This is a genomic window from Streptomyces sp. Ncost-T10-10d (assembly GCF_900091955.1).
Taxonomy (GTDB): domain Bacteria; phylum Actinomycetota; class Actinomycetes; order Streptomycetales; family Streptomycetaceae; genus Streptomyces.
In genome coordinates, this window is the sequence record NZ_FMDF01000070.1 from 56,263 (window position 1) to 102,639 (window position 46,377).

The following is a 46,377-nucleotide window of genomic DNA, read 5'->3' on the forward strand; positions in this document are numbered from 1 at the left end:
GCCAGCGGCTGGACGACAGCAGGCTGCGCAGCAGCTCCGGGGCGTTGATCTTGACGACGATCTGGGAGTCGAAGCCGATTCCGGTGTCGAGGTCCAGATAGCTGTGGGTCTTGCGGGCGAAGCAGTACACGCAGGCGTGCGTACAGCCTCGGTACGGATTGACGGTCCACTCGAACGGCATCCGCGACGCGCCCGGCACCCGGTTCACGATCGAGCGGGCCCGGACCTCGTGGAAGGTGATCCCTCGGAATTCGGGGGTGTCAAAGGTGCGCGTGGTCACCGAGTCGGCGGTGAAGAGCGCGCGGGCTCCGGTGTGGGTGGGACCGGTGGGGTTGTCGGCCAGATTGTCCCAGCGCATGGACGCCTCCTCGGTAGCACTGGACAGAGAATAGAACACTTGTTCCCTTGATCGTTTTCTCCCCTTCGTCCCGGCCCGGATTTTGAGCGGCGTCCCGGAGGTGGTTGGCTCAGCACACCCCCGAACAACCGAGTGCTGGAGGAACAGCCATGGCGCAGGTCGAGGCAACGACGGAGCGAGTCATCGCGGCGGACGCGGAGACGGTGTTCGACGCGCTGGCCGACTACAAAGAAGTCCGGGGCAAGGTGCTGCCCGGACACTTCAGCGAGTACGAGGTGCGTGAGGGCGGTGACGGCGAGGGCACCCTCGTCCACTGGAAGCTCCAGGCCACCAGCAAGCGGGTGCGCGACTGTCTGCTGGAGGTCACCGAGCCCACCGAGGGCCGGCTCGTGGAGAAGGACCGCAACTCCTCGATGGTCACCACCTGGACCGTCACTCCGGCCGGTGAGGGCAAGTCGAAGGCGGTCGTGTCGACCGTCTGGAACGGCGCGGGCGGCATCGGTGGATTCTTCGAGAAGACCTTTGCGCCCAAGGGGCTCGGGCGGATCTACGACGAGCTGCTGCAGAACCTTGCCGCCGAGGTCGAGAAGTAACTCCGGCCTCTCTTGACCGGCCTCACCGGTTCGGGTGGTTTTCTTGGCCCGTCGGTTGTGCGCCGTAGTGGCCCTCACCGGGGGCTAAGCCCCCCGAGTGCGCCGTCAGCGCCCCCCGCCGCGTTTGCCCTCCCTTGTCGCGCAATGCAAGAAATGGGCGGCGCAGATGCGACGAGGGGAGCGGCACGTGGTGGGTGGGATCACTCTGTTGGAGGACGAGCCGAGCGGCACGGGGGCCGCCGAGGCGGCGAACACGCCGCCCCCTGCCGCGAAAAGGACGCCGGAGGCGGAAGAAGTCGCGGTCATCGCGCCTTCCGCCGTACCGGAGACCACCTCCCGCCACATCCGGCTGGTCTTCCTCGGTCTGATGCTCACGCTGCTGCTCGCGGCGCTCGACCAGATGATCGTCGCCACCGCACTGCCGAAGATCGTCGGCGAGCTGCACGGCCTGGAGAAGATGTCCTGGGCCGTCACCGCGTACCTCCTCGCCTCCACCATCGGGCTGCCGATCTACGGAAAGCTCGGCGACCTCTTCGGTCGCAAGGGCGTCTTCCAGTTCGCCATCGTCGTCTTCGTCATCGGCTCCGCGCTGGCCGGCTGGTCCCGCACCATGGACGAACTGATCGCCTTCCGTGCCGTCCAGGGCATCGGCGGCGGCGGGCTCATGATCGGTGTCCAGGCGATCATCGCGGATGTCGTACCGCCCCGGGAACGCGGCCGGTTCATGGGGCTCATCGGCGCAGCCTTCGGCCTCGCCTCCGTCGCGGGTCCGCTGCTCGGCGGCTTCTTCACCGACCATGCCTCCTGGCGCTGGTGCTTCTACATCAACGTCCCGTTCGGCCTGATCACCCTCGCCGTCATCACCGTCGTACTGAAACTCCCCAGGCCCACCGTCCGGCCCCGCCTCGACATCCTCGGTGCGCTGCTGCTCGCGGCCGCCTCCACCTGCCTGGTGCTCCTGACCAGCTGGGGCGGTACGGAGTACGCCTGGGGATCGCGCACCATTCTGGGGCTGGCCGCCGGAGCCGCCGGAACGGCCCTGCTGTTCATCGTCGTCGAGCACCGGGCAGCCGAACCGATCATTCCGCTGCGGCTGTTCCGTGACTCGATCTTCAATGTCACCGCGCTCGTCGGCGCGGTCGTCGGGGTCGCGCTGTTCGGCGCCGCCAGCTATCTGCCGACGTTCCTGCAGATGGTCGACGGCGCCACGGCCACCGAATCCGGGTTGCTGATGCTCCCGATGATGGGCGGCATCGTCGGCGCTTCCGTCATCTCCGGTCAGCTGATCTCCCGCACAGGCCGCTACCGCGTCCATCCGATTCTCGGCGGTGCCGTCTCGGTGGTCGGCATGTGGCTGCTTTCCCGGCTCGAAACCGACACCCCGCGGTTCGAATACAGCATCGCGCAGGCCGTGCTCGGCATCGGGATCGGCCTGGTCATGCCGGTACTCGTGCTCGCCGTGCAGAACTCCGTGGAGCCCGCCGACCTCGGCGCCGCCACCAGTGCCAACAACTACTTCCGGCAGATCGGCGGCAGCGTCGGCGCCGCCGTCTTCGGGACGCTCTTCGCGGGCCGCCTCGCGGACGCGCTCGCCGTCCGTCTGCCGTCCGGCGCCGACCTCCCGGACCCCGAGTCGATCACCCCGCAGCTGGTCCATGCCATGGAGCCCGCGCTGCGCGACAGTTACATCCAGGCATACGCCGACGCGATGCCGCGAATCTTCCTCTACCTCGTGCCGGTGCTCGCGCTCGGCCTGTTCTTCGCCTTCTTCCTCAAGGAGAAACCGCTGGTGTCCCATCACAGCCCCGAAAGCGCCGCCGAGTCCGCACCGATCCCCGCCGCACGCACCACCGCTGCCGCTCCGCCACCGCCCGTCTATCTGTCGGGTGTGCCGGTGTGCGGCAGCGTCCAGCACCCCGACGGTACGAAGGTCCCGCGCGCCGCCCTCACCCTCATCGACGTCCAGGGACAGCAGGTCGGACGGGGCGCGAGCGGGGACGACGGGCGGTACGCGCTGAGCGTGCCCGGCGCCGGCAGTTACGTCCTCATCGCCGCGGCCGGCGGCCACCAGCCGCAGGCCGTCAGTGTCACCGTGGGCGAACGGCCCGTCGAGCTCGATGTGGTGCTCGGCGGTGCGGGGCGCCTTGCCGGGACCGTCGTCACCGCCGACGGCATTCCGGTGCGCGACGCCGCCGTCACCCTCACCGATGTACGCGGCGAAGTGGTCGCGTCCACCCGCAGCGGCCGCGAAGGCGGCTATGTGATCACGGAGTTGGTGGCCGGCGAGTACACCCTCGCCGCCAGCGCTCCTGCCTTCCGGCCCGCCGCGCTGCCGGTGAGCGTGCAGGCGGCCAGGGAGACCCGGCAGGACATCGAACTCGCCGGCGGAGCGGTGCTGCGCGGCGTCGTACGGGCCAGCGGCGGCCGGCCCGTCGAGGACGCCCGGGTCACGCTCCTGGACGCGGCGGGCAATGTGGTCGACACGCTCACCACCGGGCCCGACGGCGCCTTCCGGTTCGTGGACCTGTCCACCGGCGAGTACACGGTGATCGCGGCCGGGTATCCGCCGGTGGCCACCGTTCTCCAGGTCGCGGGTGGCGGACGGACCGAACGCGACCTCCAACTGGGCCACGAGGACTGACCGTTGCGAGGAGGGGGCCGGCCGGTGGCTTCACCGGCCGGCCCGGCACCGCAACGGCGCCGGGCCGTGCGTGGCCGGGTGCGCCGGGCGCACCACCCCGGGGCCCCGCGCATGGGGCAGCAGCACCACGGCACACGGCAAGACCGTCCGGTTCGAACAGGCGCTCAGCCGCATCCCGCGCCCCCGGTCGCACACCTGGTGATGGATGGCGCCACGGGCGGTGATTGCCGGGTGCGGTCTTGCCGCGGCCGCCCCGGGGCGGTAGTCCGTACCTGAGCGACATGCCTCAGGAAAAGCGGACCCGGGAGTGCGTATGGACGTGTCACAGCGTTACCGCGAGGCATGGGAGGGCTTCTGGTCCGCCACCTCGGACGCGCCCGGTGAGGCGATCTGGGACGCCGACCCCTCCCTCAGCTCCGTACCCCACAGCGAGTTGCTCCTGCCGTACGCGGACGCCTCGCTGCCCGTCGTCGACCTCGGCTGCGGGAACGGCACCCAGACCCGCTATCTCGCCACCCGTTTCCCCCGCGCGATCGGTGTGGACCTCTCGCACGCGGCGATCGCGCACGCACGCCGCGCGGACCCGGACCGCGTCGCCGAGTTCGCCCAGCTCGACCTCGTCGACGCGGAGGCCGTGGCGGCCCTGCACGAGCGGATCGGTGACACCAATGTCTATATGCGTGCGGTGATCCACCAGAGCGAGGCCGAGGCCAGGCCCTCCGTTGCCGCGGCGGTTGCGACGATGGTGGGGGAGCGGGGCCGGGCGTTCGTCGCCGAGCTGACCCCGGCCTCCAAAGATGTGCTCCAGCAGGTGGCGCAGGGGCCGGACGGCCCGCCCGAGAAGCTGCGCCGGGTCCTGGACCACGGTCTCAAGCCGGCCAGTGCCACGGAGGAGGAGGTGCCTCAGCTGCTGCGGGCGGCCGGACTGACCACGCTGGCCGGCGGTGAGACCGCCCTGGCCCAGACCGAGTATCTGCCCGACGGAACCCGTATCGACCTGCCCGCACGCTGGTTCGTGCTGGCCGCGTCCGCCGCCGTCGGCTGACATCGTCCGCCGGCAGCACAGGGAGCGGCGGGCGGGAGGTCACGGCAGCAGCCGTGGCCCCCGCTTCGCCGCGAGGTCCTCGACCCAGCCGAACAGCGCCACCGCCGCGGCGATCAGCACCCAGGCGACGGCGAACTGGAACCACGTGCTGTCCAGCGGAAGATCCCGTTCGAGGGCCGGCACATTCCACATCAGGTCGATCAGCGGCACGCTCACCATCAGCGCGACCTCGTGCCACAGATAGACGGTCACGGCACGGGCGTTGAAGACCTTCACGATCCGGTCCGCCACGGCATGGCGGGCCGGCCATCCGAAGTCCGGCCGGAAGCGCAGAAGCAGCAGGACGAATCCCGCGGACCACAGTGCCTGGGCGAGCGGGATGTCGTCGAGGTCGTAGGAACCGTCGATCCGGTGGTGGAAGGCCCACCAGCCGCCCGCCGCCATCAGAACGGGCGCCGAGGCCACGACGACGGCGGGGCGCAGCCGGTCGAGGACACCCTCCCGGTGTGCGAAGCCCAGCAGCCAGCAGAACAGGAAGACCGACAGATCGCTGAGCGCACTGCCCAGACGTCCGTCCGGCACGCTCCACACCGTCGTCAGGAGCAGGACGGGGACGAGCGACAGAGCGAGGACGGGGAGCGGGGCGATCCGGAAGCCACGCAGCAGGAGGGGCGACAGCAGGACGAACCACAGGTAGGTGCGCAGATACCAGAGCACCGCCCACGCCTGTTCGCCCCATGCGTTGCCGGGTGGGTCGCCCACCGGCAGCACCCAGTACAGAACGTCGGCGCCGGGCAGCCAGCCGTGCAGCAGCATCGCCACGCCGAGCACCAGGGCGAATGCCCACAGCGGGATCAGCAGCCTGCGCAGCCGGCCGCGGATCACCTGCCCGGCGGGGCGCTCCAGGGAACGCGCCATGAGTGATCCGGCGAGCGCGAACATCACACCCATCGAGGGGAAGACCAGCCCCAGCCATGGCCATTCGAAGGTGTGATAGGTCACCACGCGCACCAGGGCGAAGGCCCGCAGCGCGTCGAAATAGCGGTCACGGCCCCCGCTTCGGGCAGCGGCGCCCGAGGGCTCGGACGGTGCGGGTTCCGGCGCACCGATGACGACGAGCGCCCCCCGTTCCTTCGTGCGCGGCGACGGGCGCGGTGCCCTCCTGCGGTGTGCGCCCGCCATCAGCGCACCTCCGTGCCGGGCATGGGCGTACCGACCTCGCCGGTGCGCTTCAGCTTCTGCCAGCGCAGCCGGCCACCGGTCGCGGCGGTGACACACGAGTGGATCAGCACCAGATACATCAGCTGCCGGTAGGCCAGTTGCTGCAGCGGGAGCATCAGCAGGTAGCGGTACTTCTCACCGTCGAGGCGGAACGCGTAGGCCGCACAGACCAGTTGGACCACCAGTACGGCCAGCCAGGCCAGCAGGGACGCCCTCAGGTCCACAAAGATCATCGCGTAGACCGTGAACACATCGATCAGCGGTGCGAAGACGGGTGTGACGATCTGGAAGAGGACGACCAGCGGCATGCCGATCCGGCCGAAGCGACCTGAGGGTCCCCGGTCCGTGACCGATCCGCGGTGCTTCCAGAGCGCCTGCATCGTGCCGTAGCTCCAGCGATAGCGCTGCCGCCACAGCTGCCCCAGCGACGCGGGCGCCTCGGTCCAGGCATGTGCGTGCTCGGCATACACGACCCGCCATCCGGCCCGGTGCAGGGAGATCGTGATGTCGGTGTCCTCGGCGAGCGTGTCCTCGCTCATCCCGCCGACGGCCAGTACGGCCTCGCGACGGAACGCACCGATCGCGCCCGGGATGGTGGGCATGCAGCGCAGCAGGTCGTACATCCGGCGGTCGAGGTTGAAGCCCATCACGTACTCGATGTGCTGCCAGGCGCCGATCAGGGTGTCGCGGTTGCCGACCTTGGCGTTTCCGGCCACCGCGCCGACCTCCGGGTCACCGAACGGCTGCACGAGCCGGCGTACGGTGTCGGGTTCGAACACGGTGTCGCCGTCCATCATGACGACGATGTCGCAACGCGCCTGCCGCACACCGTTGTTGAGCGCCGCCGACTTGCCCGCGTTCTCCTGGCGGACGACCCGGACATTGGGCAGCCCCAGCGACTCGGCGATCTCGGCGGTCTCGTCGGTCGATCCGTCGTCGACGACGATGATCTCGATCGGATGGGTGCTCGCCGCCAGCGAGTTGAGCGTATTGGCGATGCACTCCTTCTCGTTGTACGCGGGGACGATCACGCTCACCGGGACGGTGACCGCGGGCCCCCAGGTGAACCGGCCTCTGTTGCGCCGGCGGTAGTGACGCCGGGCGAGGAGGAGCATGGTGCCGAACCTGCCCATCATGGCGATTCCGACCACCACCAGCGCGGCGGCCAGGCCGGGCACGGTCCACTCCGCGACGGCCACCGCGGCGAGGAGGGCACGGCCCTCCCAGCGGGTGGCGGTGTCGGCGGTCCGGTGTGCGGCCTGGTCGGGGTTGTTCTGCAGGGCATTGCCGGGGGAAGCGTGTGCGCCGGGTATGCCTTGTGTGCTCTGGGTGCTCCGCGTGCTCCGTGTGACCTGTGCGGCCTGCGCGCCGCTGACCGTGGTGAAGGTGTAGCCCTTCGCCTTCATCTTCTTGATGTACTGCGGCAGCGCCTTGAGTGTCTGGGCCCGATTGCCGCCCGCGTCGTGGAAGAGCACCGAAGCGCCCTTTCCGTCCTTCGGAGTGGCCCACTTGACGATCTTGCCGACGCCTGGCCGCTGCCAGTCCTCGCTGTCGGTGTCGACGAAGACGCTGGTGTAGCCCATGGCGCCGAGCTTCTTGTAGACGGGCCAGCTGTAGTTGTCGATGGCGTCGTTGGTCGAGGAGTACGGGGCGCGGAACAGCGTCGTCGTGATGCCCGCGGCGCCCGCCAGGGCAAGCTGCGTCTGGGCGATCTCGCGGGTGATGCGGGAGGAGCTCTGGTACGAGAGGTCGACGTGCGTGAACGTGTGGACGCCCACCTCGTTGCCGTCGTTGACCATCCGGCGCACGACATCCGGGTAGCGCGAGATCATCGAGCCGACCAGGAAGAATGTGCCCGGCACATCGTTGTCGTCCAGGATGTCGAGCACCTGCTCGGTCCACTCGGGGTCGGGGCCGTCGTCGAAGGTGAGCACGATCGTCTTGTCCGGCACCGATCGAGTGTGCGCGGTGCCACCCTCGAAGCTGAGGAAGGGGCCGCCGTCGAGGACGCTGTTCGGAACCTGGCTCGCGCTCGCGTCGGAGCGGACCCGCTGGTCGTTGCCGACTTCGGCCCGCAGATAGCCGTCGAGCAGCATCACGGAGACGAGGCCGAGCAGCAGCAGAAGCGCGATGACCACCCGCGGTCCGGGGACCGCCTGACGGCCGGCACGCCCGATCCTGCCCGGTGTGGCGTGCCGTCGCCTGGCCGGGGAACGGTCGTGGGTCCGGCTCATCGGGCCGCACCGGTGGTGGCGGAGACAGAGGGGGAGGCGGCGGGTGACAACTGCCCGCCCGCCCCGACGCCGGGCCGGTCGCCCGGTGGCGCCCCTTCGGTGCCCGGAGGCATGTTCCCGGCCGGCCCACCCTGCGTCGCGGGTGCGCTGTCGAAGGGCAGCAGCTGCGAGGGCGACATGGAGACACCTCCCACGAAGGCGAGTCCGAGCACGGCCGCGTAACCGACACAGGCGACGCCCAGTGCGATGCCCGCGCGGCGCAGCAGCCTGGCCCGGCGCCCGGAGCTGTCCACGAACACGGGCCCCTCCTGGGGTGCGGCTCCTGCCCCGGCACGGGACCTGCGCACGACGGCGTGCTTGCGACGGCGGCCGTGCGGGGTCGGATCATTCTCGATGGCGGTGTCGGATTGCATGTGCGCATGCTGACGAATGGCGATGTGCGAAGTCTGGGGCTTTGCTGGCCGAATGCTGTGGATGCGCGGTCAACCTGTTGACGAGCTGAGAGACCGGGTGCCCTCACGCTCGGGTTCGTCGCACTCCGTCCATCCTCAAATAACCATTCCTGACTGCTACTTGGGTGTCGGAAGCGCTTCTCTCCGGCTCCGGGCCGTGATTTTCCTGTGCGTGGAGGAAGGGTGGGCGTGTGAGAGGTTTTCGGTGTGTTCCGGCCCCTCTTCGTTGCCGTTCCGGGACAACCTTCACGAGAGCAGGTGCAAACACCATGCGTACGTCACCGAAGCGTTCCCCCAGTGGCACGGCCGGCCCTGCGAAGCGAATCACTTCTGTTGTCGCCGGACTGCTCGCACTCCAGCTCGTCTGCTCCGCCTGCGCGACCGGCACGGCCGCGAACCAGGACCGGGGCGCAGGCCCGGAGGCCCGCCCCGGCTCCTCCACGGCCTCGACGGCGTACACCCCGTACGTCAGTGCCACGACCGCCGCCGACACGGACTCGGCCGGTTCCCCCGACACGTACAACCTCGCCTTCGTCATCGCCGACGGCGATCGCTGCACCCCGCTGTGGGGTGGCACCGCCAAGGCCGACGACAAGGCGGTGACTTCGCGCATCGCCGCGCTGACCGCGACCGGCGCGGACGTTTGGGTCTCCTTCGGCGGGGCCGCGGGGAACGAGCTCGCGCTCGCCTGCGACAGCGCCCGGGAACTGGCCGATGCCTACGCGCAGGTGCTCGACGCGGTCGGCGCGGACAAGGCCGACTTCGACATCGAGGGAGACGCGCTCACCGACCAGGCGTCGATCACCCGCCGCGACCAGGCGCTGCACCTGCTCCAGAAGGAACGGGACCTCGATGTGACGTACACCCTGCCCGTGATGCCGGACGGTCTGGAGGCGACCGGGACCGATCTGCTGAGCGACACCGCACAGCGGAACGTCGACGTGTCCGCGGTGAACATCATGGCGATGAACTACAGCTCCTCCCACGACGGGGACATGAGCGACTACGCGCAGCAGGCCGCCGAGGCAACTCACGACCAGCTCACCGACGTACTGGGGCTGTCGGACGCCGCGGCCTGGCGGGCGCTGCACATCACCGTGATGATCGGCGTCAACGACGTGGGCGGGGAGACGTTCACTCTCGCCGACGCGGCGTCCCTGCGCACCTTCGCCGGGCGCAAGGGAATCGGCGCGCTCTCCCAGTGGGCCACCTTTCGCGATGAGGAGTGCACCGGCGAGGACACCTCCGAGGCCGTCGACACCTGCAGCGGAGTCGCGCAGGAGGCGGGAGCGTTCGGGAGGGCGCTGGGCGGCTGACCGTTCGCACCGCCCCGCCCCCGTTGCCCTCACAGCCCGCCGTCACTCCGGAGCAGCGCCATCAGTTCCCGTGCGCCCGGGCTCATGGCCCGTGCCGCCGGCAGCACCACGACGCTCTCGTAGTAGGGCTGTCGGGGCCCTTCGAGTTCCACCGCCACCAGTCCCCGGGCCTCGGGCTTACGGGAGAAGTGGTGCGGCACCAGCGCGACCCCCAGCCCCTCGTGCACCAACTCCAGCAGGCTGTGCACGTCATTCACCTCCAGCCCCACCGCGCGCCGCACCCGGGCCTCCGTGAACGCCCCGTCCGCCGCCCGCCGCGGACCCCAGTCCGGATGGAAGTCGATGAAGGACTCACCGGGCAGCTCACCCCATGCGACGCGGTCCGCCGTCGCGAACCGGTGACCGGGCGCGCAGAGGACGACCATGGGCTCACGCGCCAGCGGGATGAGCTCGCCTCGCCACTCGGCGGAACTGACGGTCGCGGCGAAGGCGGCATCGAGCCGCCCGCCGGCCACCCCGTCCATCAGACTCGTGGTGCCCTCCTGACGGAGCCGGATTTCCATGAGCGGATGCTTACGGTGAAAGGCCGCCAGCAGACGCGGAAGATGCACCCCGGGCACGCACTGCTCGACGCCCACCGACAGCGTGCCGCGCAGCAGCCCACGTACCGCATCGACGGCGTCCCTCGCCGCTCGCGCCCCCGCCAGCGTGCGCTCGGCCTCCACGAGCAGGGCACGCCCCGCCTCGGTCAGCCGCACGCTGCGCGTGGTGCGGCTGAACAGCGGTGTCCTGAGCTCCTGTTCCAGGGCCCGGACGGAGGCGGAGAGACCGGACTGCGACACGGCGAGGCGCTCGGCGGCACGCGTGAAGTGCTGTTCCTCGGCGACGGCGACGAAATGTTCCAGCTGACGCAATTCCATGATTGAGAAATATAAGCACTGAATCCAAGCAGAATCTCCTGTTGGACTGCTGGATCGTTGTCGGCGAACCTGGACCCTGCCCACCGCAACCGCCCCTCTTCCGTGGAGCCCGCATGTACCTCCCGTCCGCCGACCGCTACCAAGCCATGCCCTACCGGCGCACCGGACGCAGCGGACTGCTGCTCCCCGCGCTCTCGCTCGGCCTGTGGCACAACTTCGGCGGCGACCGGACGCCGGAGACCCAGGGGCAGATCCTGCGTCGGGCATTCGATCTCGGCATCACCCACTTCGACCTCGCCAACAACTACGGACCGCCGCCCGGCGCCGCCGAGACCGCGATGGGTCGCGCACTGAGGACGGACTTCGCCCGGCTCCGGGACGAGCTCGTCATCTCGACCAAGGCGGGCTATCTGATGTGGGACGGCCCGTACGGGGAGTGGGGGTCCAGGAAGAATCTGCTCTCGTCGCTCGACCAGAGCCTCACCCGGCTCGGTCTCGACTACGTCGACATCTTCTACTCGCACCGCCCCGACCCCGACACCCCGCTCGAAGAGACGATGGGCGCGCTCGACTCGGCGGTACGTCAGGGCAAGGCGCTCTACGTCGGCATCTCCAACTACTCGCCGGAGCAGACCCGGGAGGCCGCCCGGATCCTCAAGGAGTTGGGCACCCCGCTCCTCATCCACCAGCCGCGCTACTCGATGCTGGACCGCTGGGTCGAGGACGGCCTGCTCACGGCGCTCGACGAGCTGGGCACCGGGTCCATCGCCTACTCGCCGCTGGAGCAGGGCATTCTCTCCGACCGCTATCTGCGCGGTATCCCGGAAGGCTCGCGCGCGGCCGGCAGCAGCCCCTTCCTGACGCCCGATTCGGTCACCCCGGAGCTGGTGGACCGGCTGCGGGCGCTCGACGAGGTGGCTTCCGCGCGCGGGCAGTCCCTCGCGCAGATGGCGCTCGCATGGGTGTTGCGGGGCGGCCGGATCACGTCCGCCGTGGTCGGGGCGAGCAGCGTCGCCCAGTTGGAGAACAGCGTCGAGGCGGTCCGTGATCTGGAGTTCGCCGACGAGGAGCTGGCCCGGATCGAGGAGATCCTCAAGGGCCCGGACCTCGGCTGAGCCGTCGGGCGCCCCCGTGGCGGGGGCGCCGTAGGGCCTCGCGCATCTCCGGGGCGTACGGCTGTCGTGCTTGGCATGATGGCTCGATGCAGAACGTCAAGAGAACCTTTCCTCCGCGGGTGGGCGACGAGCGTGCGTCACTGGGCGGCTTCCTCCAGTTCCAGCGCGAGACCCTGGCCATGAAGTGCGCCGGGCTCACCACCGAACAGCTGAGGGAACGGGCTGTTCCCGCCTCGGAGTTGACCCTCCTCGGGCTGGTCCGCCATCTCGCCGAGGCGGAGCGTTCCTGGTTCCGTCGGGTACTGAAGGACGAGGTCGCGCCGCCGCACTGGCCCGGTCCGGATCCCGGCGAGTTCGCCGAGTTCGACGTCGAAACCGCCGACCCGGACGAGGCGTTCAGGATCTGGCACGAGGAGTGCGCGCGCTCCCGCGCCACCGTGGAGGCTGCCGATTCCCTCGAAATCACCGGGAGTTACGGCGACGAGGTGTTCTCGCTGCGATACATCCTCACTCATATGATCGAGGAGTACGCGCGGCACAACGGCCACGCGGACCTGCTCCGGGAGGCCATCGACGGAGCCACCGGGGCGTAGTCTCCCTCCCGGCTCCGTGGCCGCGCGGCCACATCCGTGCTCAAGGCGCCGCGGGTGTCCGCGCCTCGACCGGGTCGACGTAGCGGTGGGCCCAGGGCAGGGCCTCCTCCAGGGCCGCGGACACGCCGAGCAGGAGGTCCTCGCGGCCCCATCCGGCCGTGAGCGAAACGCCGAGCGGCAGGCCCCGGGAACTCCAGCCCAGCGGAAGGCTGATGGTCGGGAACCCGGTGGCGTTCCCGATCACGGTGTTGCCCGTGAAGGCGGTCATCGCAGCCAGCTCCGCCGCCGGATCCGCGTCGTTGCGGAGCCGGCCGATGAGCGTAGGCGGGGTCGTCACGGTCGGGGTGATCACGATGTCGGCGTCCGCGTAGTCGAGCGTCCAGGCCCGCGCGCGGGCCTGGACGACACCGATCGAGGCGGCCAGCTCGCCGGAGGTGAACTTCTTCGATCCGGCCCGGAGATGGCGGACGATCGGACGCAGGGCCGACTCGTCGAACGCCATGGTCCTGGCCCCGACCAGCGCGGTGAACATCACCCGGAAGCCCTCGGTGAACTCGGGGTCCGGCGCCTGGTCCCGGGCGAAGACGGCATGGCCGAGCCCGGCCAGCGTACGGGCGGTGAGTTCGGCGGCGGCGGCGACCTCGGCGTCCACGGGCGCCCCCGAGACCGAGCCCTGCGCGAGCGCCACCCTCAGTCGCGGGACAGGTGCGTCGCAGGCGCGCTCGTAGCTGTCGACGCGGGGCGGATGCACGGTGCCGACTCCGGTACGGGTGGTCAGCGCATCGAGGAACGCCGCGGTGTCGCGCACGGTGCGGGCGAGCGGCCCCCGTACGGAGAGCCCCATCCCGTCGTTGCCGTTCGGGCCCGCCGTGACGAGCCCACGGCTCGGTTTCAGCCCCACCACACCGCAGGCGCTCGCGGGGGAGCGTACGGAACCGGCGGTGTCACTGCCCTGGGCGATCGGCACCAGCAGCGCACCGACCGCGGCCGCCGCACCGCCACTGCTGCCGGCCGCGCTGCGGGTGAGGTCGAACGGGCTGCGCGCGGGGGCGGACACCTCGGGCTCGGTGTAGCAGGCGGCCCCGAACTCGGGAACGGTGGTTTTGCCGAGGCTGATCAGCCCGGCGTCGGCCATGACATCGACGATCTCGTCGTTGTGGTCGGGAATCCAGTCGCGCAGCAGCGCGGAACCCAGCGTGGTGCGTACGCCCGCGGTGGCCTCCAGGTCCTTGATGGCGGTGGGTACGCCGAACAGGCGCGGCAGTTCGGCTCGGCCCGAGGAGCGCAGGGTGCGTCCGGCCTCGGCCGCGGCGGCGCGGGCCCGGTCCGCCGACACGGTGGTGAACGCACCCACCCGGTCGCTGTCCTCGATCCGGGCCAGCAGATGGTCCACGACTTCGGTGGGAGTTGTGTCTCCGCGCTCGTAGGCGGTGGCCAGTTGGAGAGCCGTGAGGTCGTGCAACTGCTGCATGGATGCTCCCATTGCTGTTTCGTTACGCGTATCGATATGGTGACGGCATGGTGGTCGAGAAGGCAAGCACTCCGAAGAACGGCCGTCCCCGGGCGGTCACGCTCGACGCGATCCTGGACGCGGCGACCGAGATCGCCGACGACCGGGGTCTCGACGCGGTGACCTTCCGCGTGGTGGCCGACCGGCTGGGCGTGTCACCGATGGCCGTCCACCGCACGACGGGCGGCATCGACGCGCTCCAGCACGCGCTGGTGTCCCGGATCGTCGGTGAGGTGACCCGGTCCGTGCACTGGCCGGAAGGCTGGCGCGGCGTCGTCCGGCTGTTCGCGGACACGCTCCATGACCTGCTCATGCGACACCCCGTCATCCTCGAGGCGCACCGCCGCGCCTCTCTCGTCGGGCCCGGCGCGGACGACGTCGCGCTCCGGGTCGTCGCCGCGCTGCAGACCGCGGGACTCGACGAGGAGGCCGCCGTGTACGCGTACGGCGCCCTGCACGACTTCGTCACCGGCCACGTGGCGATCCGCCTCGGCCGTGGTGATCCGGAACAGCTCCGACTCCCGCCCGAGCGCCGGGCCATGTCGGTGTTCGCCGACCACCACGACTACGACCGCCGGTTCGCCTACGGTCTCGACCTCGTCATCGGCGGGATCGCCGCTGCCGCCGCCCCCGTGTCGCATGAGGAGCAGAGATGACCTCCTCCTTGCAGGATCTGCCCGAGACGGTCCGCCTGACGGCCCCCGGCGGGCGCCGTATCGCGTACTGCTCGTACGGGGACCCCGCCGCCCCACCCGCGATCGTGCTCCACGGGACCCCCGGCAGCCGTTTCGAGGGCATGGCGCTGCGGAAGGCCGCGACGGAGGCGGGCGTGCGCCTGGTCTTCCCGGACCGCCCCGGATACGGCGAGACCGACCCCGTGCCCGGCCGTGGCTTCCACCGCTGGACCGACGATTTCCTGGCCCTGCTCGACCACCTCGGCCACGAACGGGCACCGCTCGTGGCGATCTCGGGCGGCGGCGGATACGCACTGTCCGCCGCCCAGGCACACCCCGAGCGGGTGACGAAACTGATCCTCGCGTGCGCCGCCGTCCCCGGAGCACCCCGACAGGCGTACGCACGCCGGATCCCGATCGTGAAGTGGCTGGACCGGCTGGTGCGCTGGGCCCCGGTGATCGCCCGGCCGATGCTCGCGGGGACGGGGATCTTCAAGCGCATGAAAAGCCGTGAGCCGCACCTCGATGCCTGGCCGCTCGCCGACCGACTGATCATGAAGGAACCGGAGTTCAAGGAACTGTCGGAGCTGGACACCACCGAGGCCCGGCGCCAGGGCATGGACGCGGCCATGGTGGATCTCGCCGGATACTCCCGCCCGTTGCCCGAGTCGCTGGGATCGATCCGGGTGCCGACCGTGTTCATCCACGGTGAGGCGGACGGCAACGTCCCCATCGCGGTGACGCGTTGGGCGCACGCGCAGATCGACGGCGCCGAACTGCGCTCCGTCCCCGACGGCGGACACCTGTTTCTCCTCGAGGACCCGGACCCGCTCCTTCGGGAACTGACCGGTCCGTATCGCGGCGCAACGGTCGCGAAAGGAGACGGCGGGCAGCACTGACGATCCCCCTCTTCTGCCGATGTGCTCATCAGGGTCGATGCGGGGGCCGCGTACGGCGACGGGGCCCGCGCGGAGCGCATTTGCTCAAGCGCACTTGAACGAGCGGTCGCACGCCGGCCGGCGCCGCTTGAGCAACGGGAACCTGGACCGGCTCGCTTTCGTGGCAGGGCGAACTCGCCTGCCCGCCTCACGTGTTGAGGAACTCCGCACACCGGTAGGGGCCCAGCGCGACGCCTTCGGACGGCCGCAGGGTGACCTCGACGTCGTCGGTCCTGACCTTCGGGTCGAGTACGGACTGGGCGCGCGCCAGCGTGCACACCAGCTGGCCCGTGCCCTGGTCGCGTCCCGACTGCGCATAGGGGCCGTCGAGGTGCACCGTGACGCGGGTGCCCGTTCCGGTCACCGAGAAGCCGGGGAGCTGGACAAGAGAGGTGAGCCCGTCGCGCTGCTCGGCGGGCGGCGGCCCCGACAGGAGCAGCTTCACCACCGCGTCGAGGTTCTTGACCTCCTTGTCGAGCAGGGGCACTCCGCGCAGCCCACCGGCGGACGCGTAGTACAGCCGTATGCCGCGCGTCAGACCGGACGCGGGCTCGCCCGCGCCTATCACTCCGGTCGGCTGGACGCCGCAGCCCATGAGAGCGATCCCCAGCGCGGCGACCACGACCCCCTGCCTCACCTTCACTCCGTGCCCTCTCCTGTACGTCGCAGGGGCAGCCGCAGCGTGAACACCGCGCCGCGCCGAGGTCCATCGGCCACGTCGATCGTGCCGCCGTGCAGCCGTGCGTTCTCCAGCGCGATCGCCGTGCCGAGGCCGCTGCCCTGTCCGCTGTCGTCGGCCGCACCACGCGTGCGGGCCGCGTCCGCCTTGTAGAACCGGTCGAAGACCCGCTCCCGAGCCTCCGGCGGCAGCCCGGGACCGTGGTCGGCGACCTCCAGCGTCGCCCACTCCCCGTCCGCCTCGTGGGCCGTCTCGAGGGTCACGGTGACCGGCGGGGCTCCGTGCCGCAGCGCGTTGCCCACCAGGTTCGCGACGATCACGTCGATGCGGCGCCGGTCGACCACCGCCCGTACACCCTCAGGGAGGTGCGTCTGCACCCGGTCCGTCCAGCCGCGCAGCGCCAGCGACGCCCGTACGGTGTCGGCGAGGTCCGTCCCGGCCGCGTTCAGCCGTACCGCCTTGGCGTCGAAGCGGGAGATCTCCATCAGGTCCTCGACCAGCCGGGACAGCCGTGCCGTCTCCGCGCCGACGGTACGGGCCGCCCGTGCCGCGTCCGGCGGCAGCTGGTCGGCGTCCTCCTCCAGGACGGTCGCCACCATCGTCATCGCCGCAAGGGGCGTGCGCAGTTCGTGCGACACGTCCGCCACGAAGCGGCGTGCCTTCGCCTCCTGCACGCGCAGTTCCGCGTCGGAAGCCTGGAGCGCGTCGGCAGTATCGTTGAACGTTCTTGCCAGATCGGCGAGTTCGTCGTGCCCGGTGACGGAGACCCGGCTGCCGAGGTCTCCGGCCGCGAGCTCGCGGGTGGCCCGCCCCAGCTTCCGTACCGGACGAAGGACCGTCCCCGCGGCCAGCAGCGCCAGGACGGCGGCCAGCAGCACCACCGGCACGATGCCCGCCCGTACGGAGTCCAGCAGGGCGGCGGTGTCGTCGCGCTCGGCCCGCAGATCGGTGATCGCGAAGACCTCCAGGCCGGAGGTGCGGTGGTCCCCGTCGGCGAACGTGACAGGCGTGCCGACGACCAGGTAGGGCTCGCCCCGCCACTGCACCCGCTGGAACGCGGCGTCGTCGCCGGTCATGACGGCGCTGCGCAGCTCGACGGTGATCCGGCCCTCCGTCTCGGCGAGCGAGTCGGAGACCGCGGTGAGGTCCTGGTAGCGGGCGACCACGATCTTCCCGCCGATGCCCTCCGACACCTTCGCCGCGAACCGGGACAGCGACCGCTGGTCGGGCGGTACGTCGAAGTCGGCGGCCACCGCGCCGACCCGCTCCCGGAAGTCGTTCACGGCCGCGTTCTGGGTGCGCTGGAGGACGGCGGTACGGGCCTCCCGGTAGGCGAGGGCGGTCGAGGTCACCGCGCTGATCAGGGCAACGACGACGAAGGTGACGACGAGCCGGACGCGCAGCCCGCCGACGAGCCGCCGGGAGCGCCTCTTCGAGGCGACGCCGCGCCCGCCTTTGTCCGTACGCTTCACAGTGGCCCGAAGCGGTAGCCGAAGCCCCGCACGGTCTGTACGTACCGCGGCTTCGCCGGTACGTCCTCGAGTTTGGCCCGCAGCCGGCCGACCGCCGCGTCCACCAGCCGGGAGTCGCCCAGGTAGGTGTGGTCCCAGACGGATTCGAGGAGCTGCTCGCGGCTGAAGACCCGGCCGGGGGAGGCCGACAGTTCCAGGAGCAGACGCAGTTCGGTGGGCGGCAGAGCGATCGGTGTTCCGTTCTTGGTGACGGTCAGCCCGGCGCGGTCGATCACCAGCCCGGCGAGATCGGCGTCCGAACGCTGTCGTGCGGACGGCTCCGCGCGCCGCAGGGCGGCCCGGATGCGGGCCTCCAGGACGGGCGCCGTGACCGGCTTGACGACGTAGTCGTCGGCGCCCGCCTCCAGGCCGGTCACGATGTCCGAATCGTCGCCGCGCGCGGTCAGCATGATGACCGGCAGGGCCGCCGAGCGGGCGCGGATGCGGCGGCACACCTCGAAGCCGTCCATGCCGGGCAGCATCAGGTCCAGTACGACCAGTTCGATCCGCGTGCCCCGCTCCCCGGCCAGCAGGGCAAGGGCCTGCTCGCCGGTGGCGGCGGTGTCCACGCCGTACCCGTGACGGCGCAGCACGAGCTCCATTCCGTCCCGTACGGACGCGTCGTCCTCGATGAGCAGTACATGCGGCATGGGGCCGATTATGGGCACACCGGGACGGTTTCCGCCTACTCCGTACGGGGGCGGAGGCGCAGGTCGGGGGCATTGTTACGTTCCCATCATGTGGCCATGGACGGGCCATCATCCGCGGCGGCGAACGTGAAGCGCATGAGCTTCCCCAGGACGAACCCCCGAGCCACCGCCCGGCTGCGCATGGCCACCCTCGTGGCCGTGCCCCTCCTCGCCTTCTCCGTCGCCTGCGGCGCCGGTGACGGCAGCGCCAGCGGAGCGAAGAAGGACGACACGATCGCCGACGTACCGGACGCTCCGACCGCGAGCGCGGCGAAGGGCGAGAACAAGCCGAGCACCCGGCCCGCGGGCAAGAGCGCCTTCTACGACGCCCAGATGAAGTACGTCCAGTGCATGCGAGTCAAGGGCGGCTACAAGGACTTCCCCGACCCCAAGCTCAGCGGGCACCTCGACTGGACGAAGGTCGACGAGATCGGCTCCCAGCCCGGCCGCAACGAGGGCATCAAGGGCGGCAAGAACGGTGTCTGCGTCACCGAGTTGCAGGCCGCCATGACGGCCGAGCCCGAGCGCGACCAGCAGAAGGACTACGAGTCGATGCTCGCGCACGCCAAGTGCATGCGGGACAACGGCGTCTCCAAGTTCACCAACCCGACCATGAACGGCGGCAACGCCCAGCCGGGCGGCGACCCGAACCCGGCCTCCCCGTCCATCGACACGAAGTCGCCGTCGTACAAGCAGGCCCGCGAGGCGTGCAAGTCGAAGCTGCTCGACGGTCTGGACGGCATGCAGTGAAGCGCCGCACCGCCTTCCTCACGCTCGGCGCGGTGACCGTAGCCGCCGCCGTCACCGGGGGAGTCCTGTTCCTCGGCGACGGCGGCGACGCGGGCGCCTCCGGAAGGGGCGGCGACCTGCCGCCCGCCACCGCGACCGTCGTACGCACCGACCTCGTGCAGTCCAAGACGGTCGACGGCAAGCTCGACTTCGCACAGCGCCGCGCCGTCAAGTCCGCCGTCGAGGGCACCGTCACGGTGGCCGCGTCCGAAGGGAGGACGCTGACCATGGGGCAGGCACTGTACGAGCTGAACGACAAGCCCGTCACCCTCCTCTACGGGCCGGTCCCGATGTTCCGCGAGATGAAGGCGGGCGACCGGGGCAGCGACGTGCTCCAGTTGGAGCGCAATCTGCGCGACCTGGGGTACGGCGCGAATCTCTACGTCGACGCGCGGTACGACGAGAACACCGCGGCCGCCGTCAAGCAGTGGCAGAAGTCGCTGAACCGTGAGACCACCGGCAAGGTCGGCAAGGGCGATGTCGTCTTCCAGCCCGACCGGGTCAAGGTCGTCACCGCGGACGCGGCGCTCGCCGATCAGGTCGGCCCGGACACGCCCGTACTGACGGTCGCCTCGACCAAGCCGGTCGTCCGCGCGCAGCTCGACCAGGGCGACGGCGCGCTCACGTCCCGGGGCACCAAGGTCGAGGTCACCCTGCCGAGCGGGAAGACGGCGACCGGCAAGGTGGCCCGGACGGTGCGCCCCGAGGCGTCCGCCGGGGAGAGCGGTGCCGCGCAGAACGGCATCACCGTCGAGGTCGTCCTGGACGGCGGGGTGAGTGCCGCGTCCGGCGAGGACGCCAAGGCGTCGGCCAGCGTGAAGTTCGTCAGCGAGGCGCGCAAGGGGGTCCTCGCGGTCCCCGTCGAGGCGGTCGTCGCCCTGCGCGGCGAGAACGGCGGCTACGGCCTCCAGGTCGTCCAGGGCGCCACCTCGAAAATGGTGCGGGTGGAGACGGGCATGACCGCCGACGGGCAGATCGAGGTCAGCGGCCCGGACGTGCGCGAGGGCCTGAAGGTCGGAGTGGCGAAGTCATGACACCGACCCCGGTGATCGAACTGCGGGACGCCACCAAGTCGTACCCCGGCGGCGTCCACGCCCTGCGCAGAGTGAACCTCACCGTCGAAGAGGGCGAACTGGTCGCCGTCGTCGGCCCGTCCGGCTCCGGCAAGTCCACGATGCTCAACGTCATGGGCACCCTCGACAAGCCCACCACGGGCACCGTCCGCGTCGCCGGGTACGACGTGTCCGAGCTCTCCGACTCCCGGCTCTCCGCACTGCGCGCCCGCCACATCGGCTTCGTGTTCCAGCACTTCCACCTGGCGGCGGGGCGCGACGCGGTGGACAACGTCGCCGACGGGCTGCTGTACGCGGGTGTACCGCTGAAGGAACGGCGCACGCGTGCGCGGGAAGCGCTCGCCAAGGTCCGGCTGGACCACCGCTGCTCGCACACGCCGAACGAGCTGTCCGGCGGTGAGAAGCAGCGCGTGGCCATCGCCCGTGCCCTGGTGGGAGACCCCCGGCTGCTGCTGGCGGACGAACCGACCGGGGCGCTGGACACCGCGTCCGGCGAGATCGTCATGGAGCTGCTGCACGAGCTGAACGGGTCCGGCACCACCATCTGCGTGATCACCCACGACAACGAGATCGCGGACTCGCTGCCGCGCCGGGTCCGCTTCAAGGACGGCGAGATCGTCTCGGACTCGCGCTCCGGTGCGCGCTCCGCCTCCCGTACGGAAGAGGTCGGTTCATGAAGCACGACCTCAAGCCTTCCCGCCTCTCCGCCCGTGACATCCTCCGCGTCGGTGCGGTCGGCCTTCACGCGCGTCGCGCGCGCGTGGTGCTCTCGGCGCTCGGCATCGCCATCGGTATCGCGACCATGGTCGCGGTCGTAGGCCTGTCCGAGTCGAGCCGCGCGGACCTGATGGCCCAGCTCGACCGCCTCGGCACCAACCTTCTCACCGCCGAGGCGGGCAAGGACGCCATGGGGCAGGACGTCAAGCTCCCCAGGAACGCGGTCGCGATGGTCGAGCGCGTCGGCCCGGTGCAGCACGCCACGGCCACCGCCGACGTCGACGCCCGCATCCGCCGCAGCGACGTGGTCCCCGAGGAGCGCACCGCCGGCGTCACCGCCCAGGCGGCCCGCATCGACCTGCTGCCCGCGCTCGGCGGCGAGGTCGACAAGGGCGTCTGGCTGAATCCGGTCGGCGAACGCCTTCCGACGACGGTCCTCGGCGCGGTGGCGGCGGACCGCCTCGGCATCACCCGCACCGGCGAGACGATCATGATGAACGACACGCGCGTGGTCGTCGTGGGCATACTCAAACCGCTCGAACTGGTCCCCAACCTGGACCGGGTGGCCATGGTCGGATTCCCCGCAGCCGAGCGTTACTTCGGCTTCGACGGTCACCCCACCACCATCTTCGAGCGCTCCACGGACGCCTCGGTGGAGGACGTACGCGCGGTGCTGGCCCGCACCATCAGTCCCGGCAACGAGGCGGGCGTCAAGGTCTCCCGCCCCTCGGACGCGCTGGCCGCGAAGGCCGCCACCGACGAGGGCCTGACGAACCTGATGCTGGGCCTGGGCGCGGTGGCCCTCCTGGTCGGCGGTGTGGGCGTCGCCAACACCATGGTCATCTCCGTCCTGGAACGCCGCCAGGAGATCGGCCTGCGCCGCTCGCTGGGCGCTACCCGGGGCGCGATCCGGCTCCAGTTCCTCACCGAGTCGCTGCTGCTGTCGGCGCTGGGCGGGGCGACGGGCGCGCTGCTGGGCGCGGTGGCGACGTACGGCTTCGCGCGGGTCCAGGGGTGGACGGCGGTGGTCCCGCTCTGGTCCCTGGCGGGCGGTCTGGCCGCCACGCTGGTGATCGGCGTGGTCGCGGGCCTCTATCCGGCGATCCGAGCCTCCCGTCTCCACCCGACGGTGGCTCTGAACGCGACGTGAGGCAGTGGCGTACGGGGTGCTGTCCTGAGGCGGCGCCCCGTACTCCCCGCTTGCCCCGCTTTGAAAGGGGGTGGGTGCGACGACGTCATGACGACTGCACCGATACGCCGGCGTGTGGGGCGACCGTGCCCGTGATGAACCGGCGGAACGCGGTGAACTTCTCGGAGAGCCCCCGGCCCTCCCGTACGCCCCCAGCCGCGTCGCGACCGGTGTGAGGATGGCTGCCATGACATGGACGGCACCCCGCATCGAACGTACGACAGCCGACGGCGACCAGCTGAACGTCCCGAGCACCGCGGACGAGCGAGCCATGCTGGAAGGCTGGCTCCGATGGCACAGGGAGACGCTGCTCACCAAGTGCGCCGGACTCGACCCGGCACAGCTGGCGCACACCGCCGCCGAACCGTCGAACCTCACGCTCCTCGGCCTGGTGCGGCACATGGCGGAGATCGAACGCTGGTGGTTCCGGCGGAGTTTCGCGGGTGAGCCGATCGGTGACGTCTTCACCGGTCCCGATGACGGGGACGAAGGCATCGACGGCGTCGACGCCGCGTACGCGGAACGCGATTTCGTCGCGTACCGCGCCGAGGTCGAGGCGTGCGAGGCCGCAGTGGCGGGGCGCGGTCTCGACGAGACATTCATGTCGACGAGCCGTGGCAGGCTCGTCAGCCTTCGCTGGGTGTATCTGGCGATGATTCAGGAGTACGCCCGTCACAACGGCCATGCGGACCTGCTGCGGGAACGGACCGACGGCGCCACGGGCGACTATCCGGCGCTGGGTTGAGCGCGGTTTCGTCCTTCTCGGTGCGAGGAGGACGAAACCGTTCCTCAGCCGTCCTGCTCGGACGGATACACCGCCGCATGGGCCGAGCGGAACAGGGCGGTGACCTCCTGGCCGCTGAGACCCTGAGACCGCGCCTCGTCCAGCCACTGGGCGAGCGAGGCGCGCAACGGTGAGTCGGGTTCCTCCTGGGCCGGGGCGAGGGACCGGGTGATGAAGGTGCCCGCGCCCTGCCGGACCTCGGCGAGACCCGCGCGCTCCAGCTCGCGGTACGCCTTGAGCGTCGTGTTCGGGTTGACCTTGGTCTCCGCCGCGACCTGCGCGGCCGTGGGCAGCCTGTCGCCCTCCTCCAGGGCACCCATCCGCAGCGCCTGTTCGACCTGGCGCACGATCTGGAGGTACGTCGCCACTCCGCTGCGTCTGTCGATCCGGAATACGACCACCGTCTTCACCTCCCTTTGAACTGCCGAAACGATACGTACCTGCGGCGGTTCGTCCTAAAGAGGGCTCCGGGACACCCGCCACAGGGTGAACACGGTGAGCACGGCCGTGGCCGCGAGCAGGATGCCTGCCCCGGTCCACTGCATGGACGCCATCTGGTCGTAACCGAGGTACTCGACGACGTTGTTGACGATGCCGTGCTCCTTGATGCAGGCGTCCGAGGCCGCTTCGGTGCTCTTGGCGCACAGCCCCCAGCCGTAGAGATCGCCGCCGGCGGAGCCGATCCAGCGGTCAAGCTCGAGCGACTCGTTCAGCTGTGCGGGCATGTGGTCGTCGAGGGGGTAGGTGAGCATGCGCGACGGCGCGAGATAGGTGCGCATCTCGCCCCAGACGACCTCGACGATCGCGGCGAAGACGAACGTGACCAACATGGACGCGAGGACACGGCGCAGCAGCAGGCCGATGGTGATGCCGGCGGCGGTCAGGAAGAGGCAGAGCGCGGGCAGCACCGGACCGGTGTTGTCGAAGACCGACCCATCCGACCACAGACCGGAGAACACCGAACGGTAGGGCTTCCACCACCAGGTGAAGAACGCCGAGAGCACCGCGCCGGACACGACCACGGCCGCGTAGCACCAGAGGAGCTTGGTCGTCAGCCAGCGACGGCGGGACACGGACTGGGTGGTGACCAGCTGCGCGGTGCCGTGCTCCTGATCGCCCGCGATCAGCGGGGCGCCGAGGAAGACGGCGAGGAGCACGGGCAGCGCGCTCAGGGCAGTGACGGTGAGACTGAGTCCCGTTGAGGCGAAGGTCGGCTGCGCCAGCTCCTTCTCCGGCCAGCCCGCGGCTTCGAGCGTCTGACTCATCCGGCCGTGCTGGTACGCGATCCAGATCGAGCCGAGGACCATCACGGCGAGCACGGTGAGCAGTGCGGCCCGGTGCTGACGTACGACGAGCCAGTTCAGCCCGCGCAGCAGCCGGGGTCCGGGCGCCCGTCCGGTTCGGGGCGTCTCGGTCAGGGTGGCGCTCATGAGGTGTGGATCCCTTCGGCCTCGATACGGGCACCGGGTGTGAACAACGGGGGTGCGTCCGACGAGCGGAGATGCGCCAGGAGCACTTCCTCCAGGCTGGGTTCGGAGACCACCCAGTCACCCGACAGCGGGCCGTTCGGTCGCACCAGCGCGTGGAACTGCCTGCCCTGGACGCGGGCTTCGACCACCGTGTGGGGAGCCAGCGAGGCGGCCGGGTCCCCGCCGGTGGCGAGTCCCGTGACCAGCGCATGGGCCGGGACGAGGGCGTCCGCGTCGCCCGCCATCCGGACTCTGCCCTCGGCGAGGACCAACAGGTAGTCGCACATGTCCTCCAGCTCGGACAGCATGTGCGAGGACATCACCACCGTGGTGCCGCGTTCCACGGCTTCGGACATCAGGAGGGCGCTCATGTCATGACGGGCCAGCGGATCGAGGTCGGACATCGGCTCGTCGAGCAGCAGCAGGTCGGGCCGCTTGCCGAAGGCGAGCGCGAACGCGACGCGGGTGCGCTGACCACCCGAGAGGGTCCCGACACGGGCGTGCATCGGCACCTGGCCCGACCGTACGATCCGCTCCGCCGCGGCCATGTCCCAGCCGGGGTTGAGCTCGCTGCCCAGACGTAGCGTCTCCGCCACGGTGAACCGCTTGAACAGTGGTTTGTCCTGCCCGAGGAAGGCGAATCTCGGCATCACCGCGGGATCGTCCACCGGCACGCCGAAGATGCGGAGTTCACCCTCTGTCGGCTGCACCTGCCGGGTCGCGAGTCCCAACAGGGTGCTCTTCCCTGCCCCGTTGGGGCCGACGAGACCGCAGATCCGCCCGGCCGGCAGCCGGAACGAGCAGTCGCGCAGCGCCCAGCCGCGACGGTAGCGCTTACCCAGGCCGCGGGCCTCCAGTGCCCATGCGCCGGACGCGCCTCCCGGAATGAATGCGTCTGCCATGCACTTCGCCTCAATTCCATTAGTCAATTAATGGAATCATGGTCTTGGCGGCGGAGGGCTGTCAAGGAGCATCGAGCGGGCCTGCGCGCCGACCGGGCGCGCGGCGTCCGGAATGCACCTGTTCGGGGTGGAGGACGCACTCTCTTCGGAGGACTGGACCATTGAACGTATCTGTGGCTCTGGCCTGGCGGTTCTTCGGCGCGTAGCGTGAGCCCGCATGAAGATCCTGATCAGCGCGGACATGGAAGGCGCCACCGGCGTGACCTGGCCGGCCGATGTGCTGCCGGGCACCCCGCAGTGGGAGCGGTGCCGCTCCATGTTCACCTCCGACGTGAACGCGGCGGCGCTCGGTTTCTACGACGGCGGCGCCGACGAGGTGCTCATCAACGAGGCCCACTGGTCCATGCGCAACCTCCTGCTGGAGCAGCTCGACGACCGGGTCCAGATGCTCACCGGCAGGCACAAGTCCCTTTCCATGGTGGAGGGCATCCAGCACGGCGATGTCGATGCCATCGCCTTCGTCGGCTACCACACGGGCGCCGGAACGGAAGGGGTCCTCGCCCACACGTATCTGGCGAACTCCATCACCGGGGTCTGGCTCAACGGCGCCCGGGCAAGTGAGGGGCTCCTCAACGCGCATGTCGTGGCCGAGTACGGCGTTCCCGTCGTCCTCGTCACCGGCGACGACCTGACCTGCGTGGACGCGGACGGGTACGCCCCCGGGGCCCGCAAGGTCGCCGTGAAGGACTATGTGTCGCGGTACGCGGCGGTGTGCCGCACCCCGGCCCGTACCGCAGCGGACATCCGTGCGGCGGCCAAGGACGCGACCGCGCTCGCCGTGCGGCACGACCCGGTGGAGGGCGGCCCCTTCACCGTCGAGCTGGAGTTCGACGCCGAGCATCTGGCCGCGGCGGCCACCGTGGTCCCGGGCGTGGCGCCCAGCGGTGAACGGCGCGTCGCCTATACCAGCGCGACGATGTACGAAGGTATCCGCACGTTCAAGGCGGTGACGACGATCGTGTCGTCCGCTGTGGAGGAACAGTATGGCTGAGGCGACCCACCCCCAGAAGCGCGCCGAGAGCGCCGAGAGCGTCGACGAGCGGGCGCTCGACGAATCGGTGACGTTCACCTCCGAACTGATCCGGATCGACACCACCAACCGCGGGGGCGGCGACTGCCGGGAACGACCGGCCGCCGAGTATGTCGCCGAGCGGCTGGCCGCCGCCGGACTGGAACCCACCCTGTTGGAACGCACGCCGGGGCGCACCAATGTGGTGGCCCGGATCGCCGGAACCGATCCGTCCGCCGACGCCCTGCTCGTACACGGCCATCTCGACGTCGTCCCGGCCGAGGCCGGCGACTGGACCGTGCACCCCTTCTCGGGGGAGGTCCGCGACGGTGTCGTCTGGGGGCGCGGCGCCATCGACATGAAGAACATGGACGCGATGGTCCTGGCCGTCGTCCGGGCCTGGGCGCGGACCGGTGTCCGGCCCCGCCGTGACATCGTGATCGCCTACACCGCCGACGAGGAGGCCAGCGCCGAGGACGGCTCCGGCTTCCTCGCCGACCGGCACGCCGAGCTCTTCGAAGGGTGTACGGAGGGCATCAGTGAATCCGGCGCCTTCACCTTCCACGCCGGTCGGGACATGCCGCTCTACCCGATCGCCGCCGGTGAGCGCGGCACCGCCTGGCTGAAACTCACCGCGCGCGGCAAGGCGGGGCACGGCTCCAAGGTCAACAAGGCCAACGCGGTCAGCGCGCTCGCCGCGGCCGTCGCCAGGATCGGCGAACACCGGTGGCCGGTCCGGCTCACCCCGACCGTGCGCGCCGCGCTCACCGAGATCGCCGCGCTGCACGGCATCCGCCCCGACCTCGACGCCCCCGGCTTCGACGTGGACGAGCTCCTCGGCAAGCTCGGACCGGCCGCCGCCCTGGTCGAGCCGACCGTCCGCAACAGCTCCAACCCGACCATGCTGGAGGCCGGGTACAAGGTCAATGTGATCCCCGGCCACGCCACCGCCTTCATCGACGGCCGGATGGTGCCCGGCGGCGAGGACGAGTTCCACGCCACCCTGGACCGGCTGACCGGGCCCGATGTCGACTGGGAGTTCCACCACCGCGAGGTCCCGCTGCAGGCCCCGGTCGATTCGCCGACCTTCGCGAAGCTGCGCGCCGCCGTCGAGCGCTTCGACCCGGACGGCCACGTCGTGCCGTACTGCATGTCGGGCGGCACGGACGCCAAGCAGTTCTCCCGGCTCGGCATCACCGGCTACGGCTTCTCACCGCTGAAGCTGCCCGCCGGCTTCGACTACCAGGCGCTGTTCCACGGCGTCGACGAACGCGTCCCCGTCGAGGCACTGCACTTCGGCATCCGCGTCCTCGATCACTATCTGCGCACGGCCTGACCCGGTACGGGGGGAATTGATCATGAAGTCCACAGCGGCCCACGGAACGTGGCCGTCACCGATCGACGCACGACTGGCCGCCTCCAACGACGGCCGCCCGGAATACGTCGGCGTGGTCGGCGACGAGGTGTGGTGGACGGAACCACGCCCCGCCGAGGCGGGCCGCCGCGCCCTGATCCGCCGCCGGGCGGACGGGACCAGCACCTGTGTCCTGCCCGCTCCGTGGAACGTACGGAGCCGGGTCATCGAGTACGGCGGACAGCCCTGGGCCGGGGCCGCACGCGCCGAGGGCGGCCCGCTGATCGTCTTCGTCGACTTCGCCGACCAGCGGCTGTACGCATACGCCCCCGACGGGCCCGGCGAACCCTGGCCGCTCACCCCGGTCTCGGCCGTCGGCGGCGGGCTGCGCTGGGTCGACCCGCAGCTCCACCTCGACCGGGGCGAACGGGGCGAAGTGTGGTGCGTGCTGGAGGAGTTCACCGGCGAGGCACCCACCGATCTGCGCCGGGTGATCGCCGCCGTACCGCTGGACGGCTCGGCGGCCGACGACCGCTCGGCGGTACGTGAACTCACCGACGACGGCAGCCGCTTCGTCACGGGACCGAAGCTCTCGCCCGACGGGCGACGGGCGGCCTGGATCGCCTGGGACCATCCTCGGATGCCGTGGGACGGCACCGAGGTGATGCTCGCGGACGTGGCCGACGACGGTACGTTCCACCACACCCGCAGTTTCGTCGGCGGCCCGGAGGAATCGGTGCCGCAGATCGAATGGGGCGCCGACGGGCAACTCCTCTTCGCCGCCGACCGCAGCGGTTGGTGGAACCTGTACCGCGCCGACCCGCACCGGGGCGCGGTCGCGCTCTGCCCCCGGGAACAGGAGTTCGCCGGACCGCTCTGGAAGATCGGCCTCAGCTGGTTCCGGCCGCTGGAGAACGGCCTGATCGCCACCGTCCACGGCCGGGGCACCACCACGCTCGGCATACTCGACCCGGAGACCGGCGAACTCGTCGACGTCGCCGGACCCTGGACCGAATGGGCCGAGTCGCTCGCCGTGCACGGCAGCCGGATCATCGGCATCGCCGCGAGCCCGTACAGCGCCTATGAGATCGTCGAGCTGGACACCGCGACCGGCCGCACCCGGATCATCGGCACACCGCACGAGGACGCCGTCGATCCCGCCTACTATCCGCAGCCCGAGGACCGCACCTTCACCGGGCCCGACGGCAGGGAGATCCACGCCCACATCTACCCGCCGCGAAACCCCGACCGGACCGGCCCCGACGGCGAACTGCCGCCCTATGTGGTCTGGGCGCACGGCGGCCCGACCGGCCATGCCGCACTCGTCCTCGACCTGGAGATCGCCTACTTCACCTCGCGCGGTATCGGCGTCGCCGAGGTCGACTACGGCGGCTCCACCGGCTACGGCAGGACCTACCGCAACCGGCTGCGCGAACAGTGGGGCGTCGTCGACGTCGAGGACTGCGCGGCCGTCGCCGAAGCGCTGGCCGCCGAGGGCACGGCCGACCCGCTGCGGCTCGCCATCCGGGGCGGAAGCGCCGGCGGCTGGACCACCGCCGCCTCACTGACCGGCACCGATGTGTACGCCTGCGGCACGATCATCTACCCCATCCTCGATCTGACCGGCTGGGGCACGGATGAGACCCATGACTTCGAATCGCAGTACCTGGAGTCCCTGGTGGGCCCGCTCGCCGAAGTCCCGGCCCGCTACCGCGAACGGTCGCCGGTCACCCGCACCGACCATCTGTCCACGCCCTTCCTCCTGCTCCAGGGGCTGGACGATCCGATCTGCCCACCCGTCCAGTGCGAGCGGTTCCTGGCCGCGGTCGAGGGGCGCGGCATCCCGCATGCGTATCTCACCTTCGAGGGGGAGGGGCACGGGTTCCGGCGCGCCGACACCATGATCCGCGCCCTGGAGGCCGAACTCTCCCTGTACGGCCAGACTTTCGGCATCGACTGTCCCGACGTACCGCGGCTGGAGCTGAAGAAGTGACCCTCGCCCCCCTGACCCGCCCCGCCCGACTGCGGCCGGGCGCCAGGATCGCCGTCGTGTCACCGAGCGGGCCGGTGCCCGCCGACCGCCTGGAGGCGGGACTCGACGTGCTGCGCGGCTGGGGCCTCGACCCCGCCGAAGCGCCCCATGTGCGCGATGTGCACCCGGAGTTGGACTACCTCGCCGGTACGGACGAGGCGCGGGCCCGGGACCTCCAGGAGGCCTGGTGCGACCCGTCCGTCGACGCGGTGATCTGTGCCCGCGGCGGGTACGGCGTGCACCGCATGGTCGACCTGGTCGACTGGGCGGCGATGCGCGCGGCCGGGCCCAAGGTGTTCATCGGCTACAGCGACATCACCGTGCTCCACGAGGCATTCGCCCGGCGCATGGGGCTCGCCACCCTGCACGGCCCGATGGCCGGCACCGAGACCTTCCTCAAGGACCCGGACACCCAGGAGTCCCTGCGGGCCACCCTGTTCGAGCCCGATTCGGTACGCACCCTCGGCCTGCCCACGGCGCGGGTGCTGGTCCCCGGCAGGGCCCGCGGCATCACCTACGGCGGCTGTGTGAGTCTGCTCGCCGCCGACATCGGCACCCCGCACGCCCGGACGTCCGCCCGGGGCGGGCTGCTGGTGATCGAGGACACCACCGAAGACCCGTACAGCATCGATCGCATCCTCACCCAACTGCTGAGGGCCGGGGCGCTCGACGGGATTGCCGGGGTGGCCTGCGGCTCCTGGGCGGGCTGCGGTCCGTACGAGAAGGTGCGGGCGGTCCTCGCCGACCGGCTCGGCCCCCTGGGCGTACCCGTCGTCGAGGAACTGGGCTTCGGGCACGGACCGACGGCGCTCACGATCCCGCTCGGCGTGCCCGCGGTGCTGGACGCGCCGGCCGACGGGGGTCCTGCCACGCTCACCATGGAGGGGCCCGCACTGGTCTGAACGGCGCTGTGCTGCGTAGAAGTTGAGCATCCTTCAGGGAGGTCGGCGGCCGGGTGGAGTGAGGCACCGAGGGGATGATCGGCCAAGGTCGACACCCCTGGGGAGTGTCGAAGTCCCGTTTGTCCGGCGCTGTGTGGTGCGCACGCTCCCTAGGACATTCCGTGAGGGACGGGCTCCGCGGTACCGCGCCGCGCCACGAACACGAACTCCCTGCCCGGCCGGTCGGGTGCGTCGCGCACGTCCTCGACGACGAAGCCGTGCTCGTGCAAGTCCCGCTCGATCTCCGTACGTTCACGGAAGCGAAGTGTCGATTCCGAGGTCAGCACGTCCCCGTCCGCAGCGAACACGTGCGTACCCCGGAAGCTCACCAGCGGCAGGCTCACGTCCGTCAGCTCGGCCCAGGTCTCGACGTGGCCGACGCCCGCGATGTCCGTCACGCGGTACGTGGTCTCGCGCGTCCACTCCGCCCACTCCTCCCACACGCGCTGCGCCGGATCGCGCGTCTCGAATACGAGCCGCCCGCCGGGCCGCAGCGCCTCGTACGCGCCGCGCAGCGTCGTACGCCACGCCTGCGGCTCGGCGATCGCCTGGGCGACGTTCCCGGTCATCGTCACCAGGTCGATCTGCATGGGCGGCAGATCCCCCGCGTCGCCGTCGAGCCAGCGCACCCGCTCCGCGCCCGGCTTGCCACGCGCGACGTCGACGGATGCCCGCGCGGGATCGATCCCGGTGACCGTCATCCCGCGCTCTGCGAGCAGCAGCGCGAACACGCCCGTACCGCACCCGATGTCCAGCACAGACCGCGCGCCGAACTCCTCCGCCATCGCGAGATACGCGTCGAGATCGCTGCGGTCCGGATCGAGTGGGTCGTAGATGGCGGCGAGGCGCGGATGCCCGAAAGTTGCGTCAACCATGGAGGCGAACGTATGTGGCCCCGAGCCCGCGCGGCCACTGCTTTTTCGGGTTACGGCGCCAAGCGGGCGCGGCGAAGTGCGCCGCTGATCCCGGCAGGAGTTGTCTTCAAATGTCACGCCCACAGCAGGAGCGAGGCGAGGGTGACGGCCGCTTGGTGGGACTCGGCGGTCTTGTCGTAGCGGGTCGCGATGCGACGCCACTGCTTGAGGCGGTTGAAGCTGCGATGCCCTGGGGCGCCCGCGGCACGTCCCGCCAGGCCGTGCCCGTCCGGAACTTCCACACGATCCCGTTGAGCACGGTTCGGTCGTCCAGCCGCTTCCGTCCGCGCAAGGACCGGGGCAGCAACGGACGGAGGAACTCCCACTCCGCATCGCACAGTTCACGGCGACGTATCACCCGACCGTGATCCACTACTCCAGATCAATTGAAGACACGCTCTAGGCTGGCCGGATGTCTGGAACCCACTGTCTGGCCGAGGGACGGCGCACGGCTATCCGCCCCTACACACAAGCGGATGCCGAGGAGTTCACCACCCGGGCGAGGGAGAGCCGGGACATGCACAGCCCCTGGCTCTTCCCGCCCGACGACGCCCGCGCGTATGCCGCCTACGCGGGCCGGCTGATCGAAGACCCCACAAGGGCGGGCTTCCTGGTCTGCGAACGAGGGGGCGGCGAGAGCGGGGCCGACGAGGGCGGGGCCGGTGACCGGATCGCGGGGTTCATCAACATCAACAACATCGTCGGCGGCGCGTTTCGCTGCGGCGCGCTCGGATACGGGGCCTTCGCCCACGCGGCGGGGCGCGGCCTGATGAGTGAAGGGCTGGGACTGGTCCTGCGGTACGCCTTCGGTCCGCTCGGCCTGCACCGTCTCGAAGCCAACATCCAGCCCGCCAACGAGGGTTCGCTCGCCCTCGTCGAACGGGCCGGATTCCGCCTTGAGGGGTTCTCGCCGGACTTCCTCTTCATCGACGGAGCCTGGCGCGACCACGAGCGGTGGGCGATCACGGCCGAGATGCTGGGCCAGGACGGCGTCTAGTGCCCGGGCCGGGCCGGGCCCACGGTCGCGGAAACCACAGCTGCGGGCTCGGGCCCGGCCTGCGCGGTGGGGGTTCCGTCCGGTGCCCAGATGCCGGAGCCGCCCGACGTGAGGGCGTACACCCCACTCGGTCCCGCCGCGGTGGCCAGCACCGCCCACACACCATGGGCGAGCGCCGTCCGGTTCATGTGCCCGTCGCGCCGGGCGGCCTGCTCGGGTCCGGGGCCGTACAGGGTGCTCGCCACATACGCGTCGATGCCCATGGCGGCGGTGGCGGCGGCGCGCTCGGGAACGGCCGCGTCGTAACACACCGCAAGCCCCAGCCGCAGGCCGTCGATCACCAGGACCTCGGGCTTCTCTCCCGGGGCGAAGCGGTCGGACTCCTCGCCGTGCAGCCACATCTTGCGGTAGACGACGCTCGCGCCCTCGCCCGTGACGGCCAGGGTGGCGATGTACTCACGTCCGTCCGCGGCGCGCACCGGCGCCCCGACCAGGGCCGTCGCCCCCGCCTCGCGGCACGCCGTGACGATCGGCCGCAGGCGGGGGTCGTCGGGTGACACGGCCGGAGCGGTGAGGTCGTAGCCCGTGAGCGACAGCTCAGGGAAGACGACCAGCCGTGCCCCCGACCGGCCGATCGCCTCCGCATGGACCACGGCGTTGGCGGCGACGTCGAGAGGGACACAGTCGGGCTGGGCGACGGCGACAGTGAGCGGTACGGGCACGAGGTACTCCGGATCAGCCGGTCGGCCGGCACTCCGGGGGCGGACCGCCCGGGGGAGACACCGCAGGTCACCGACGCGAACAAGGTGGTGACCAGCCTATAGAGCAGCTCGACCCGAGCAGCCGTCCGGGTCCGTCGGGCGGAGTGGTCGGCCGGGCCGGCCGCGTGGGCCGGTCACCCGGACCGGTTCGGCCGGTGCGGTTCAGCAGTGGCCGGGTCTGGCGTACACGGTGATGCGCGCCTGCGTGACCGTTCGGCTCGCGCATTCCTCGAAGTACGCGTCGAGGGTGGAGCGCTTGGCCGCCTCACGCGCGTTCGCGTCCAGCGGCTGGCCCTCCAGGTCGCGCACCGCGATGACGCGTGCCCTGGTCAGGATGCGCTCGCGGATCCGGTCCGTCGGCAGCTCCGTGCCGAACAGTGTGTCGGAGGCGACCGGGGTCTGTTCCAGGGCGAGGTCGGACAGGGAACGGAAGGAGTCCGGCCGGGCCAGCGTCCATACGCGCCTGCGTGAGGGCATGAACAGCAGCCCGTCCCCCGGTTCGGCGATGTCCTGGACCGCCCGGGCAATCGCGACCGCGTCGTTCTCGCGGCTCGCCGGCTTCCGCAGCGCGGTGCTCACGGGTACGAGGGTGGCGAGCACCATGGCCAGTGCCACAGCACATGTCACACGGTGCACGGTTCCGGCGCAGCGTGCCGACCGCCGGAGCCGGTCGAGCATCGAGCCCGCCAGGAGCGCGAAGCCGATGGCGGAGGCCAGGACGTAACGGTCCACGTACAACGGATGCAGCGGGCTCGTCAGCATGAGCAGCGTGCTCGGCAGGATCAGCAGCGGGAGCGCGAGCGCGGACAAGGTGATCGGTCCGCGCGCGCGGCCGGCAGAGCGGGCGAAGGCGACGCCCAGCAGGGCCGTCGCGACGAAGCCCAGCACCTCCCCGGCGTCCGGCGTGCCGATCCAGTCCACCTGCGCGGACTGGGTGGTGCTGAAGGCGGCGAGCGGGAAGAGGCCGACGAGCACCCCACCCGCCGCGATGCTCCACGCCCGCGTCACCGGCCGCGCCGATCGCGCCCGGAAGACGGCCACACCATGGGCCACGAGCATCAGTACGGCGAACTCGTGGAGCAGACAGGCCATCAGTATCACCGCGCCGTACGCCACCCAGCCCCGTCTTCCCGGCCGGGAGAGGCTGCTGACCAGGAGGCAACTCGCCCACGTGATCAGTGCACAGACCAGGGCGTAGGACCGGCCTTCCTGCGCGTACCGCTGCACCGGCGGGAGCAGCGGGAAGACGAGGCCCGCCAGCAGTCCCGTCCACGTCCCTGCGAGTCGCTGCCCCAGCCGTATGACGCCGACCGCCGCCGCGGCGACCGCCAGTACCGACGGCAGCCGCAGCGCCACCAGGCCGCCGTCCCAGAGGCCGAACACCCCCCGCATGATCAGGTAGTACAGGCCGTGCACGACGTCGACATGGCCCAGGGTGTGCCAGATCTGCGGCACACTCCGATGTGACATGGCAAAGGTGACCGCCTCGTCTCCCCACAGGGTGTCCTGGCGACGGATTCCCCAGACCCCGATGAGCAGGGCCGGCAGTCCGGGGGTCCACGGGACCGCCCGGCGCAGGGCGTTCCGGGCCGGTTGTGGGAGAAGTGCCGTTCGCGAATCGGCGGTGGGCGCGGTGCGCTGGATGAGAGAGATGACGTGCTCCGTCCGAAGAAAGGTCTCTCGCTCAGTCGATCGTCCGCCGTGCTGATGGGCAGCCCCCGCAGGCGCTGCCGGTCAATTTCATTGGCGCTGCTCAGCGCCGTTGCGCAGACACCTCGACGGCGCATGGCGTGATCGCCGCCGTCTGCTCACGCGCCCGAGGCGGTCTCTCGGAGGACGAATGGCAGGCGCGTCTGCCCGACGTGGGGTATCGGGCCAGCCGCTGACCCGCAGGGTGCACCCCACTGGCCCACCTCGGATTGGGCAAGTCTTTGCCCGTGGCCGATTCGGGCTGCCCGCCGCGCCCGCGGGCCTTTCCCGTACGGGTTGCGGAGCGCGGCACCCCGTACAGGAACGGAAAAGTGGCGGCCGAAAGTATGAGGGGCCGGCCCCCACCGACGTAACGACCGTGTTGACCGTACGCAATCGCAGGCAGAGGCTCGTTACATAGCTGCCAAATACAACTGGTTCTGCCGGGCCTGCGCCTTCGGCACGCCGCCCGGGGGACGGCACCGTGCGTACGACCGTCTTCCCGGCCGGGACCGAATCGGGAGGACGTGTATGTGTGGCATCACCGGCTGGGTCTCCTTCGACCGTGATCTGCGGGCAGCCGAGGACGTCGCGACGCTGGACGCGATGACGGAGACCATGTCCTGCAGGGGCCCCGACGACCGGGGGTCCTGGATCGCCGATCACGTGGGGCTCGGACACCGGCGGCTGGCGATCATCGACCTGCCCGGCGGACGCCAGCCCATGACCGTCGGCACACCCGAGGGGGAAGTAGCCCTCGTCTACTCCGGTGAGGCGTACAACTTCACCGAACTCCGTACCGAACTGGCCGCCCGCGGGCACCGCTTCATCACCGACTCGGACACCGAGGTCGTGCTGCACGGCTATCTGGAGTGGGGCGAGTCCGTCGCCGAACGGCTCAACGGCATGTACGCCTTCGCCCTCTGGGACAGCCGCCACGACAAGCTCGTCATGATCCGCGACCGGATGGGCGTCAAGCCCTTCTACTACTGGCCGACGCCCGACGGAGTGCTCTTCGGCTCGGAACCCAAGGCCATCCTCGCCAATCCCGTGTCCCGGCCCCGGGTGACTCTCGACGGGCTCCGGGAGCTCTTCACCCTCGTCAAGAACCCCGGCCACGCCGTATGGGACGGCATGTACGAGGTGGAGCCCGGCACGGTCGTCACCGTGGACCGCGGCGGCCTGCGCAAGCACGTCTACTGGCGGCTCAGGACCCGTCCGCACCCGGACGACCGGGACACCTCGATCGCCAACGTACGGTCACTGCTCGACGACATCGTGCGCCGCCAACTGGTCTCCGACGTACCCCGCTGCGTCCTGCTCTCCGGCGGCCTCGACTCGTCCGCGGTCACCCTGCTCGCCGCCCGGCAGCTCGCAAAGAGCGGCGAGAAGGTCCGCACCTTCGCCGTCGACTTCGTCGGACGCACCGAGAACTTCGTCGCCGACGAACTGCGCACCACCCCCGACACCCCGTTCGTGCACGACGTGGCCGACCGGGCGGGCACCCTCCACCGTGACATCGTGCTCGACCCGGACACCCTCGCCGACCCCGACGTACGCGCCCGGATGATCCGGGCCCGGGACATCCCCATGGGCCTCGGCGACATGGACGCCTCGCTCTATCTGCTCTTCCGGGCCATCCGCGAACACTCGACCGTCGCGCTGTCCGGCGAGTCGGCCGACGAGGTCTTCGGCGGCTACCTCCAGTTCTTCGACGAGGAGGCCCGCAGCGCCGACACCTTCCCCTGGCTGGTGCGGTTCGCCGAGCACTTCGGCGAGGACGCGGGCATGCTCCGCGACGACGTGAACCAGGCCCTCGGCCTGGAGACGTACATCCGCGACAGCTACGACTCCGCCGTCGCCGGCATCGAACGGCTCACCGGTGAGAGCGACTTCGAGTACCGCATGCGCAGGATCTGCCATCTCCACCTGACGCGGTTCGTACGCATCCTGCTCGACCGCAAGGACCGCGCCAGCATGGCCGTCGGCCTGGAGGTCCGGGTGCCGTTCTGCGACCACAGGCTCGTCGAGTACGTCTACAACACCCCCTGGGCCCTGAAGTCCTTCGACGGCAGGGAGAAGAGCCTGCTGCGCGAGGCGACCGCGGATCTGCTTCCCCGGTCCGTCTACGAGCGGACCAAGAGTCCCTATCCGTCGACCCAGGACCCCAAGTACGCCGTCGCCCTGCAGGAGCACGCCCACAACCTCCTCGCGCGCCCGGACCACCGGGTCTTCGACCTGATCGACCGCGCCCGGCTGCAGCGGGTCGCCGACCACGATGCGCCCCGGATCACCTCGGCGTCCCGCCGCGGCCTGGAACGCACCCTGGACCTTGCGATGTGGCTGGACATGTACGAGCCGGAGGTGGACCTCAGCTGAGCGGTCCGCCGCCTGCGGCCCGGCGCGCGGCGGCCACCGCTCAGTTGCGCCGGCCCTTGTAGTTGATCTTCATGGTGTCCATGTCCGTCGCCGTGGACCGCAGTTCGCCATGGGCGTACCCCTGCTCCTTCAGCAGCTTCTCGGCCCGGTCCTCGGCGATCGCGGATGCCATCTCCTCGCCGTCCTCGGCGTCCGACACGACCACGAACCGGAAGCTGAAATGCTTGAGCACACGGTCGTACGTCAGCGAGCCCTCCTCGGTGAACTGCATCGCGCTCAGACCGTGCAGGTCCACCTCGGACAGGAGCCGGGCGCGCGCCTGGTCCGTCAGACCCTCCCAGGTACCGCGCACGATCACTCGGTAGGTGTGCTGCGTGCTCATCGTGTTTCCCGCTCCGCATTCCGCTCGTGAACCGTCGAGGGCCAAGGTTACGGCGGTGAGGACGGAGCGCACGCGAATTATCGCGGGGGCGGCGGCCCGGGGTCGTCGCGGGGGAGGGCGCCCCGGCCGCCGCCCCCGTGGTCTTTTGCCGAAGTCTGACGGCGATGCCCCTGGCCGGGCCGCTGTCCAGCGTGTTCCATGGTCATCGGGGGCGCCCGGACCTGCGGCGGCCCGTGTGAGGGAGCGAGGTTGCCTTGGCCACGACCGTACGACGTGCCGTACTGACTCTGCCCGCCGCACCACTGGGCCCGGAGAACCCGCTGCCCGCACTGCGGCCGCTCGACGAGATGCATGTCGTCGACGACCGCGACCGGTCCGGACTGCCACGTGACATGGCACGCCAGATCGGCTACGAACCACTGGCCACCGTGCTCCCGGTCCGTATCCTCGACGGGTACGGGCGCGACCGCGTCCCCAGCGGGCTGGACGCGGTCGTCATCGAGAACGACCGGCTGCGGGCCACCGTGCTGCCCGGGCTCGGCGGTCGCATCCACTCCCTCCACCACAAGCCGACCGGCCGTGAACTCCTCTACACCAACCCCGTCCTGCAGCCCGCCGACTTCGCGCTCAACGGCGCCTGGTTCTCCGGCGGCATCGAATGGAACATCGGCGCCACGGGCCACACCACACTGTCCTGTGCCCCGGTCCACGCCGCCCGGGTGCCCGCACCCGACGGCGGTGAAATGCTCCGTCTCTGGGAGTGGGAGCGGCTGCGCGACCTGCCGTTCCAGGTGGACCTCTGGCTGCCCGAGGATTCCGACTTCCTGCACGTCGGCGTACGGATACGCAACCCGCACGAACACACCGCACCCGTCTACTGGTGGTCCAACATCGCCGTACCCGAGGGCGAGCGCACCCGGGTCCTGGCTCCGGCCGACGAGGCATGGCACTTCGGTTACGAGCGGACCCTGACCCGGGTCCCGGTCCCCGGGGCCGGCTCCGTCGACCGTACGTACCCGCTGCGCGGCGACTTCCCCGCCGACTACTTCTACGAGGTGCCCGAAGGCGCCCGTCGCTGGATCGCCTCCCTCGACGAGGACGGCCACGGACTCGTCCAGACGTCGACCGATCTGCTGCGTGGCCGAAAGCTGTTCCTGTGGGGCAGCGGCCCGGGCGGGCGTCGCTGGCAGGAGTGGCTCACCGAGCCCGGCACGGTCGGATACGCCGAGATCCAGGCCGGACTCGCCCGTACCCAGCTGGAACACATCCCCCTCGAACCGGGCGCCGATTTCAGCTGGCTGGAGTCGTACGGACCGCTGTCCGCGGACCCCCGGGCCGTGCACGGCGACGACTGGTCTGCGGCCCGCGCCGAGACCGAGCGACGGCTCGCCGAGGCGCTGCCGCGCGCGGATGTCGACGCCGCGTACGCCGCCTGGCGCCCCTGCGCCGACAACGAACCCGGTGAGCCGCTCGCCACCGGTTCCGGCTGGGGTGCCCTCGAAGTCCGGCGCGGCAAGTACAAGCTCCCCGGCACGCCGTTCGCCGAGTCGACCCTCGGTGAACAACAGGCACCCTGGCTGGAGTTGCTGGACCTGGGCTCTTTCTCCGAACCGGGCAGGGCAGCCCCGCCCGGCCCCTCCCTGGTCTCCCCGCACTGGCGCGACATGCTGGAGACGGCCTCCGCCGAACCCCTCACGGAGTATCACCTCGGAGTCGCCCAGTGGCACGCCGGTGACCGCGCCCAGGCGGTCCGCAGCTGGGAACGTGGACTGGCCCTCGCGCCGTCCCGCTGGCCGCTGCTGCGCTGCCTCGCCGTCGCCGCCGGGGAGGGCGGCCAGCGGGACCGGGCGGCCGACCTCTACACCGAGGCGTTCGACGACCTGTGCGCGGAACGTCGCGACGACGGCGACGCCTGGACGTCCGCCACGGCGGCGCTCGGCCGTGAGGCGATGGAGGCACTGCTTGCGGCAGGGCGCCCCGAAGCGGCCCGGACGGTGTGGGCCGGCCTGTGCGCGGCGGTCCGACAGCGCGGCCGCTTCCGCCTGTTGGAGGCCCGGCTGCTGATCGCCGAGGGCGACCGCGCCGCCGCCCGGGCCGTTTTCAGCGAGGGCTTCGAGGTCGCGGATCTGCGCGAGGGCGCGGAAATCCTGGACGAGGTGTGGGCCGAGCTCACCGACGAGCCGCTGCCGGACAGATACAACTTCCGGATGCGTCCCAGGACTTGATGACGAAGGCCGTCCGCCCCGCGACCACCTCCACCGGCGCGGGGCGGACGGCCGCGGGTCAGACGGTCAGGTTCCGGTCGACGTACTCGAAGACCGAGCCGTCCGGATGCACCGCGATCAGATTGCGGCCCACCGGCGTCGGTACCGGGCCTGCGAGGATCCGGGCGCCGACGCGGGTGAGGGAGTCGTGGGCTTCGTCGACATCCTTGACCGCGATCGTCGCCGTCACCTTGCGCAGGATCTCCAGCTCCGACTCCGGGCCGCTCATCAGCAGAAAGCAGCTGATCGCGGCGACCGAGACTCCGCCACGCTCGAAGCGCAGCGCAGAACTGGCCGTGAGGTCCTCGTAGAAGGCCACCGCGGCCTCCAGGTCGTCGACGCAGATACGCAGCGTGGTTCCCAGAATGTCCATACGGGCAAGGGTAGTTGGCGGTTCTCAGGCCCGGCAGAGCACCTCGCCGTGCGGGACCATGAACCAGGCGTCGTCCTGTGCGCCCCACTCGCGCCAGGCCGCGGCGATCGCGGCCAGCTCCTCGGTACTCGCGTGGCCGCCGTCCACGGCCAGCCTCGCGTACACCGAGCCGACCGTACGGTCCGCCCACAGACCGCTCCACCAGGCGCGGCTCTCCGGAGTGGCGAAGCACCAGTTGCCGGCGGTCGGGGTGATGTCGGTGAAGCCGGCCCGGCGGGCCCAGGAGAGCAGCCGACGGCCCGCGTCGGGCTCGCCGCCATTGGCGCGGGCCACCCGTCCGTACAGTTCCTGCCAGTCGTCCATGCCTGATACCCCGGGGTGCCAGGCCATCGCCGCGTAGTCGCTGTCGCGGGCCGCGACGATGCCGCCGGGGCGGCAGACGCGCCGCATCTCGCGCAGTGCCTGCACCGGGTCGCCCACGTGCTGGAGCACCTGATGGGCATGGACGACATCGAAGGAGTCGTCGGGGAAGTCCAGGGCATGGACATCGGCGGTGGTGAACTCGATGTTGTCCAGGCCGCGTTCGGCGGCGAATTCGGCCGCACGGTCCAGGATCTCCCGAGCGGCGTCGACGGCGGTCACCCGGCCGGGGGCGACCAGCGCGGCCAGATCCGCGGTGATGGTGCCGGGTCCGCAGCCGACGTCCAACACGGACATGCCCGGGCGGAGTTCGTCGATCAGATACGCCGCGGAATTGGCGGCGGTGCGCCAGCGGTGCGAGCGCAGCACCGACTCGTGGTGGCCGTGGGTGTAGACGGCGGTCTCCTTCGGCATGGCCGTGGATCCTTTCTCGAAACGCAGAGCGTGACATGCGAACCGCGAAGCGCTGATCGGTACGGCCACCGTACGCTCGAATGTCGAATGATGAGATGCGCGTCTTGATATATGGACAAGCTCCCCGTGCCGGGCCGCCCGCCGGGCCATGCGCCCGCACTGCCGGCGAGGGGGCGGTGGATGTCGGCGACGCCGGGTCTCTGCCCCCTTGCGCTTGCCCATGGGGATGATCAGGTCGGGCTGGATCTGCTCGACGGAATCGCCGCCGGAGCTGCGGCGGAGCACGGTGTGCAGCACGTCGTCGGTGATGACAGGGGGCCGGCCGCCGTGCGGGGTGCTGGTGCCCCCGGTCTTGAGGTGACCGGCGTCGCCACACCTCGCGGCCGGGGGCGGCACTGATCTCCAGCACCGGGGCGACGATGGCCGGCTGCGGGGCCCAGCCCGCAAGCACGCGCCTCATATCCACGCGTGCGACTGATGCCCTGAATGTGACATATATGGCATGCGTGGAAGTATGGGATGCGTGGTCGTTGGTGCTGGCGAGAACTTCTTTGCTGAACCCTCGGCTGGGAGGGCTCTCACAGGCGAGAGGAGTGCATCATGATCGCCAAGCTGCTCGGCAAGCTGTCCTTCACCCGCCACTACGGTGCGTACGGGGCCCACGAATGGGATGCGTACGCCGGCGACGTCTAGGTCCGACCGCACTGACGGCGGGCGCCCCCGGGCGCCCGCCGACTCCCAGCCATGCTGCCGACGATATCGGCCTGGACTGGTACGAGAGTCAGGGACGATCTCATGGGCCGAATGAATGAGCCGCCGCGGTTGCCCGGAGGCGGCTTCGCGGCCTGGAGCCGCGACCGGCTGGCGCTGGCGCGCCGTGGCGCCGAGGAGTGCGGGGACGTCTGGCAGCTGGAGCCGGGTGTCTACGTAGCCGCTTCGGCCGGGCCGTGTGAAGCAGTCCTGCGCCGCGCGCAGGACTTCCCCAAGGCATCCTCGCCTCTCTTCCCGCCGTTGAAGCGGTCGAGCGGAGCACCGACGCCCGAGGAGCGTGCGCATGCTCACGCCGCCCGCATGCGCGGACTGCGCCCGCAGGCGGTCGCGGCCCGGATCGGTGAGATTGCGCCCGGGACCGCTCGATTCGTCGACCAGTGGCCCACGGGCCAGGACGTCGAGATTCTGCCCCCGGTCCGGCACGCCCTGGCGGAGATCGGTGTGCGCTACCTCTTCTCCGAAGACGCTCCCACCCTGCTGCCCTTTGCCTCACAGCTCTTCCTGGCCCGGGAGGTGCTCGTACGCCCCTCGCGCTGGGCATGGCCGCGCTGGATCCCCACACCGGCACGGCGGTTCCGCACACGGCAGCAAGTCGCCTTCACCAACGCTTTGCGGCCCATCGTCCGTCGGCGCCGTTCATCGGGCCGGCTCGGTGACGACATGCTGGGACAGATGCTCCGGCCCTCCTCCCGCTACGGCCTACTGCCGGAAGAGGCCGTCCTCGACACTCTCCCCGGAATCACCGTCGCCACCTTCGAGACACCTTCCCGGGCAGCCGGATGGATCCTGCTCCACCTGGCCCGGCACCCCCAGGCAGCGGACCGCGTCGCGGCCGAAGCCGCCTTGCTGCCCGCGGACCCGGCCGCGACGACCAGCACCCACCTCGACAGCCTGCAATACACCCAGGCACTGGTACGCGAGGTGCTCCGACTGCACCCTCCGAGCTGGCTACTGACCCGGCGCGTCAGGCGACGGACTCAGCTCGCCGACTACACCATCGACGCCGGGTCCACCGTTCTCGTCTGCCCCTACACCGCCCACCGCGACGCACGGGAACACTCCGAGCCGGACCGGTTCCAGCCCGAGCGCTGGCTCGATGATCCGGGCTCGCCGGCGAAACCCGGGGTCTTCCTCTCCTTCGGAACCGGGCCGCATGGCTGCGAGGGAGCCGCCCTGGCCATGGCGATGCTGACGCTCCTGACGGCGCAGACCGCCCGCCGCTACCACTTGAGCGAGCCGCCCGGACCGGAACCCGGCTACCAGGTCACCACCTTCGAAGGTCTCGCCATTGTCGGCCTGCGCCTGCGTGCCACCTTGCGCAGCTGAGGGCGGTCCCGCTTTCAATGACAGGCCGCCTCCACGGCGAACTCGCCCGCCTCGACAGCAAGCTGCTCGGCGGCGGACCGGACCACCACATACGGGACCACGGACAAGTCCTCGGTGGGGCAGACGCCCAGCATCCGCACGCAGCCCCACTGCACCGCCCACCCCAGCCGGTTCGGAGACGCACGCTTCGCCCGCGCAGCTGTCGGCGCCCGCGTATCCGGACGGAAGAACTGCTCCAGCTCCCCGGTGTCCCGGGCCATCGGCGCCGACGAGCGGCTGCCCGTACCACTGGTCGCGTTCACGCGCCGCGAGGTCGGACCGTACGCGAGGGATCTCTCGCAGAGCGGCCTGTTCGCTCCGCCCGTCGAGCCCCCGCGGACGCCGACCCGCAGACCGACCTGCTCGCGCTCCTCGGCCGACGGGCCCGACCTCACTCGCGGTCACCGGGCATTGTCGCGGCAAGTGCCACCCCATTAACCTGTGTTCGTGATTCCGGTCATCGGCCGGAGTGTCGAACGCGAGCGGGGAGTCGCGGTGGTGCGCCGTGAGTCCGCCCCCGATGTCAGTTGCGTCGCCGCGCCGGTACGGGACCGTACGGGCAGCATCGTCGCCGCGCTCTCCATATCCGTACCCATGATCCGCTGGACCGAGGAGCGCGAGGAGGAACCGGCGAGCCTCGCTGTCGGCGGTGCCGATGCGCTCTCAGGCCGGCTCGGACACCACGAGGGGCAGCAGTGACCACCACACGCCTGGATGTTGCCGTACATGAGCGCGCCGAGCTCGGCGAGGGACCGACCTGGGATCCCGTCACCGGCCGGCTGATCTGGGTCGACATCGTCTGCGCCCGCGTGCACACCTACGACCCGGTGAGCGGCCGCCGTACGGTGATGGCCACCGAACAGCACGTCGGAGCCGCCAAGCCGCGCGCCGGTGGCGGACTCGTGGTCAATCTGCGCGACGGCATCGGTCTGTACGGCCCCGACGGCGCCTTCCACTGGCTGGTCCATGACCCGGAGCCAGGACGTCGCGGCAATGATGCGGCGGTGGCTCCGGACGGGGCGCTGTGGGTGGGCACCATGCGTTACGACGGCGCGGAGAACGGCGGCAGTCTCGCCCGCGTCGCACCCGACGGCTCGGTCACCCCGGTGCTGCCCGCCGTGGCCTGCGGCAACGGCATCGGGTGGAGTCCGGACGGGCGGCTGATGTACTTCATCGACACGCCCACGCGCCGTATCGACGTCTTCGACTTCGACGGTCAACGCGCCGTGAACCGACGCCCGTTCGCCACCGTCGAGCCGGGTGCGGGATTCCCGGACGGGCTGACGGTCGACGCCCGGGGAGCCGTCTGGGTCGCTCTGTGGGACGGCGCTGCGGTGCGCCGCTACACGGCCGACGGCGCCCTGGACCGGATCGTCGAACTCCCCGTACAGCGCCCGACAGCCTGCGCCTTCGGCGGCAGGGACCTGCGCGACCTCTACATCACCTCGGCCCGCACGGGGCTCGCCGCGCCGCATCCGCTGTCCGGTTCGCTGCTGGTGCTGCCGGACGCGGGGCACGGGATGCCCGGGTCGGCCTTCGCGGGCTGAGACCGCCTCGCTCGGCCGGATACCCATGGCCCGCTGCCGGACGGGCTCCTCGACGGCGCCGTTGGGCGGGCGCGGTCGGCCGAACCCTCGTATAAAGGGCCCTGAGTGAGACGACGGGACGGGGCGGCGGCGAAGGAGGCCCGGATGGCGGGGAAGCAGACCGAGCGGACCGGACGGGCGGGGCGCGAGGACAAGGCCGGGAGTGGCGCGGGTTCTGTGCGGGAGGACCGCGGCCCTGTTCGATACGGGCCGCCCGCCCCCGATCCCGGTCTGCCCGTCCTGCCCGAGCTGGCCGAGGTGCTCGCCGCCGCGGCCGGCCGCAGCGAACCCGAACCGACCGGCGGCGGCGAGGCCCTGCGCGAGGCCGCGACCGCCTACTGGGAGCGGCGCGGACTGCACGGCAGCCCGGAGAACATCGCCGCCGCCCCGGGCGCCTCGCCGCTGCTGCTCGCGCTGATCGCCGCGCACGGCGGCGACGTGCTCATGCCGCGCCCCTGCACAGCCACCTGGATTCCGCAGGCCAGGCTGCTGGGCAGGCCCGCCTATCATGTGCCGACCCCGGCCGAGTGCGGCGGCGTGCCCGATCCGTACGCGCTGCTGGAGACCGTACGCAGGGTGCGCGCCGAGGGAGGCAGGCCCCGGCTGCTGCTGATCTCCGTGGTCGACGATCCGACCGCCACCGTCGCCCCGCCGGAACTCGTTCGCGAGGCGTGCGAGGCGGCGGTCGCCGAAGGACTGCACATCGTCAGCGACGAGACCTGGCGCGACACCCTGCACCGGCCGCATGACACGGTCCTGCTCAGTCCGGCCGAAATGTGCCCCGACGATGTCACGGTCGTCTGTGATCTCGCCGGTGCGCTGACCCCGTCCGCCTGGCCGGTCGCGGTCGCCCGGTTCCCGGACACCGAGCGGGCAGCGGTGCGCCATGCCCGTACCCTCGACAGCCTCACCGCACTCGGCGCGCACGTCGCGGGGCCCGTCGCCATGGCCGCCGCCCACGCGCTGCGCGAACCGGACTCCGTCACGGACCGGGTCCGCCGGGCCGCCGCGCTCCAGGCACAGGTCGCGGCAGCGGCCCACCGCGCGGTCCTCGCCTCGGGTGCGCTGGCCAGACCCCCGCAGGCCGGCCGCCATCTCTACGCCGACCTCGGGCCGCTCAGATCCCGGCTCGCGAATCGAGGCGTCACCGACTCGCTCGAACTGGAGGAGTACCTGACGGAACGCCTCGGCGCACCGGCGCCGGGCGGCCACCGGTTCGGCGACGAACTGGGGGCGCTGCGCGTACGGCTGGGC

The 46,377-nt window shown here is 70.9% G+C and carries 42 protein-coding genes and 4 pseudogenes (1 of these 46 only partly in view); 25 read left to right on the top strand and 21 right to left on the bottom strand.

From position 1 onward, the window contains the following. Positions 1 to 358 carry the start of an Rv2578c family radical SAM protein gene (locus GA0115254_RS09670; protein ID WP_093894859.1) on the bottom strand. It extends 692 nt beyond the left edge of the window, so 358 of the gene's 1,050 nt are visible here — the first part of the coding sequence; its start codon is at positions 356 to 358; the stop codon falls past the left edge of the window. Between the two features lie 149 nt (positions 359 to 507). On the opposite strand from GA0115254_RS09670, the gene GA0115254_RS09675 reads away from it, so the two are divergent. From GA0115254_RS09675 to GA0115254_RS09685, 3 genes are all read left to right on the top strand, one after another. Continuing rightward, the gene (locus GA0115254_RS09675) at positions 508 to 951 is read left to right on the top strand and encodes an SRPBCC family protein (protein WP_093894860.1); all 444 of its coding nucleotides are present in this window, start codon (positions 508 to 510) and stop codon (positions 949 to 951) included. A 187-nt stretch (positions 952 to 1,138) separates the two neighbouring features. Continuing rightward, positions 1,139 to 3,592 (top strand): MFS transporter, encoded by a 2,454-nt coding sequence (locus GA0115254_RS09680; RefSeq protein ID WP_093894861.1) that lies wholly within the window; start codon positions 1,139 to 1,141, stop codon positions 3,590 to 3,592. A 313-nt stretch (positions 3,593 to 3,905) separates the two neighbouring features. Continuing rightward, on the top strand, positions 3,906 to 4,637 hold the full coding sequence (locus GA0115254_RS09685) for a class I SAM-dependent methyltransferase (protein WP_093894862.1): 732 nt from the start codon (positions 3,906 to 3,908) through the stop codon (positions 4,635 to 4,637). 39 nt (positions 4,638 to 4,676) lie between these two features. Here the strand turns inward: GA0115254_RS09685 and GA0115254_RS09690 are convergent, their stop codons facing one another. From GA0115254_RS09690 to GA0115254_RS09700, 3 genes are read right to left on the bottom strand one after another with little or no spacing between them, the layout of a single operon-like run. Then, the gene (locus GA0115254_RS09690) at positions 4,677 to 5,819 is read right to left on the bottom strand and encodes an acyltransferase family protein (protein ID WP_093894863.1); all 1,143 of its coding nucleotides are present in this window, start codon (positions 5,817 to 5,819) and stop codon (positions 4,677 to 4,679) included. Further along, positions 5,819 to 8,092 (bottom strand): bifunctional polysaccharide deacetylase/glycosyltransferase family 2 protein, encoded by a 2,274-nt coding sequence (locus tag GA0115254_RS09695; protein WP_093894864.1) that lies wholly within the window; start codon positions 8,090 to 8,092, stop codon positions 5,819 to 5,821. Before GA0115254_RS09695 ends, GA0115254_RS09690 begins: the two co-directional genes overlap by 1 nt. Further along, complete coding sequence (locus GA0115254_RS09700; protein WP_256102474.1) at positions 8,089 to 8,505, bottom strand: hypothetical protein; 417 nt, start codon at positions 8,503 to 8,505, stop codon at positions 8,089 to 8,091. The genes GA0115254_RS09695 and GA0115254_RS09700 overlap by 4 nt, the downstream gene beginning before the upstream one ends. Before the next feature lie 308 nt (positions 8,506 to 8,813). On the opposite strand from GA0115254_RS09700, the gene GA0115254_RS09705 reads away from it, so the two are divergent. Beyond that, positions 8,814 to 9,860, top strand: a complete 1,047-nt coding sequence (locus tag GA0115254_RS09705) for a chitinase (protein WP_093894865.1) — start codon at positions 8,814 to 8,816, stop codon at positions 9,858 to 9,860. 29 nt (positions 9,861 to 9,889) lie between these two features. Here GA0115254_RS09705 and GA0115254_RS09710 read toward each other — a convergent pair whose 3' ends face one another. After that, positions 9,890 to 10,780 carry a LysR family transcriptional regulator gene (locus tag GA0115254_RS09710; RefSeq protein ID WP_093894866.1) on the bottom strand — a complete coding sequence of 297 codons (891 nt, stop codon included), beginning with the start codon at positions 10,778 to 10,780 and terminating at the stop codon, positions 9,890 to 9,892. A gap of 113 nt (positions 10,781 to 10,893) precedes the next feature. On the opposite strand from GA0115254_RS09710, the gene GA0115254_RS09715 reads away from it, so the two are divergent. Both GA0115254_RS09715 and GA0115254_RS09720 read left to right on the top strand, forming a co-directional pair. Further along, the gene (locus tag GA0115254_RS09715; RefSeq protein ID WP_093894867.1) at positions 10,894 to 11,895 is read left to right on the top strand and encodes an aldo/keto reductase; all 1,002 of its coding nucleotides are present in this window, start codon (positions 10,894 to 10,896) and stop codon (positions 11,893 to 11,895) included. An 86-nt stretch (positions 11,896 to 11,981) separates the two neighbouring features. After that, positions 11,982 to 12,488, top strand: a complete 507-nt coding sequence (locus GA0115254_RS09720; RefSeq protein WP_093894868.1) for a DinB family protein — start codon at positions 11,982 to 11,984, stop codon at positions 12,486 to 12,488. Positions 12,489 to 12,528: 40 nt separating this feature from the next. Here the strand turns inward: GA0115254_RS09720 and GA0115254_RS09725 are convergent, their stop codons facing one another. After that, positions 12,529 to 13,959, bottom strand: a complete 1,431-nt coding sequence (locus GA0115254_RS09725; RefSeq protein ID WP_093894903.1) for an amidase — start codon at positions 13,957 to 13,959, stop codon at positions 12,529 to 12,531. A gap of 47 nt (positions 13,960 to 14,006) precedes the next feature. Here GA0115254_RS09725 and GA0115254_RS09730 point away from each other — a divergent pair, with 47 nt between their 5' ends. Further along, positions 14,007 to 14,654, top strand: coding sequence for a TetR/AcrR family transcriptional regulator (locus GA0115254_RS09730; protein ID WP_107451315.1), 648 nt, complete (start codon positions 14,007 to 14,009; stop codon positions 14,652 to 14,654). Next, the gene (locus GA0115254_RS09735; protein ID WP_093894869.1) at positions 14,651 to 15,571 is read left to right on the top strand and encodes an alpha/beta fold hydrolase; all 921 of its coding nucleotides are present in this window, start codon (positions 14,651 to 14,653) and stop codon (positions 15,569 to 15,571) included. The genes GA0115254_RS09730 and GA0115254_RS09735 overlap by 4 nt, the downstream gene beginning before the upstream one ends. A gap of 187 nt (positions 15,572 to 15,758) precedes the next feature. Here the strand turns inward: GA0115254_RS09735 and GA0115254_RS09740 are convergent, their stop codons facing one another. The 3 genes from GA0115254_RS09740 to GA0115254_RS09750 are packed head-to-tail and all read right to left on the bottom strand — an operon-like array spanning position 15,759 to position 18,450. After that, on the bottom strand, positions 15,759 to 16,253 hold the full coding sequence (locus GA0115254_RS09740; RefSeq protein WP_093894870.1) for a GerMN domain-containing protein: 495 nt from the start codon (positions 16,251 to 16,253) through the stop codon (positions 15,759 to 15,761). Beyond that, a complete protein-coding gene (locus GA0115254_RS09745; protein WP_256102475.1) occupies positions 16,250 to 17,761 on the bottom strand; it encodes a sensor histidine kinase in 1,512 nt (503 codons plus the stop codon). The genes GA0115254_RS09740 and GA0115254_RS09745 overlap by 4 nt, the downstream gene beginning before the upstream one ends. Next, entirely contained in the window at positions 17,758 to 18,450 is a 693-nt protein-coding gene (locus GA0115254_RS09750) for a response regulator transcription factor (RefSeq protein WP_093894871.1), read from the bottom strand. The genes GA0115254_RS09745 and GA0115254_RS09750 overlap by 4 nt, the downstream gene beginning before the upstream one ends. A gap of 135 nt (positions 18,451 to 18,585) precedes the next feature. On the opposite strand from GA0115254_RS09750, the gene GA0115254_RS09755 reads away from it, so the two are divergent. The 5 genes from GA0115254_RS09755 (at position 18,586) to GA0115254_RS09775 (ending at position 23,002) form a co-directional block, all read left to right on the top strand. Further along, complete coding sequence (locus GA0115254_RS09755) at positions 18,586 to 19,239, top strand: hypothetical protein (protein ID WP_093894872.1); 654 nt, start codon at positions 18,586 to 18,588, stop codon at positions 19,237 to 19,239. Then, a complete protein-coding gene (locus GA0115254_RS09760) occupies positions 19,236 to 20,312 on the top strand; it encodes a peptidoglycan-binding protein (RefSeq protein WP_093894873.1) in 1,077 nt (358 codons plus the stop codon). The genes GA0115254_RS09755 and GA0115254_RS09760 overlap by 4 nt, the downstream gene beginning before the upstream one ends. Then, a complete protein-coding gene (locus tag GA0115254_RS09765) occupies positions 20,309 to 21,028 on the top strand; it encodes an ABC transporter ATP-binding protein (RefSeq protein ID WP_093894874.1) in 720 nt (239 codons plus the stop codon). The genes GA0115254_RS09760 and GA0115254_RS09765 overlap by 4 nt, the downstream gene beginning before the upstream one ends. Next, positions 21,025 to 22,218, top strand: coding sequence for an ABC transporter permease (locus GA0115254_RS09770; RefSeq protein WP_093894875.1), 1,194 nt, complete (start codon positions 21,025 to 21,027; stop codon positions 22,216 to 22,218). Before GA0115254_RS09765 ends, GA0115254_RS09770 begins: the two co-directional genes overlap by 4 nt. Before the next feature lie 226 nt (positions 22,219 to 22,444). Beyond that, complete coding sequence (locus GA0115254_RS09775) at positions 22,445 to 23,002, top strand: DinB family protein (RefSeq protein ID WP_176740049.1); 558 nt, start codon at positions 22,445 to 22,447, stop codon at positions 23,000 to 23,002. Positions 23,003 to 23,046: 44 nt separating this feature from the next. Here GA0115254_RS09775 and GA0115254_RS09780 read toward each other — a convergent pair whose 3' ends face one another. From GA0115254_RS09780 to GA0115254_RS09790, 3 genes are read right to left on the bottom strand one after another with little or no spacing between them, the layout of a single operon-like run. Beyond that, positions 23,047 to 23,451 carry a GntR family transcriptional regulator gene (locus GA0115254_RS09780; RefSeq protein ID WP_093894876.1) on the bottom strand — a complete coding sequence of 135 codons (405 nt, stop codon included), beginning with the start codon at positions 23,449 to 23,451 and terminating at the stop codon, positions 23,047 to 23,049. A gap of 45 nt (positions 23,452 to 23,496) precedes the next feature. Beyond that, positions 23,497 to 24,471: an ABC transporter permease gene (locus tag GA0115254_RS09785; RefSeq protein WP_093894877.1), complete on the bottom strand. Its 975-nt coding sequence runs from the start codon at positions 24,469 to 24,471 to the stop codon at positions 23,497 to 23,499. Further along, positions 24,468 to 25,412 (bottom strand): ABC transporter ATP-binding protein, encoded by a 945-nt coding sequence (locus GA0115254_RS09790; RefSeq protein ID WP_093894878.1) that lies wholly within the window; start codon positions 25,410 to 25,412, stop codon positions 24,468 to 24,470. The genes GA0115254_RS09785 and GA0115254_RS09790 overlap by 4 nt, the downstream gene beginning before the upstream one ends. 217 nt (positions 25,413 to 25,629) lie before the next feature. Between GA0115254_RS09790 and GA0115254_RS09795 the strand changes: the two genes are divergently transcribed. Genes GA0115254_RS09795 through GA0115254_RS09810 form a run of 4 tightly spaced genes read left to right on the top strand, consistent with a single transcriptional unit; the run spans position 25,630 to position 30,769 of the window. Beyond that, entirely contained in the window at positions 25,630 to 26,463 is an 834-nt protein-coding gene (locus tag GA0115254_RS09795) for a M55 family metallopeptidase (protein ID WP_093894879.1), read from the top strand. Then, positions 26,456 to 27,817 carry a M20/M25/M40 family metallo-hydrolase gene (locus GA0115254_RS09800; RefSeq protein WP_093894880.1) on the top strand — a complete coding sequence of 454 codons (1,362 nt, stop codon included), beginning with the start codon at positions 26,456 to 26,458 and terminating at the stop codon, positions 27,815 to 27,817. The genes GA0115254_RS09795 and GA0115254_RS09800 overlap by 8 nt, the downstream gene beginning before the upstream one ends. Positions 27,818 to 27,839: 22 nt before the next feature. Further along, a complete protein-coding gene (locus GA0115254_RS09805; RefSeq protein ID WP_093894881.1) occupies positions 27,840 to 29,828 on the top strand; it encodes a S9 family peptidase in 1,989 nt (662 codons plus the stop codon). Beyond that, on the top strand, positions 29,825 to 30,769 hold the full coding sequence (locus GA0115254_RS09810) for a S66 peptidase family protein (RefSeq protein ID WP_093894882.1): 945 nt from the start codon (positions 29,825 to 29,827) through the stop codon (positions 30,767 to 30,769). The genes GA0115254_RS09805 and GA0115254_RS09810 overlap by 4 nt, the downstream gene beginning before the upstream one ends. A 149-nt stretch (positions 30,770 to 30,918) precedes the next feature. Here the strand turns inward: GA0115254_RS09810 and GA0115254_RS09815 are convergent, their stop codons facing one another. From GA0115254_RS09815 to GA0115254_RS47450, 3 genes and pseudogenes are all read right to left on the bottom strand, one after another. Further along, positions 30,919 to 31,683: a class I SAM-dependent methyltransferase gene (locus tag GA0115254_RS09815; RefSeq protein ID WP_093894883.1), complete on the bottom strand. Its 765-nt coding sequence runs from the start codon at positions 31,681 to 31,683 to the stop codon at positions 30,919 to 30,921. A 113-nt stretch (positions 31,684 to 31,796) separates the two neighbouring features. After that, positions 31,797 to 31,907, bottom strand: a pseudogene (locus GA0115254_RS44310) (IS5/IS1182 family transposase); the annotation flags it as partial. A 74-nt stretch (positions 31,908 to 31,981) separates the two neighbouring features. Beyond that, a pseudogene (locus GA0115254_RS47450) lies at positions 31,982 to 32,095 on the bottom strand (hypothetical protein); the annotation flags it as partial. 39 nt (positions 32,096 to 32,134) lie between these two features. Between GA0115254_RS47450 and GA0115254_RS09830 the strand changes: the two are divergent. Then, a complete protein-coding gene (locus GA0115254_RS09830) occupies positions 32,135 to 32,719 on the top strand; it encodes a GNAT family N-acetyltransferase (protein ID WP_093894885.1) in 585 nt (194 codons plus the stop codon). On the opposite strand, the gene GA0115254_RS09835 is transcribed toward GA0115254_RS09830, so the two are convergent. Both GA0115254_RS09835 and GA0115254_RS09840 read right to left on the bottom strand, forming a co-directional pair. Further along, positions 32,716 to 33,441: a carbon-nitrogen hydrolase family protein gene (locus tag GA0115254_RS09835; RefSeq protein WP_093894886.1), complete on the bottom strand. Its 726-nt coding sequence runs from the start codon at positions 33,439 to 33,441 to the stop codon at positions 32,716 to 32,718. The genes GA0115254_RS09830 and GA0115254_RS09835 overlap by 4 nt on opposite strands. A gap of 201 nt (positions 33,442 to 33,642) precedes the next feature. Beyond that, complete coding sequence (locus tag GA0115254_RS09840) at positions 33,643 to 34,950, bottom strand: glycosyltransferase family 39 protein (protein ID WP_093894887.1); 1,308 nt, start codon at positions 34,948 to 34,950, stop codon at positions 33,643 to 33,645. Between the two features lie 750 nt (positions 34,951 to 35,700). Between GA0115254_RS09840 and asnB the strand changes: the two genes are divergently transcribed. Then, on the top strand, positions 35,701 to 37,548 hold the full coding sequence (gene asnB / locus GA0115254_RS09845; RefSeq protein WP_093894888.1) for an asparagine synthase (glutamine-hydrolyzing): 1,848 nt from the start codon (positions 35,701 to 35,703) through the stop codon (positions 37,546 to 37,548). Positions 37,549 to 37,588: 40 nt separating this feature from the next. Here asnB and GA0115254_RS09850 read toward each other — a convergent pair whose 3' ends face one another. Then, positions 37,589 to 37,930 (bottom strand): DUF6204 family protein, encoded by a 342-nt coding sequence (locus GA0115254_RS09850; protein ID WP_093894889.1) that lies wholly within the window; start codon positions 37,928 to 37,930, stop codon positions 37,589 to 37,591. Positions 37,931 to 38,184: 254 nt separating this feature from the next. On the opposite strand from GA0115254_RS09850, the gene GA0115254_RS09855 reads away from it, so the two are divergent. Beyond that, positions 38,185 to 40,155 (top strand): DUF5107 domain-containing protein, encoded by a 1,971-nt coding sequence (locus GA0115254_RS09855; protein WP_093894890.1) that lies wholly within the window; start codon positions 38,185 to 38,187, stop codon positions 40,153 to 40,155. A gap of 58 nt (positions 40,156 to 40,213) precedes the next feature. Here GA0115254_RS09855 and GA0115254_RS09860 read toward each other — a convergent pair whose 3' ends face one another. Next, on the bottom strand, positions 40,214 to 40,567 hold the full coding sequence (locus GA0115254_RS09860; RefSeq protein ID WP_093894891.1) for a VOC family protein: 354 nt from the start codon (positions 40,565 to 40,567) through the stop codon (positions 40,214 to 40,216). A 24-nt stretch (positions 40,568 to 40,591) separates the two neighbouring features. Next, the gene (locus tag GA0115254_RS09865) at positions 40,592 to 41,401 is read right to left on the bottom strand and encodes a class I SAM-dependent methyltransferase (RefSeq protein WP_093894892.1); all 810 of its coding nucleotides are present in this window, start codon (positions 41,399 to 41,401) and stop codon (positions 40,592 to 40,594) included. A gap of 804 nt (positions 41,402 to 42,205) precedes the next feature. Here GA0115254_RS09865 and GA0115254_RS09870 point away from each other — a divergent pair. Then, positions 42,206 to 43,498: a cytochrome P450 gene (locus GA0115254_RS09870; RefSeq protein ID WP_093894893.1), complete on the top strand. Its 1,293-nt coding sequence runs from the start codon at positions 42,206 to 42,208 to the stop codon at positions 43,496 to 43,498. A gap of 14 nt (positions 43,499 to 43,512) precedes the next feature. Here the strand turns inward: GA0115254_RS09870 and GA0115254_RS09875 are convergent, their stop codons facing one another. Beyond that, the gene (locus tag GA0115254_RS09875; protein WP_093894894.1) at positions 43,513 to 43,758 is read right to left on the bottom strand and encodes a DUF4158 domain-containing protein; all 246 of its coding nucleotides are present in this window, start codon (positions 43,756 to 43,758) and stop codon (positions 43,513 to 43,515) included. Here GA0115254_RS09875 and GA0115254_RS45820 point away from each other — a divergent pair. From GA0115254_RS45820 to GA0115254_RS09895, 4 genes and pseudogenes are all read left to right on the top strand, one after another. After that, positions 43,745 to 43,920: pseudogene (locus GA0115254_RS45820) on the top strand (TIGR03086 family protein); the annotation flags it as partial. The gene GA0115254_RS09875 and the pseudogene GA0115254_RS45820 sit on opposite strands and share 14 nt — an antisense overlap. Positions 43,921 to 44,014: 94 nt before the next feature. Continuing rightward, positions 44,015 to 44,236, top strand: a pseudogene (locus GA0115254_RS09885) (IclR family transcriptional regulator C-terminal domain-containing protein); the annotation flags it as partial. After that, positions 44,233 to 45,084: an SMP-30/gluconolactonase/LRE family protein gene (locus tag GA0115254_RS09890; protein WP_093894895.1), complete on the top strand. Its 852-nt coding sequence runs from the start codon at positions 44,233 to 44,235 to the stop codon at positions 45,082 to 45,084. The pseudogene GA0115254_RS09885 and the gene GA0115254_RS09890, both read left to right, overlap by 4 nt. 144 nt (positions 45,085 to 45,228) lie before the next feature. Next, positions 45,229 to 46,377: aminotransferase class I/II-fold pyridoxal phosphate-dependent enzyme (locus GA0115254_RS09895; protein WP_093894896.1), on the top strand; the 1,149-nt coding region annotated here is incomplete at its 3' end.

Excerpts from the sequence above, each read along its gene's own strand:
- GA0115254_RS09725 (WP_093894903.1), bottom strand. The coding sequence starts at position 13,959 with ATGCAGCAGTTGCACGACCTCACGGCTCTCCAACTGGCCACCGCCTAC.
- GA0115254_RS09685 (WP_093894862.1), top strand. The coding sequence starts at position 3,906 with ATGGACGTGTCACAGCGTTACCGCGAGGCATGGGAGGGCTTCTGGTCC.
- GA0115254_RS09805 (WP_093894881.1), top strand. The coding sequence starts at position 27,840 with ATGAAGTCCACAGCGGCCCACGGAACGTGGCCGTCACCGATCGACGCA.
- GA0115254_RS09795 (WP_093894879.1), top strand. The coding sequence starts at position 25,630 with ATGAAGATCCTGATCAGCGCGGACATGGAAGGCGCCACCGGCGTGACC.
- GA0115254_RS09735 (WP_093894869.1), top strand. The coding sequence starts at position 14,651 with ATGACCTCCTCCTTGCAGGATCTGCCCGAGACGGTCCGCCTGACGGCC.
- GA0115254_RS09695 (WP_093894864.1), bottom strand. The coding sequence starts at position 8,092 with ATGAGCCGGACCCACGACCGTTCCCCGGCCAGGCGACGGCACGCCACA.
- GA0115254_RS09675 (WP_093894860.1), top strand. The coding sequence starts at position 508 with ATGGCGCAGGTCGAGGCAACGACGGAGCGAGTCATCGCGGCGGACGCG.
- GA0115254_RS09775 (WP_176740049.1), top strand. The coding sequence starts at position 22,445 with ATGACATGGACGGCACCCCGCATCGAACGTACGACAGCCGACGGCGAC.
- asnB (WP_093894888.1), top strand. The coding sequence starts at position 35,701 with ATGTGTGGCATCACCGGCTGGGTCTCCTTCGACCGTGATCTGCGGGCA.
- GA0115254_RS09770 (WP_093894875.1), top strand. The coding sequence starts at position 21,025 with ATGAAGCACGACCTCAAGCCTTCCCGCCTCTCCGCCCGTGACATCCTC.
- GA0115254_RS09800 (WP_093894880.1), top strand. The coding sequence starts at position 26,456 with ATGGCTGAGGCGACCCACCCCCAGAAGCGCGCCGAGAGCGCCGAGAGC.
- GA0115254_RS09755 (WP_093894872.1), top strand. The coding sequence starts at position 18,586 with ATGAGCTTCCCCAGGACGAACCCCCGAGCCACCGCCCGGCTGCGCATG.
- GA0115254_RS09765 (WP_093894874.1), top strand. The coding sequence starts at position 20,309 with ATGACACCGACCCCGGTGATCGAACTGCGGGACGCCACCAAGTCGTAC.
- GA0115254_RS09720 (WP_093894868.1), top strand. The coding sequence starts at position 11,982 with ATGCAGAACGTCAAGAGAACCTTTCCTCCGCGGGTGGGCGACGAGCGT.
- GA0115254_RS09870 (WP_093894893.1), top strand. The coding sequence starts at position 42,206 with ATGAATGAGCCGCCGCGGTTGCCCGGAGGCGGCTTCGCGGCCTGGAGC.
- GA0115254_RS09850 (WP_093894889.1), bottom strand. The coding sequence starts at position 37,930 with ATGAGCACGCAGCACACCTACCGAGTGATCGTGCGCGGTACCTGGGAG.
- GA0115254_RS09730 (WP_107451315.1), top strand. The coding sequence starts at position 14,007 with ATGGTGGTCGAGAAGGCAAGCACTCCGAAGAACGGCCGTCCCCGGGCG.
- GA0115254_RS09815 (WP_093894883.1), bottom strand. The coding sequence starts at position 31,683 with ATGGTTGACGCAACTTTCGGGCATCCGCGCCTCGCCGCCATCTACGAC.
- GA0115254_RS09830 (WP_093894885.1), top strand. The coding sequence starts at position 32,135 with ATGTCTGGAACCCACTGTCTGGCCGAGGGACGGCGCACGGCTATCCGC.
- GA0115254_RS09865 (WP_093894892.1), bottom strand. The coding sequence starts at position 41,401 with ATGCCGAAGGAGACCGCCGTCTACACCCACGGCCACCACGAGTCGGTG.
- GA0115254_RS09690 (WP_093894863.1), bottom strand. The coding sequence starts at position 5,819 with ATGGCGGGCGCACACCGCAGGAGGGCACCGCGCCCGTCGCCGCGCACG.
- GA0115254_RS09840 (WP_093894887.1), bottom strand. The coding sequence starts at position 34,950 with ATGTCACATCGGAGTGTGCCGCAGATCTGGCACACCCTGGGCCATGTC.
- GA0115254_RS09750 (WP_093894871.1), bottom strand. The coding sequence starts at position 18,450 with ATGCCGCATGTACTGCTCATCGAGGACGACGCGTCCGTACGGGACGGA.
- GA0115254_RS09790 (WP_093894878.1), bottom strand. The coding sequence starts at position 25,412 with ATGGCAGACGCATTCATTCCGGGAGGCGCGTCCGGCGCATGGGCACTG.
- GA0115254_RS09700 (WP_256102474.1), bottom strand. The coding sequence starts at position 8,505 with ATGCAATCCGACACCGCCATCGAGAATGATCCGACCCCGCACGGCCGC.
- GA0115254_RS09715 (WP_093894867.1), top strand. The coding sequence starts at position 10,894 with ATGTACCTCCCGTCCGCCGACCGCTACCAAGCCATGCCCTACCGGCGC.
- GA0115254_RS09710 (WP_093894866.1), bottom strand. The coding sequence starts at position 10,780 with ATGGAATTGCGTCAGCTGGAACATTTCGTCGCCGTCGCCGAGGAACAG.
- GA0115254_RS09860 (WP_093894891.1), bottom strand. The coding sequence starts at position 40,567 with ATGGACATTCTGGGAACCACGCTGCGTATCTGCGTCGACGACCTGGAG.
- GA0115254_RS09705 (WP_093894865.1), top strand. The coding sequence starts at position 8,814 with ATGCGTACGTCACCGAAGCGTTCCCCCAGTGGCACGGCCGGCCCTGCG.
- GA0115254_RS09785 (WP_093894877.1), bottom strand. The coding sequence starts at position 24,471 with ATGAGCGCCACCCTGACCGAGACGCCCCGAACCGGACGGGCGCCCGGA.
- GA0115254_RS09875 (WP_093894894.1), bottom strand. The coding sequence starts at position 43,758 with ATGGCCCGGGACACCGGGGAGCTGGAGCAGTTCTTCCGTCCGGATACG.